The sequence below is a fragment of the Mesorhizobium sp. BH1-1-5 genome (genome assembly GCF_020165615.1).
Classification (GTDB): domain Bacteria; phylum Pseudomonadota; class Alphaproteobacteria; order Rhizobiales; family Rhizobiaceae; genus Mesorhizobium.
In genome coordinates this window covers 1-57,404 of record NZ_JAIUIM010000028.1, presented here as the reverse complement: position 1 = coordinate 57,404, position 57,404 = coordinate 1, and the positions used below count along the sequence as shown (strand labels likewise).

General features: G+C 64.8%; 47 protein-coding genes and 1 pseudogene (1 of these 48 running past the window's edge). 18 read left to right on the top strand and 30 right to left on the bottom strand.

The window, feature by feature from the left end; all coding sequences use genetic code 11:
* Together LB572_RS28345 and LB572_RS28340 are read right to left on the bottom strand one after the other, a co-directional pair.
* Positions 1-936, bottom strand: partial view of an LLM class flavin-dependent oxidoreductase gene (locus LB572_RS28345; protein ID WP_224670081.1) — the 5' portion only. Its footprint begins 3 nt before the window's first position; 936 of the gene's 939 nt are visible here — the first part of the coding sequence; it begins with the start codon at positions 934-936; its stop codon lies off the left edge, out of view.
* A gap of 154 nt (positions 937-1,090) precedes the next feature.
* On the bottom strand, positions 1,091-1,246 hold the full coding sequence (locus tag LB572_RS28340) for a hypothetical protein (RefSeq protein WP_095816548.1): 156 nt from the start codon (positions 1,244-1,246) through the stop codon (positions 1,091-1,093).
* 299 nt (positions 1,247-1,545) lie between these two features.
* Here LB572_RS28340 and LB572_RS28335 point away from each other — a divergent pair, with 299 nt between their 5' ends.
* Positions 1,546-2,313: an SDR family NAD(P)-dependent oxidoreductase gene (locus tag LB572_RS28335; protein WP_140805653.1), complete on the top strand. Its 768-nt coding sequence runs from the start codon at positions 1,546-1,548 to the stop codon at positions 2,311-2,313.
* Positions 2,314-2,483: 170 nt separating this feature from the next.
* Here LB572_RS28335 and LB572_RS28330 read toward each other — a convergent pair whose 3' ends face one another.
* From LB572_RS28330 to LB572_RS28295, 7 genes and pseudogenes are all read right to left on the bottom strand, one after another.
* Positions 2,484-3,428 (bottom strand): ABC transporter permease, encoded by a 945-nt coding sequence (locus tag LB572_RS28330; protein WP_140805651.1) that lies wholly within the window; start codon positions 3,426-3,428, stop codon positions 2,484-2,486.
* Positions 3,425-4,480 (bottom strand): ABC transporter permease, encoded by a 1,056-nt coding sequence (locus LB572_RS28325; RefSeq protein WP_140805649.1) that lies wholly within the window; start codon positions 4,478-4,480, stop codon positions 3,425-3,427. The genes LB572_RS28330 and LB572_RS28325 overlap by 4 nt, the downstream gene beginning before the upstream one ends.
* A 248-nt stretch (positions 4,481-4,728) precedes the next feature.
* Positions 4,729-5,979 (bottom strand): annotated as a pseudogene (locus tag LB572_RS28315) (ABC transporter ATP-binding protein); the annotation flags it as partial.
* Positions 5,980-6,338: 359 nt separating this feature from the next.
* The gene (locus LB572_RS28310; RefSeq protein WP_224670080.1) at positions 6,339-7,364 is read right to left on the bottom strand and encodes a BMP family protein; all 1,026 of its coding nucleotides are present in this window, start codon (positions 7,362-7,364) and stop codon (positions 6,339-6,341) included.
* 178 nt (positions 7,365-7,542) lie between these two features.
* Positions 7,543-9,612: a 3-hydroxyacyl-CoA dehydrogenase NAD-binding domain-containing protein gene (locus tag LB572_RS28305; protein WP_224670079.1), complete on the bottom strand. Its 2,070-nt coding sequence runs from the start codon at positions 9,610-9,612 to the stop codon at positions 7,543-7,545.
* A 102-nt stretch (positions 9,613-9,714) separates the two neighbouring features.
* Positions 9,715-10,302, bottom strand: coding sequence for a hypothetical protein (locus LB572_RS28300; RefSeq protein ID WP_224670078.1), 588 nt, complete (start codon positions 10,300-10,302; stop codon positions 9,715-9,717).
* Positions 10,303-10,346: 44 nt separating this feature from the next.
* Complete coding sequence (locus tag LB572_RS28295) at positions 10,347-10,955, bottom strand: TetR/AcrR family transcriptional regulator (protein ID WP_224670077.1); 609 nt, start codon at positions 10,953-10,955, stop codon at positions 10,347-10,349.
* Between the two features lie 78 nt (positions 10,956-11,033).
* On the opposite strand from LB572_RS28295, the gene LB572_RS28290 reads away from it, so the two are divergent.
* Positions 11,034-12,317 (top strand): MFS transporter, encoded by a 1,284-nt coding sequence (locus LB572_RS28290; RefSeq protein ID WP_224670076.1) that lies wholly within the window; start codon positions 11,034-11,036, stop codon positions 12,315-12,317.
* A gap of 138 nt (positions 12,318-12,455) precedes the next feature.
* Entirely contained in the window at positions 12,456-14,030 is a 1,575-nt protein-coding gene (locus LB572_RS28285) for an alkaline phosphatase D family protein (protein ID WP_224670075.1), read from the top strand.
* Between the two features lie 207 nt (positions 14,031-14,237).
* Here LB572_RS28285 and LB572_RS28280 read toward each other — a convergent pair whose 3' ends face one another.
* Positions 14,238-14,507 carry a hypothetical protein gene (locus LB572_RS28280; RefSeq protein ID WP_224670074.1) on the bottom strand — a complete coding sequence of 90 codons (270 nt, stop codon included), beginning with the start codon at positions 14,505-14,507 and terminating at the stop codon, positions 14,238-14,240.
* 214 nt (positions 14,508-14,721) lie between these two features.
* Between LB572_RS28280 and typA the strand changes: the two genes are divergently transcribed.
* Positions 14,722-16,551 (top strand): translational GTPase TypA, encoded by a 1,830-nt coding sequence (gene typA, locus LB572_RS28275; RefSeq protein WP_140807251.1) that lies wholly within the window; start codon positions 14,722-14,724, stop codon positions 16,549-16,551.
* 51 nt (positions 16,552-16,602) lie between these two features.
* Here typA and LB572_RS28270 read toward each other — a convergent pair whose 3' ends face one another.
* On the bottom strand, positions 16,603-17,229 hold the full coding sequence (locus LB572_RS28270) for a DUF1062 domain-containing protein (RefSeq protein ID WP_224670073.1): 627 nt from the start codon (positions 17,227-17,229) through the stop codon (positions 16,603-16,605).
* Between the two features lie 440 nt (positions 17,230-17,669).
* Here LB572_RS28270 and LB572_RS28265 point away from each other — a divergent pair, with 440 nt between their 5' ends.
* Complete coding sequence (locus tag LB572_RS28265) at positions 17,670-18,284, top strand: LysE family translocator (protein WP_224670072.1); 615 nt, start codon at positions 17,670-17,672, stop codon at positions 18,282-18,284.
* 64 nt (positions 18,285-18,348) lie between these two features.
* Here the strand turns inward: LB572_RS28265 and LB572_RS28260 are convergent, their stop codons facing one another.
* Together LB572_RS28260 and LB572_RS28255 are read right to left on the bottom strand one after the other, a co-directional pair.
* Entirely contained in the window at positions 18,349-18,672 is a 324-nt protein-coding gene (locus tag LB572_RS28260) for a YciI family protein (protein WP_128257934.1), read from the bottom strand.
* Between the two features lie 122 nt (positions 18,673-18,794).
* On the bottom strand, positions 18,795-19,358 hold the full coding sequence (locus tag LB572_RS28255; protein WP_224670071.1) for a peroxidase-related enzyme: 564 nt from the start codon (positions 19,356-19,358) through the stop codon (positions 18,795-18,797).
* 128 nt (positions 19,359-19,486) lie between these two features.
* Here LB572_RS28255 and LB572_RS28250 point away from each other — a divergent pair, with 128 nt between their 5' ends.
* Together LB572_RS28250 and LB572_RS28245 are read left to right on the top strand one after the other, a co-directional pair.
* Positions 19,487-24,262: an NAD-glutamate dehydrogenase gene (locus LB572_RS28250; RefSeq protein ID WP_224670070.1), complete on the top strand. Its 4,776-nt coding sequence runs from the start codon at positions 19,487-19,489 to the stop codon at positions 24,260-24,262.
* Between the two features lie 261 nt (positions 24,263-24,523).
* Positions 24,524-25,897, top strand: a complete 1,374-nt coding sequence (locus LB572_RS28245) for an MFS transporter (protein ID WP_224670069.1) — start codon at positions 24,524-24,526, stop codon at positions 25,895-25,897.
* 384 nt (positions 25,898-26,281) lie between these two features.
* Here the strand turns inward: LB572_RS28245 and purH are convergent, their stop codons facing one another.
* The gene (gene purH, locus LB572_RS28240) at positions 26,282-27,898 is read right to left on the bottom strand and encodes a bifunctional phosphoribosylaminoimidazolecarboxamide formyltransferase/IMP cyclohydrolase (RefSeq protein ID WP_224670068.1); all 1,617 of its coding nucleotides are present in this window, start codon (positions 27,896-27,898) and stop codon (positions 26,282-26,284) included.
* A 179-nt stretch (positions 27,899-28,077) separates the two neighbouring features.
* Here purH and LB572_RS28235 point away from each other — a divergent pair, with 179 nt between their 5' ends.
* Positions 28,078-28,386, top strand: coding sequence for a putative quinol monooxygenase (locus LB572_RS28235; RefSeq protein ID WP_224670067.1), 309 nt, complete (start codon positions 28,078-28,080; stop codon positions 28,384-28,386).
* A gap of 6 nt (positions 28,387-28,392) precedes the next feature.
* On the opposite strand, the gene LB572_RS28230 is transcribed toward LB572_RS28235, so the two are convergent.
* Positions 28,393-30,138, bottom strand: coding sequence for a heparinase II/III family protein (locus tag LB572_RS28230; protein WP_412033600.1), 1,746 nt, complete (start codon positions 30,136-30,138; stop codon positions 28,393-28,395).
* A gap of 140 nt (positions 30,139-30,278) precedes the next feature.
* A complete protein-coding gene (locus LB572_RS28225) occupies positions 30,279-31,103 on the bottom strand; it encodes a helix-turn-helix domain-containing protein (protein WP_224670102.1) in 825 nt (274 codons plus the stop codon).
* A gap of 93 nt (positions 31,104-31,196) precedes the next feature.
* Here LB572_RS28225 and LB572_RS28220 point away from each other — a divergent pair, with 93 nt between their 5' ends.
* Entirely contained in the window at positions 31,197-32,132 is a 936-nt protein-coding gene (locus tag LB572_RS28220; RefSeq protein WP_224670065.1) for a phytanoyl-CoA dioxygenase family protein, read from the top strand.
* Between the two features lie 157 nt (positions 32,133-32,289).
* Here LB572_RS28220 and LB572_RS28215 read toward each other — a convergent pair whose 3' ends face one another.
* Both LB572_RS28215 and htpX read right to left on the bottom strand, forming a co-directional pair.
* Positions 32,290-33,666 (bottom strand): RsmB/NOP family class I SAM-dependent RNA methyltransferase, encoded by a 1,377-nt coding sequence (locus LB572_RS28215; protein WP_224670064.1) that lies wholly within the window; start codon positions 33,664-33,666, stop codon positions 32,290-32,292.
* Positions 33,663-34,697: a zinc metalloprotease HtpX gene (gene htpX / locus LB572_RS28210; RefSeq protein ID WP_224670063.1), complete on the bottom strand. Its 1,035-nt coding sequence runs from the start codon at positions 34,695-34,697 to the stop codon at positions 33,663-33,665. Before htpX ends, LB572_RS28215 begins: the two co-directional genes overlap by 4 nt.
* 106 nt (positions 34,698-34,803) lie before the next feature.
* Here htpX and LB572_RS28205 point away from each other — a divergent pair, with 106 nt between their 5' ends.
* The gene (locus LB572_RS28205) at positions 34,804-35,025 is read left to right on the top strand and encodes a DUF1674 domain-containing protein (RefSeq protein WP_140807238.1); all 222 of its coding nucleotides are present in this window, start codon (positions 34,804-34,806) and stop codon (positions 35,023-35,025) included.
* Positions 35,026-35,397: 372 nt separating this feature from the next.
* Here the strand turns inward: LB572_RS28205 and LB572_RS28200 are convergent, their stop codons facing one another.
* The gene (locus LB572_RS28200) at positions 35,398-36,063 is read right to left on the bottom strand and encodes an HAD-IA family hydrolase (protein WP_140807237.1); all 666 of its coding nucleotides are present in this window, start codon (positions 36,061-36,063) and stop codon (positions 35,398-35,400) included.
* A gap of 268 nt (positions 36,064-36,331) precedes the next feature.
* On the opposite strand from LB572_RS28200, the gene LB572_RS28195 reads away from it, so the two are divergent.
* The 3 genes from LB572_RS28195 (at position 36,332) to LB572_RS28185 (ending at position 40,407) form a co-directional block, all read left to right on the top strand.
* Positions 36,332-37,201 carry a transglutaminase-like domain-containing protein gene (locus LB572_RS28195; protein WP_224670062.1) on the top strand — a complete coding sequence of 290 codons (870 nt, stop codon included), beginning with the start codon at positions 36,332-36,334 and terminating at the stop codon, positions 37,199-37,201.
* A 335-nt stretch (positions 37,202-37,536) separates the two neighbouring features.
* Complete coding sequence (locus tag LB572_RS28190; RefSeq protein WP_224670061.1) at positions 37,537-38,898, top strand: pilus assembly protein; 1,362 nt, start codon at positions 37,537-37,539, stop codon at positions 38,896-38,898.
* A 393-nt stretch (positions 38,899-39,291) separates the two neighbouring features.
* Entirely contained in the window at positions 39,292-40,407 is a 1,116-nt protein-coding gene (locus tag LB572_RS28185; RefSeq protein ID WP_224670060.1) for an acyltransferase family protein, read from the top strand.
* A gap of 153 nt (positions 40,408-40,560) precedes the next feature.
* Here LB572_RS28185 and LB572_RS28180 read toward each other — a convergent pair whose 3' ends face one another.
* The gene (locus LB572_RS28180; protein ID WP_224670059.1) at positions 40,561-41,337 is read right to left on the bottom strand and encodes an MOSC domain-containing protein; all 777 of its coding nucleotides are present in this window, start codon (positions 41,335-41,337) and stop codon (positions 40,561-40,563) included.
* Positions 41,337-43,292, bottom strand: coding sequence for an acetate--CoA ligase (gene acs / locus LB572_RS28175; RefSeq protein ID WP_224670058.1), 1,956 nt, complete (start codon positions 43,290-43,292; stop codon positions 41,337-41,339). Before acs ends, LB572_RS28180 begins: the two co-directional genes overlap by 1 nt.
* Positions 43,293-43,600: 308 nt before the next feature.
* Here acs and LB572_RS28170 point away from each other — a divergent pair, with 308 nt between their 5' ends.
* Positions 43,601-43,873: an usg protein gene (locus tag LB572_RS28170; RefSeq protein ID WP_140807231.1), complete on the top strand. Its 273-nt coding sequence runs from the start codon at positions 43,601-43,603 to the stop codon at positions 43,871-43,873.
* Positions 43,874-44,174: 301 nt separating this feature from the next.
* Here LB572_RS28170 and LB572_RS28165 read toward each other — a convergent pair whose 3' ends face one another.
* Both LB572_RS28165 and LB572_RS28160 read right to left on the bottom strand, forming a co-directional pair.
* Positions 44,175-45,209 carry an aldo/keto reductase gene (locus tag LB572_RS28165; RefSeq protein ID WP_224670057.1) on the bottom strand — a complete coding sequence of 345 codons (1,035 nt, stop codon included), beginning with the start codon at positions 45,207-45,209 and terminating at the stop codon, positions 44,175-44,177.
* Positions 45,210-45,245: 36 nt separating this feature from the next.
* Positions 45,246-46,433, bottom strand: coding sequence for an MFS transporter (locus LB572_RS28160; protein WP_224670056.1), 1,188 nt, complete (start codon positions 46,431-46,433; stop codon positions 45,246-45,248).
* Positions 46,434-46,633: 200 nt separating this feature from the next.
* Between LB572_RS28160 and LB572_RS28155 the strand changes: the two genes are divergently transcribed.
* Positions 46,634-47,539, top strand: a complete 906-nt coding sequence (locus LB572_RS28155; protein ID WP_224670055.1) for a LysR family transcriptional regulator — start codon at positions 46,634-46,636, stop codon at positions 47,537-47,539.
* Between the two features lie 64 nt (positions 47,540-47,603).
* On the opposite strand, the gene LB572_RS28150 is transcribed toward LB572_RS28155, so the two are convergent.
* The 4 genes from LB572_RS28150 to LB572_RS28135 all read right to left on the bottom strand — a co-directional run bounded on the left by LB572_RS28150 (position 47,604) and on the right by LB572_RS28135 (position 50,183).
* Positions 47,604-48,653, bottom strand: a complete 1,050-nt coding sequence (locus LB572_RS28150; protein ID WP_224670054.1) for an aldo/keto reductase — start codon at positions 48,651-48,653, stop codon at positions 47,604-47,606.
* 129 nt (positions 48,654-48,782) lie between these two features.
* The gene (locus LB572_RS28145; RefSeq protein ID WP_224670053.1) at positions 48,783-49,184 is read right to left on the bottom strand and encodes a type II toxin-antitoxin system VapC family toxin; all 402 of its coding nucleotides are present in this window, start codon (positions 49,182-49,184) and stop codon (positions 48,783-48,785) included.
* Positions 49,184-49,438 (bottom strand): type II toxin-antitoxin system Phd/YefM family antitoxin, encoded by a 255-nt coding sequence (locus LB572_RS28140; RefSeq protein WP_224670052.1) that lies wholly within the window; start codon positions 49,436-49,438, stop codon positions 49,184-49,186. The genes LB572_RS28145 and LB572_RS28140 overlap by 1 nt, the downstream gene beginning before the upstream one ends.
* Before the next feature lie 82 nt (positions 49,439-49,520).
* The gene (locus tag LB572_RS28135; RefSeq protein WP_224670051.1) at positions 49,521-50,183 is read right to left on the bottom strand and encodes a YggS family pyridoxal phosphate-dependent enzyme; all 663 of its coding nucleotides are present in this window, start codon (positions 50,181-50,183) and stop codon (positions 49,521-49,523) included.
* Between the two features lie 147 nt (positions 50,184-50,330).
* Between LB572_RS28135 and leuS the strand changes: the two genes are divergently transcribed.
* Together leuS and lptE are read left to right on the top strand one after the other, a co-directional pair.
* A complete protein-coding gene (leuS, locus tag LB572_RS28130; RefSeq protein ID WP_224670050.1) occupies positions 50,331-52,958 on the top strand; it encodes a leucine--tRNA ligase in 2,628 nt (875 codons plus the stop codon).
* Positions 52,945-53,526, top strand: coding sequence for an LPS assembly lipoprotein LptE (lptE, locus tag LB572_RS28125; RefSeq protein WP_140801857.1), 582 nt, complete (start codon positions 52,945-52,947; stop codon positions 53,524-53,526). The genes leuS and lptE overlap by 14 nt, the downstream gene beginning before the upstream one ends.
* 86 nt (positions 53,527-53,612) lie before the next feature.
* Here lptE and fsa read toward each other — a convergent pair whose 3' ends face one another.
* The gene (gene fsa / locus LB572_RS28120) at positions 53,613-54,269 is read right to left on the bottom strand and encodes a fructose-6-phosphate aldolase (protein WP_140801856.1); all 657 of its coding nucleotides are present in this window, start codon (positions 54,267-54,269) and stop codon (positions 53,613-53,615) included.
* 91 nt (positions 54,270-54,360) lie between these two features.
* Here fsa and LB572_RS28115 point away from each other — a divergent pair, with 91 nt between their 5' ends.
* Positions 54,361-56,544, top strand: coding sequence for a primosomal protein N' (locus LB572_RS28115; protein ID WP_224670049.1), 2,184 nt, complete (start codon positions 54,361-54,363; stop codon positions 56,542-56,544).
* A 10-nt stretch (positions 56,545-56,554) separates the two neighbouring features.
* Here the strand turns inward: LB572_RS28115 and LB572_RS28110 are convergent, their stop codons facing one another.
* Entirely contained in the window at positions 56,555-57,010 is a 456-nt protein-coding gene (locus tag LB572_RS28110) for a type II toxin-antitoxin system VapC family toxin (protein ID WP_224670048.1), read from the bottom strand.
* Entirely contained in the window at positions 57,007-57,252 is a 246-nt protein-coding gene (locus LB572_RS28105; RefSeq protein WP_224670047.1) for a type II toxin-antitoxin system Phd/YefM family antitoxin, read from the bottom strand. Before LB572_RS28105 ends, LB572_RS28110 begins: the two co-directional genes overlap by 4 nt.
* Positions 57,253-57,404 lie beyond the last annotated feature (152 nt).

Below are 57,404 nucleotides of genomic sequence, written 5' to 3'. Positions count from 1 at the left end.
GCCTGCATAGATCTCGGCGACGGGATGGGATGCAAGCATTCCCGGCTGCGGAACCTCGGCCTCGCGTCGCGCCAGCGAATTCGCGACCAGCGTGATCGTCTCGCGCCCGATGCGCGCGATGTTGCCTGGACGGTCGACGCCGCTGATCATGAACTCTTCGATGCCAAGCGCCGCATAGGGCAGCAGCGCCAGGGCAATCCGCGCCGGCGGCCCGGCAAGCTCGACCGCCTTGTGATCCGGGGTGCCGGTCCAGCCGTCCGGGTGAATACGGATCGGCAGCGCGAAGCGCAACCTGCCGGCGCGGCCATGCTCGGCCGCGGCGCCGCGCACGCGCTGCATCAATCGCGCGACCTCGTCCGCGGAGCCGGCTGCCAGCTCGAAGACATCGGCATGCTTGCCGGCGACCTTCAGGGCTGTCCCGGACTGCCCGCCGAGGCGGATGGCGAGGTCGGCGCCATGCGGACCCTTGCGCGGCACGAAGCCGCCCTTGACGCTGTAGAAGGCGCCTTCATGGTCGAAGGGCCTGTCGTTCGACCACAGCCGCTTCAGAAGCACCAGATATTCGTCGATGCGCTGCCACACGACGCTGTGGCCGATCGGCCGCGCCTCGGCGTCGCTGTCTTCCAGCGGCTCGCTCAGCATGCGCAGCGACAGGCGGCCGCCGCTTTTGCGATCGAGCGCCGCGAGCTGCCTTGCCGCCACCGTCGGCTCGATCACGCCGGCCCAATGCGTCAGCACGACTTCGAGCGAACCGGTGCGGTCGAGCGTCTGGGCGGCGATGTCCATGTTGGTGAGCAGCCCGGCCGGATCGTCCACCACCAGCCTGCGGAAACCGGCGTCCTCGATCAGCGACAATTTGGTCGCGGTTTCGGCGAAATCGTAGAAGAAGCTGCCATTGGCAAGCTTGCCTGGAACATGCGTGAACTCGATCGGCATTGCCATCTCCTCCATCACGTTGGCTTGCCCCGCTCCAAAGCCTTCGAACCAAGTCCGAGACGCAGGCGCATGACGACGCCCCGGCGCTCGGCCAGTTTTCCACTCCGGTTACTCAACTCAGATTGTTTGACGGCGGGTCTCGGCCCGCCTTGGATCAGGGGATCAGCCCCAGCACCACCGCGCCGGTGAACACGAACGCAAGCGCGAAGACGAGATAGGCGAAGGTACCGCCATAGGCGGGCCTCCAGCTCTGGTCGGCTGTCAGCCTTTGCCCTTTGCGGGCGGTCTGAGCGTTCTGGATATAGGACATATCGGCCTCCGTCTCGACCATTAATCTATAAAGTTAGTAGACTTTGTCGATTGCTATTTTCGGGCAATTTCTGGAATGAATTTTTTGAAAGAGGACGGATCGTGGTTTTTCATACTCGCAGCGCAGGCGATGCAGCCGATACCGGAACATAGGCGATCTGGCCGAACGGGTTGAAAATCGGCCGTTTTCGCGGCGTTCACAGGCACATTATCCAATCGCTCGAACGGTCTTGGCCGCCTCGCGCATGATGGATAGCATCCGCTTGGGCCGACATGGGCGGCGCTGAAGGAGCAAAAAGAATGGCTGGAAGGCTGGCGGGCAAGGTCGCTATCGTTTCGGGCGGCGCGACAGGCATGGGCGGGGCGGCTTCGGAGTTGTTTGCCGCCGAAGGCGCCAAGGTGGCGATCATCGACCGCAATGGCGAGGCGGCGGGCAAGACTGCCGCGGCGATCCGGGCGCGGGGCCATGTCGCCGAACATTTCGTGGCCGACGTTTCGGACGAGGCGCAGGTCGAAGCGGCGGTGAAAGCAGCGACGGCGAAGCTCGGTCCGGTCACGGTGCTGTTCAACCATGCCGGCACGATCGTCATCAAGCCGTTCCTGGAGACGACGCTGCAGGAATGGGACTGGCTGCATGCCGTCAATGTGCGCTCGATGTTCTTGATGACGCGCGCGGTGCTGCCCGGGATGATCGCCGCGGGCGGCGGCTCGATCGTCTGCACCTCGTCGATCTCGGCGGTGGCGGCGACGCCGAACGAGGTGCTCTACGACACGACCAAAGGCGCCTGCCACATGTTCGCCCGCGCCATCGCGGTGGAATTCCGCGACCGCAACATCCGCTGCAACGCCGTCTGTCCCGGCTTCATCCGCACGCCGCACGGCCTGCGCGAAGTGGCCGATCTCGGCAAGCTCGGCGTCGACGTTTCCGACGCGGCCATGGCCGCGCAGCAGGGCCGCATCGGCGAGCCGGAAGAGGTGGCGAAGGCGGCGCTGTTCCTCGCCAGCGACGAATCGAGCTTCGTCAACGGCGCGCATTTGTTCGTGGACAACGCGTTCACGGCGATCTGAGGCCTTTTCCTCGCCCCACGAAAGTGGGGAGAGGTGGCTCGGCGAAGCCGAGACGGAGAGGGGAGAGGGCTCGACCTTCGCGTACCGGCGAAAATCACCGGCGTCGCAGCCCCCTCTCCGGCCGCTTCGCGGCCATCTCTCCCCACTTTCGTGGGGCGAGGAAATCCTTGCTACCGTTCTTCCCTCCGGAACGGCTTCAGCAGCGCCGATGGCGCGACCGCGTTGCGCGACATGAAGGCCATGGCGACGATAGTGAAGATGAAGGGCAGCATCAGGAAGGCTTCGTAAGGGATGTGGCCGAGGCCGCTGGCCTGCATCCTGAGCTGCAGCGCGTCGACGAAGGCGAAGAGCAGCGCGGCGCCGGCCGAGCGCCACGGATCCCAGCGGCCGAACACGACCAGCGCGATCGCCACCCAGCCGCGGCCCGAGACGACGCCGAAGGTGAAGGCGTTGAACTGCGCCATGGTGAGGAAGGCGCCGGCAAGGCCCATCAGCGCGCCGCCGAGGATCACCGCCTGGAAGCGCGTGGCGATGACGCTGACGCCGGCCGAGTCCGCCGCGCGCGGGTTTTCGCCGACCATGCGCACCGAAAGCCCCCATGGCGTGCGGTAGAGCACGAAAGCGGCAAGCGGGACGGCGACGATCGCCAGATAAACCAGCGTGAACTGGTTGAACACGGCAGGGCCGAGCACCGGTATGTCCGAGAGCAGCGGGATGGGCACCGGCTTGAAGCCGTCGATGCTCGGCGGCACCGATTGCTGGCCGAAGATCAGCCGGTAGAGGAAATAGGCAAGACCCGATGAGAACAAAGTCACGCCGATGCCGCAGACATGCTGGCTGAGGCCCAGCGCCACCGTGAACAGCGCATGCAGCGCGCCCATTAGGGCGCCGGTGAGCACCGCCACCAGAACGCCGAGCCACAGGCTGCCGCTCAGGCTGGCGGCGGTGAAGCCGGCCATGGCGCAGAGCAGCATGATGCCCTCGATGCCGAGATTGAGCACGCCGGCGCGCTCGGAAAACATTTCGCCAAGCGTCGCGAAGGCGAGCGGCGTGGCGATGCGGATGATGGCGGCGAGGAAGCCGACCTGGAAAATCTGCTCGAATACCGCGCTCATGCGGGCGCTCCCACGCGGCGGATGCGGTAGGCGGTGAAGAGCAGCGCCACCAGCATGGCAAGCAAAGCCGTGCCCTGGATGACGTCGCTGAGGAAAGCCGGCACGCCGGTCGCGCGCGACATCGCCTCGGCGCCGGTCATGACGGCGGCCAGGAAGATCGCCGCCGGCACCACGCCGAGCGGGTTGAGCCTGGCGAGCATGGCGACGACGATGCCGGAATAGCCATAGCCCGGCGAGATGTCGCTCATCACCTGGAAGTGCACGCCGCCAACCTCGCCGACGCCGGCCAAGCCCGCCAGCGCGCCGGAGAGCAGAGCCGTCGAGAGCAGCACACGCTGCACGTTGATGCCGCCGTAGCGCGCCGCTTCCGGATTCTCGCCGGTGACGCGGATGCGGAAGCCGAGCGTGGTGCGCGCGATCAAGAACCAGCAAAGCGGTGCCGCGATCAGCGCGACGATGACGCCGAGATGGAGGCGGGTGCCTTCCATCAGCACCGGGAAATTGGCCGAATCCTCGATCGGCGGCGAGATCGGATAGCCGGAGAAGCTGTCCTTCCACGGCCCCTCGATCAGCGCCATCAGCGCGTAATAGATGACCGAGTTGAGCAGCAGCGAGCTGACCACATCGTCGACCTTGAATTTTACCCGCAATGTCGCCGGCACCAGCGCGACGAGCGCGCCAGCGGCGGCACCCGCCAGCGCCATCAGAAGCATGGCGAGGTAGCCCGGCATCGGGATCGCGCCGACGAAACAGCTCGCCACCGCGCCGGCCAGCAGCTGGCCCTCGGCGCCGATGTTCCAGAATTTGGCGCGGAAAGCGATCGCCACGGCAAGACCGGTGAAGATCATGGGGGCGGCGCGCACCAGCGTCTCGGTGATAGCGTAGCTGTCGCCGAGCGATGCCGAGAGCATCACCCCGTAGGCATCAACGACGCCGGCGCCGGCTATGGCGATCAGGCCGCTGCACAGGACGAGCGTGGCGGCGATAGCCAACAGCGGCAGCGCGAGATTGAACCAGGCCGGTGTCGATGTGCGGGCTTCGAGGCGAAACATCAGGCCGCCTCCTCGGTGTGACCGGCGCCGGTCATCATCAGGCCGAGCCTCGCGACGGTGGCGTCCGCGCTGGGAAGCGTGCCGGCGATGCGGCCCTCATACATCACGGCGATGCGATCCGAGAGCATCAGCAATTCCTCGAGGTCCTCGCCGATGACGATGATGCCGCAGCCCTTGGCGCGCATGGCGAGGAATTTTTCATGGATGAAGCGGGCGGCGCCGATGTCGAGGCCGCGTGTCGGCTGCGAGACGATCAGCACCTTCGGATCGAAAGCGAGCTCGCGGGCCAAGAGCGCCTTCTGCAGATTGCCGCCGGACAGCGCGCCGGCGCGCACCATCGGCCCGGGGCAGCGAATGTCATAGGCCTTGATCTGTTCCTCTGCGAAAGCGCGGATCGCAGCCGGATTGAGCAGCCCCTTGCGGCTGAAGGCCTCGGTGCCGATGCGCGGCAGCACCATGGAATCGGCCAAAGGCAGGTTGGTCACCAGGCCGGTGGTCATCCGGTCTTCGGGTATGCGGCCGAGGCCGAGCGCCTGCAGGTCACGCGGCGAAAACCGCGCGACCGCTTTGCCGGCTATCGTCATCGCTCCGGCCCTGGGCGGCAGCATGCCGGAAATAACGTCGGCCAGCGCCCGCTGGCCGTTGCCGGAGACGCCGGCAATGCCCAGGATCTCGCCTGAACGGACGGAAAGCGAGACGTCGCGCAGCGGCGTGCCAGCATGGCCGGAGGTGGAAATGCCATCGAGCGTCAGCACGGAAGCACCGGGCGTCGAAGCTTCCCTGATCGGTGGCACGATTTCGTGGCCGCACATCAGCTTCGCCATTTCGGCCGAAGTCGTTTGTGCCGGATGGTCGACGCGGCCGACGACCTTGCCGTGGCGCAGGACGACGCAGCGATGGGTGAGGGCCCTGACTTCGTTCAGCTTGTGCGAGATGAAGATGATGCCGAGCCCTTGCGTGGCCATCGAGCGCAAGGCGGCGAACAGGCCGTCGACCTCGCTCGGCGCCAGCACCGCCGTCGGCTCGTCGAGGATCAGAAGCTTCGCGCCGCGAAACAGCGCCTTGATGATTTCCAGCCGCTGCTGCTCGCCGACCGACAAAGCCGAGACTGGGAGGTTCGGATCGAGGCTCAGCCCATACTGCCGGCCGATCTCGTTCAGGCGGGCAAGCCCGCGCGCACGATCGATGCGGCCGGATTTGCCGGGAATTCCGATCAGGAGGTTCTCCAGCACCGTGAGGCGCGGCGCGAGGTGGAAATGCTGATGCACCATGCCGATGCCGGCGGCCAGGGCGTCGGCCGAATTGTGGATGGCGACGGGCCTGCCTTCGACCAGGATCTCGCCGGCATCGGGCGCATAGGCGCCGAACAGCACGTTCATCAGCGTCGTCTTGCCGGCGCCATTCTCGCCCAACAGGCCGAGGATCTCGCCAGGCGCGACGCTGAGGTCGACGGCCTCGTTCGCCTTGACGGCGCCGAAGCTCTTGGTGATGCCGCGCATTTCGATGAGTGGGGCAGACAAGGGTGCTCCTGACTTGCGATACGGCCAACCGCCTAAAGCGCGTCGCGATCCTTCGGATTCGCTCCATGCGCTTTACGTCTTTGATTTTACGCATGTCTTTATCCCGAAACCGGTTCCCACTTTCGGGAGACATGCTTTAGGGCAGCGCGAGGCCCCCCTCTCTGGCCCTGCCGGCCATCTCCCCCTCGAGGGGGGAGATCAGATGTCACGCCGGCTTTCGCCAATCTTCTACGTCGCAGGAAAAGCGCCAAGACCGAAGCCGCCAATCTCCCCGATTGAGGGGGAGATGCCCGGCTGGGCAGAGAGGGGGGCTTGGCGCTAGCCTCGAGCCGAAGCGCTCAATCCGAAACCGGCGTGTTCTCGTCGACGTCGACGCGGAAATTGCCTTCGAGGATCTCGGCCTTCTTCTTCTCGACCAGGTCCTTCACATCCGCCGGCAGCGTCTTGTCGAACTTGTGGAAGGGCGCGAGATAGGAGCCGCCCTTGGCCATGCGCGAGAAATCGCCATAGTCCTGCGCGGTGAAGACGCCGGCCTTGACCAGCTTGATCGCCTGCTCGACCGTCGGGTACATGTCCCACACCGGGCCGGTGATGACCGTATCGGGACCGAGGCTCGACTGGTCGGACATGTTGGAGATGGCGAAGATCTTCTTCTCCACCGCCGCCTCAATGACGCCGAAGCGCTCGGCGTAGATGACGTCGACACCGGCGTCGATCTGCGCCACGGCCGCTTCCTTGGCCTTGGGCGGATCGAAGAAGGAGCCGATGAAGGCGACCTTCTTCTTGACGTTCGGGTTGACCTCCTTGGCACCGGCAAAGAAAGCATTGACCAGCCGGTTCACTTCCGGAATGCCCATCGCCGCGACCGCGCCGACCGTGCCGGACTTCGACATCTTTCCCGCGATCATGCCGGAGAGATAGGCCGGTTCATGGATCCAGTTGTCGAAGACGCCGAAATTGGGTTCGGCCGGGCCGGCGCCGGAGCCGAACAGCCAGGCCGTCTTCGGGAACTGTTTGGCGGTCTTTCGCGATTCGCGCTCGGCGGCGAAGGCGTCGCCCAGCACCAGCTGGTAGCCACCCTGCGCATATTCGCGCATCACGCGGCTGAAGTCGGCGGTCTGCACCTTTTCCGACCATTTGTAGTCGATGCCCAGCTCCTTCACCGCCTTCTGCAAGGCGACATGGATCTGGTTGTCCCACGGCTCCTCGATCGGCGTAGCGAAGATCGCCGCCACCTTCAGCTTCTTGTCCTTGGCGAAGGCCGCGCCGGGCAGCACGGTCGCCGCCAGGCCGAGCACGCCGAGTTCCAGCACGTTGCGTCGCGACAGGCCCATGCGTTGCGTTTTGCTACGTTCGTTTTCCATTGAAGTGCCCCTCTGTTCGACAGCCGTGTCGAGCCGGCCGTTCAAAAATGTCAGACGAGCGAGACTATGGAACGGTGGCTGAGATTTGTCCACATGGTCAAATTTGGACTGTGGGCTGTGTGAACGTGGGAACGCTGGCGGGACAGAGGGGGGTGCGAAGGAACGCAGCGTAACCGCACTATCCGCCCGCAACCTCCCAGGCCCCCGTCTCGGCAAACCTTCTCAACGCCGGCGCCGGCTCGAAGATCGCACGCCCCGTTTGCCCATGCCAAAACTCCAGTCGCTCGACGATCCTGCCCGCGCCCTCAAGCCCCGCCCAGAACATCGGCCCGCCCTTGCCGATCGGGAAGCCGTAGCCATTGACCCAGACGACATCGATGTCGGACGCCCGCGCGGCGATACCTTCTTCGAGTATCCTCGCGCCCTCGTTGACCAGGGGATAGAGCGTGCGCTCGATGATCTCGTCGGCGCCGATCTCGCGCCGGGCGATCTCCAGCTCTTCCGCCTTGGTGCGAATAAGCGCTTCGACTTCCAAATCCGCGACCGGCTCGCGAGAGCCAGCCTCATAGCGGTACCAGCCGCGCCCGGTCTTCTGACCGAAATGGCCCTGCTCGCACAGCGCATCGGCAATCACCGCCGTCTGGCCGCGCGCCTTGCGGTTGCGCCAGCCGATGTCGAGGCCGGCGAGGTCGCCCATCTGGAACGGCCCCATCGGCCAGCCGAAATCGGTGAAGGCCTTGTCGACCTGGCTTGGCGTTGCGCCCTCAAGCAACAGCGCCTCGTTCTCGGCGCCGCGCGCGGCCAGCATGCGGTTGCCGACGAAGCCGTGGCAGACGCCGACGACGACCGCCACCTTGCCGATGCGCCGGGCGAGATCGGCGACCGTCGCCAGCACCTCGGGCGCGGTCTTTTCGGCGCGAACGATCTCCAGCAGCTTCATGACGTTTGCCGGCGAAAAGAAATGCATGCCGAGCACGTCTTGCGGCCGCGACGTCGAGGCGGCGATTTCATTGACATCGAGATAGGAGGTGTTGGTGGCGAGGATGGCGCCGGACCTGGCGATGGCGTCGAGCCTGCTGAACACCTCCTTCTTCACCGCCATGTCCTCGAACACGGCCTCGATGATGAGGTCGCAACCGGCAAGGTCGGCATAGTCAGTGCTGCCCTTGAACAGGCCGAGCCGCTTCTGCCTGGCGTCTTCGCTCAGCGAGCCACGGCTGACCGAAACGGCATAGTTCTTCTCGATCGTCGCCAACCCGCGCCGCAGCGCTTCCTCGCTGGTTTCGAGCAAAGTCACCGGCAAGCCGCCATTGGCGAAGGCCATGGCGATGCCGCCGCCCATGGTGCCGGCGCCGATGATGCCGACGCGGGCGATTTGGCGCTTCCGCAGGTCCTTGCCGGGAATCTTCGCCGCCTCGCGTTCGGCGAAGAACAGATGCCGCTGCGCGCGCGACTGATCGCCGGAAACGAGTTTCAGGAAAAGCTGCCGCTCGGCCGCAAGTGCTAAGTCGAACGGCAGGGTGATCGCGTTGCGCACGGCCTCGGCGCAGGCAAGCGGCGCTTCCAGTCCCCGGGCTTTCCGGGCCAGCTCAGCCGCCTGAGCGCCGAAAGCGGCGAGGTCGGTCCCGGCAAGGCGGTCGTTGCGGTCGCGCACCGGCACGAACGGTCCGCCCCGCGCGACCATTTCGTCGGCGAAACGAATGGCCTGGGCAATCAGGTCGCCCTCGAAGACCGTGTCCACGAAGCCGGCGGCCTTCGCCTCGCCGGCCGAAACCGGCACTCCGGAAACGATCATGCCGAGCGCTTTCGCGGCACCTACCAGGCGCGGCAGGCGCACCGTGCCGCCGCCGCCCGGCAGCAGGCCGAGCTTCACTTCCGGCAGGCCGAGTTTCGCGCCGCTGTCCGCGACGCGAAAATGGCAGCCGAGCGCCAGCTCCAGTCCGCCTCCCAGCGCCGTGCCGTGAATGGCGGCGACCGTCGGCTTGGCGATGGTTTCCAGAAAGGCGATGATGGCGCGCAGTTCCGGCTGCTGGAGCGGCTTGCCGAATTCGGTGATGTCGGCGCCGGCGACGAAAGTGCGCCCGGCGCAAGCGATGACGATCGCTTTGGCGGCGGGATCGTCGCGCAGCGCGGCGAGCGCCTCATACAGCGGTTTGCGGACGTGAAAACTCAGCGCATTGACCGGCGGGTTGTCGATGGTGACCACAGCCACGCCGTTCTCGTTCGCGACGCTGACAATATTGGACAAGCGGAACCTCCCGAGACCGACTGCGATCGCGCAAGGGTTTACTAGGCGCCGCGGCGAATGGGAACCCGATCTGGTGTTGGCCCAATGATTGGCGGGGAGCGGCTAGTTATCCACCCGGCCGAAGGGAGGCACGTCGCCGATCACTTCGCGCTTGTCCTTGCCGCAGACGAAGGTCTTGGCCTTCTCGTCGGCGAGCTTGCGCGCCTGGTCGTTGGCCTGCGGGTTGCCGGTGGCCAAAACCAGTCCGACGGTGCAGCCCTGATGCTCCTCCGGCTGCGCCACCTTGGCGACGATCAGCACGTCGGTCGATTTGTCGTCGTCAGGGTGGCTCACCGAGCGGCGATGGATGGCGGCGAAGGGGATGGCGACATCGCCATTGGTCTCGATCCGCCACTCGACCTTGGGGCCGGAGCCGTTGAAGCCGGTGAAGCTCTCCCAGACAGCGGTCATGTCGTCGGATGGAAAGCCATAATAGACGGACTCGCGCGCGTCGTCATAGCCGATCAGCACAGGGTAGCCGCGATAACCGGAGCAGACCAGGTTCGCCCAGTCGCCGTCATTCTGACCAGCCTGGGCATAGGTCACACAGTCCTTTTTCCAGTCGAGATCGGTGTAGGCGCTGGAAGTGTCGCCGGCGTGAGCCGTTTGGCAGAGACCGGCGAGAGCGAGCGGGATCAGAAGAGCGCGCATGGCTGACAACTCCGTTCGAGTTGCCGGGAGCGTAGCTTCAATTGCTATTTCTTCAAGCTTGCTTCGATCAGGAGGTCGGCGTTGCGGGCCACCGCCGCGGCAGGCCCGCCAAGGCCGAAAAGCTGGCCGCTGATATAGGCGCCTTCGATGAGGAGCAGCAGGCCGTCGCCCAGCGTGTCGGAATCGGCGGCGCCCATCGCGGCGGCCATGGCGCGCAGGCGCCGGCGCAGTTCCTGCTTGTTGTTCTCGCTGACGATGCGAGCCGGATGGCCGCGCTCCGGATACTCGACCGCGGCGTTGGTCATGCCGCAGCCGCGGTAATCCGACTTCTGCGTGCGTTTGCCGACGCGGGTCAGGAAAGCGATGATCTGCGCGCGCGGATTGCCGGGATGCGCGTCGACCGCCTCGTCGAAGCGTTCCCAGAATTCGAGGTCGTATTTGCGCAGATAGGAGGCGGCGAGCTCATCCTTGGAGGGGAAGCTTCGGTAAAGGCTCGGCTTGGTGACGCCGGCGCGCTTGACGATCTCGTCGACGCCGATCGCCCGGATGCCTTCGCGATAAAAAAGGTCGCGCGCCACGTCGAGGATCTTGTCCGCCGCCCTGGGAGCAGGGGCCGCGTTCAACGATGCTTCAATTTTATTGTCCGATGGCATCCAAACAACCTGCTTGACAATGTTACTGACCGGTACGTATGTAGGGTTCCTCCTCATTGCAACGTACCGGTCAGTAACATGATAGCTCAGTCCCGCCCGTTTGGCCAGCACTACGCTTTCGTCGTCGTTGCCGTCATCTTCTTCTGCCTTTTGATCGCTGCCGGGCTTCGCTCGGCACCCTCGGTGATGATGGTGCCGCTGGAAGAAAGCTTCGGCTGGCGCCGCGACGTGACATCCTGGGCCGCCAGCGTCGGCATCCTGCTCTACGGCCTGACCGGCCCCTTCGCCGCTGCGCTGATGGAGCGCATCGGGCTGCGCCGCACACTGCTCGGCGCGCTGGTGGTGATGTCGGGATCGACCGCGCTCAGCCTGTTGATGACCGAGCCCTGGCATCTTTTCCTCACCTGGGGCGTGTTTTCCGGCATCGGCTCCGGCGCGGTGGCGAGCGTGTTGGGAGCCACCATCGTCAACCGCTGGTTCAAGACCAATCGCGGCCTGATGATGGGTCTGATGTCGGCCTCCAGCGCCACCGGCATGCTGGTGTTCCTGCCGCTGATCGCCTCGCTGGCGCAGAACGGCGGCTGGAAGCCGGTGGCGATCGCCGTGGCGATCGCGACGGCGGCCCTGATACCCTTCGTCCTGCTGCTGGTGCCCGAGCGCCCCGCCTCGATCGGCCAGGTGCGCTACGGCGCCGATGCGAACGACGTGCCGCCGGTGTCGCCGGCATCGCAAGGCAATTTCCTGGCGCACACGCTGAACACGCTGCGCCGCGCGGCCGGAACCCGAGTGTTCTGGTATCTGTTCGCCACCTTCTTCGTCTGCGGCTTCACCACCAACGGGCTCGTCGGCACGCATCTCATCGCCTTCTGCGGCGACATGGGCATCGGCGAGGTGCAGGCCGCCGGACTGTTGTCGATGATGGGCATTTTCGACCTGATCGGCACCACGCTGTCCGGCTGGCTCACCGACCGCTTCGATCCGCGCAAGCTGCTCGGCGTCTATTACGCCGTGCGCGGGCTGTCGCTGATCTACCTGCCCTATTCCGGCTTCTCGGCCACCAGCCTGGTCATCTTCGCCGTGCTCTACGGCCTCGACTGGATTGCCACCGTGCCGCCGACGCTCAGGCTCGCCAACGAGGCCTTCGGTGACCGCAGCGGGCCGATCGTGTTCGGCTGGATCGTCGCCGGGCACCAGGTGGGTGCCGCGGCCGCGGCCGCCTTTGGCGGCACGATGCGCGAGCTGCAGGGCAACTACGAGCTCGCCTTCCTGATCGCCGGCATGACCGGCATCGCGGCGGCCTGTATCTCGCTGCTGATCAACACCGACAGGCCGGCTTTCGAGCCGGAGCCGCAGGCGGCCTAAGGCGTGACTTCACCTTCTCCCACAAGGGGAGAAGGGAAGAGCTGTGGTTTGTTATCAAAACTTCATGGTTCCGAAATGCGCCTGAAACATTGAGGCGAGAGCTTGGCGGTCCCGTTCAACGCCATACCGGAGACAGCCATGAACAAGCTCTCGTTGACCCGCCGCGCTTTCGTCACCTCGGCAAGCGCCTTCGGCCTTGTCGGCGCTTCCGGACTGGCTTTGCCTTATTATTCCCGCGCCAACCAGCGCCCCGCCTTCACGCATGGCGTCCAGTCCGGCGACGTCGATGCTACCTCCGGGATGGTGTGGACGCGCACCGACCGTCCGGCGCGTGTGATGTATGAAGTGTCGACCACCGAAAGCTTCGCCAACGCCACCCGGCTGGCTGCGCTCGATACCTCGCCGGCCAGCGACTACACGGTGAAGCGGCTGCTCACCGATCTCGCCTCGGACCAGGACATCTTCTACCGTATGACTGCCGCCGATCTTTCCGACATCAACGCGCTCTCCGAGCCGATCGTCGGCCGCTTCCGCACCGCGCCGTCGTCGAAGCGCGACGTGCGCTTCGCCTGGTCTGGCGACACGGCCGGCCAGGGCTGGGGCATCGACGAGACCGGCATGAAGACCTACTCGACCATCGCCAAGCACACGCCGGACTTCTTCCTGCATTCCGGCGACACCATCTATGCCGACGGCGCCTTGAAGGACGAGGTCGACCTGCCGGGCGGCGGCAAGTGGAAGAACGTCGTCATGCTTGACGGTAAGCGCAAGGTCGCCGAGACGCTCGACGAGTACCGCGACCAGTGGAAGTACAACATGATGGACAAGCATGTGCTTGGCCTCTCCGCCATCTGCCCGACTTTCTACCAGTGGGACGACCACGAGGTGCTCAACAACTGGTCGGATTCGAAAGACCTCACCGCCGACGACCGCTACAAGGAAAAGTCGATCCATGTGCTGGCGGCCCGCGCCGCGCGCGCCTTCCATGAGATGACCACCATCCGCTACGAGCCGTCGGAGCCGGGTCGCGTCTACCGCAAGATCTCACATGGGCCGCTGCTCGACGTGTTCTTCCTCGACATGCGCTCCTATCGCGGCCCCAACGGCCCCAATCTGGATGAAACGCTGACGCCGAAGTCGCGGATGATCGGCGAGGAGCAGTCCAAGTGGCTGAAGCGCGAGTTGGCCAACTCCAGGGCGACCTGGAAGATCATCGCCGCCGACATGCCGCTCAGCCTGGTCGTCTGGGACGACGCGGCGAAGAAGGTCGGCTTCGAGGCCGTCAGCAACAACGACAATGGCGCGCCGAAGGGCCGCGAGCTCGAGTTCGCCGACGTGCTGCGCTTCATCAAGAACGCCGGCATCACCAACACGGTGTGGCTCACCGCCGACGTGCACTACACCGCGGCGCATTACTACAACCCCGACAAGGCGCAGTTCCAGGATTTCAATCCGTTCTGGGAATTCGTCTCCGGCCCGATCCACGCCGGCACGTTCGGCCCCAACGACCTCGACATGACCTTCGGGCCGGAGCTGAAATTCATCAAGGCACCGACCGCCGAGCAGGGCCAGAACCTGCCGCCGTCGGCGGGCCTGCAGTTCTTCGGGCTGGTCGATATTTCCGGCGCGACCGAACAGCTCACCGTGCGGCTGATGGATCGCGACGACAACGAGCTTTACAAGGTGACGCTCGATCCGGTGCGGTCGGCGTAAGGTCGGCGCGAGGCCCCCCTCTGTCCTGCCGGACATCTCCTCCGCAAGGGGGGAGATTGGCAGCTTTGCCGCTGCCGCCCATTCTTCAGCGTTAGAGATTGGCGAAAGCCGATGCGAAATCTGATCTCCCCTCTTGCGGAGGAGATTTCCGGCAGGCCAGAGGGGGTGTGCCGGAACGCCACGCTTGTCGTATTGCTGCCGCGAAGATCAATCCGGGTAGCAGGTCGCGGGGATTTTCGGCCAGACGGCGGTGTCGCAGTTGGCGGCCTTCTGCCGCTGCTTGAAGGAGGCGCTGACCGGACCGGTGACGATCGGGTCGACGCCGTCGGGCGCGTCGGCGAACATCTGCTGCGCGGTCCTGGCGTCGGGTGGCGTCATCGGGTCGGCTTCCCTGAGTGCTGCCGCCGACTGCGCGGCGCCTGCCGCGATGAGCACGCCAAGTGCTGCCCACGCAAGAACCGGACGCAATCTGGACATCTGATCGGTCATAAACATCGAACTGCCCGGCCCCTCAAAGGTTCCGCATTGGTTAACAGAATCATTTCACACCAAGACGTTTAAGAATCAGTGACCATTTATTTGGGGCCGGGCCTCCCCTTTCGCAATTGCGAAAAACCTTGTATGAGCCGCGCAACCGAAAAAGGCGGCGCTTGTTAAGCCTGCTGCCTGCAACGTTCCCGAGACCAGAAAAATGAACCTCCGCAATATCGCGATCATCGCGCACGTCGACCATGGCAAAACCACGCTGGTCGACCAGCTTCTGAAACAGTCCGGCGCCTTCCGCGACAACCAGCGCGTCGCCGAGCGCGCCATGGATTCCAACGACCTCGAAAAAGAACGTGGCATCACCATCCTGGCCAAGGCGACCTCTGTCGACTGGCACGGCACCCGCATCAACATCGTCGACACCCCCGGACACGCCGATTTCGGCGGCGAGGTCGAGCGCATCCTGTCGATGGTGGATTCGGCGATCGTGCTCGTCGACGCCGCCGAAGGCCCGATGCCGCAGACCAAGTTCGTCGTCGGCAAGGCGCTCAAGGTCGGCCTGCGACCGATCGTCGTCATCAACAAGATCGACCGTCCGGACGCCCGTCATATCGAAGTGGTCAACGAGGTGTTCGACCTGTTCGCCGCGCTCGACGCCACCGACGAGCAGCTCGATTTCCCGATCCTCTACGGTTCGGGCCGCGACGGCTGGGTGTCGGAAAACCCCGAAGGCCCTAAGGACCAGCAGCTTGCGCCGCTGTTCGACCTCGTCGTCAAGCATGTGCCGGCGCCGACGGTGCATCCCGGCCCGTTCCGCATGATCGGCACCATCCTCGAGGCCAATCCGTTCCTCGGCCGCATCATCACCGGCCGCATCGAGTCCGGCACGCTGAAGGCCAACCAGGCGGTCAAGGTGTTGCACCATGACGGCACGCAGATCGAGACCGGCCGCGTCTCCAAGATCCTCGCCTTCCGCGGCCTCGAGCGCCAGCCGATCGACGAAGCCCAGGCGGGCGACATCGTCGCCATCGCCGGCCTGTCGAAAGGCACCGTCGCCGACACGTTCTGCGACCTGGCGGTGAGTGAGCCGCTGCATGCGCAGCCGATCGACCCGCCGACCGTGACCATGTCCTTCCTCGTCAATGACAGCCCGCTTGCCGGCACCGAGGGTGACAAGGTGACCAGCCGCGTCATCCGCGACCGCCTGCTGCGCGAGGCAGAAGGCAATGTTGCGCTCAAGATCGAGGAATCGCCCGACAAGGATTCCTTCTTCGTCTCCGGCCGCGGCGAATTGCAGCTAGCGGTGCTGATCGAGACGATGCGCCGCGAGGGTTTCGAGCTCGCCGTGTCGCGTCCGCGCGTTGTCATGCAGAAGGGTGACAACGGCGAATTGCTCGAGCCGGTGGAGGAAGTCGTCATCGACGTCGACGAGGAGCATGCCGGCGTCGTCGTGCAGAAAATGTCGGAGCGCAAGGCCGAGATGGTCGAGCTGCGCCCCTCCGGCGGCAACCGCCAGCGCCTCGTCTTCCACGCGCCGACGCGCGGCCTGATCGGCTACCAGTCGGAACTTTTGACCGACACGCGCGGCACCGCGGTGATGAACCGGCTGTTCTTCGCCTATGAACCCTACAAGGGCGAGCTGCCCGGCCGCACCAATGGCGTCTTGATCTCCAACGAGCAGGGCGAGTCCGTCGCCTACGCCATGTGGAACCTTGAAGACCGCGGCCCGATGATCATCGATCCGGGCGTCAAGGTCTATCAGGGCATGATCATCGGCATCCATAGCCGCGACAACGACCTCGAAGTGAACGTGCTCAAGGGCAAGAAGCTCACCAACATCCGCGCCGCCGGCAAGGACGAGGCGGTGAAGCTGACGCCGCCGATCCGCATGACGCTGGAGCGCGCGCTGGCCTGGATCCAGGACGACGAGCTGGTCGAGGTGACGCCGAAGACCATCCGTCTGCGCAAGCTCTATCTCGATCCGAACGAGCGCAAGCGTTTCGAAAAGGCCGCCAAGGTGATGGGCGCGGCGTAAGTTTTTCGGCGAAGGGTTCAAAAGAGGGGGCAGATGCCTCCTCTTTTCGTTTCAGCGGTATGCAGCCAGCAGGACAGCGTCGCAATCCGCCTCCCCGGCCAGATCGAGGCGTATCGCCAGGCCATCGCGCACAGGCCTGCGCAAGGCCTTGGCGCCGTCGGGTTGGATGGTCAGTCGCCTTCGGTCCTCCAGGGCCTGAAGCCTTGATCGCGAAAGACCGAGCTCGCCGGCAAGCAGGCGGTCCAGCCGCAAAGGCGTCGTGCCCTCGAGTTGGAACTCGAGCGCGAGCGCGGCCGTGCGTCCCGGCTCACTGTCCATCAACTCTTTTCGAACCGTGACATCGGGGAATTCCTCGATCCGTCCGATCCGGCTTCGTAACGCCACCGTATCGAAGGCGTGCCGGCGCACGAATGCCGGGTCGTTGCTTTCGAGCGCCGCAAGCAGCGCCGGCTCGATGTCGCGCCGGTTGCAACGCTCCAGGATCGTGCGGTTCCAGGATTTGTCGCAGTCGACGCAGCGATAGATCAGCCAAACGTCGATGCGCTTGCCGTTGGCGTTGACGCGGAATTTCTCGCCGCATCGATAGGGTTTCACGCCGCCGCAGCGGTTGCAGTTGATGATAGGTCGAGGCGCGATTGCTGGCGCGATCGTCCAGCGGACAGACAAGGTAGAAGACATGCCGGTAGGCCCTTCCCGTCGGGAAGTCCGTCAGGCCGGCAATGTCCGAGGTGCCTTCATGGGCACGGTGTGGCGAGAGACTGTGTTATCCGGAAGTCAGGCGTCGGCGCGGATTACGCGCTGCGGCTCAGCAATGCCAAACCGGTCTCGAACCGCCGCCTGAAGAACGCGTGAACAAATGCAGGGGCAAGCTAAAGATGCGCCTGCGGTGCATTCAGAGGAGTTGGCGAGACCGGCGGTTACTGAGGCAAAGTGATGCTCGAAACGGATGAAGGGTCAGGTCTTCTAGCTAAGGCTCAAGGGGACGACAAGAGCAGTAACCGTAGGCGGCGCCGACTCTGGCAGCTATTGTCTGCTTGGTCAGTCCTTGCACCTTGCGGAGCGTGCCAAATCTGCTCCGATCGAGTATCGTCGGCTCCCATGCTATAGGAAGCACCATCATGCATCTCGCCTCGCTGCTGATCTTCGCCGCCGCTTTGTTCGTCGCCGCCGGCTCGCCCGGACCGTCGATCGCGGCACTCGTGGCGCGGGTGATCTCGAAAGGGTTCCGCGACGTCTTCCCGTTCCTGTTGGCGATGTGGATCGGTGAAGCGATCTGGCTGTCGCTGGCGGTGTTCGGGCTCGCCGTCGTGGCGCAGACCTTCCACTACGCCTTCGTCGTCGTGAAATGGGTTGGCGTCGCCTACCTTGCCTATCTGGCGTTCAAGATGTGGACGGCGCCGGTCGAGGCCAAGGAAGGCGAGATGCCGCGCGAGGATTCAGCCCTGAAACTGTTCTTTGCCGGCATGGCGGTGACGCTCGGCAACCCGAAGATCATGATGTTCTATCTGGCGCTGGTGCCCACCATCATCGATCTTGCCTCGGTCAGCGTTGTCGGTTGGGTCGAGCTGACGGTCACCATGGCGATCGTGCTCGTGGTCATCGACCTCGCCTGGGTGCTGGCCGCGTCGCAGGCGCGCCGGCTCCTGAAGAGCAAGCGCGCCATGAGGATCGCCAACCGGGTCAGTGCCACGACGATGGCGGGCGCAGCCGCGGCGATCGCCGCGCGTTCCTGATGCATCGAAACAAAGGCTTGAAGCGCGTCGACTGAAACCGTTTTCGGCGACGCGCTTTTAAGCGCTACATCATCTCGATGATCGGCGCGATCTCGACGCTGAAGGCAGGGTCCATCAGGATCGGGCAGTCCTTGGCCTTGGCGACGGCGTCATCGATGTCCCTGGCTTCGACGACGGTGTAACCCGCGGTCGGATTGCTGCCGCCATTGTTCTCGATCCTGCCGCTCGGCAGCACCGTCTTTGACATGCCGACCGGATTGCCGCCATCGACGACGGCCGAGCCGAGCTTGTCATACCAGCCGGTCCAGGCATCCATAGCCGCTTTGCGCTCGGCTTCGTCGGTCGGCATCTTGCCGGAGCCGTGATAGACATAGAGAAATTTCGCCATGTTCTCCTCCTTTGTCGGCGGCGTCGAACCGGCATGCGGCCACGCCGCAATCTTGATCATCCAACCAAATGGCGGGATGAGCAACGAAAAATTCGATATTGCTAATATAAGGCCAGCGGCCGCTATCGCGCCATGGCGTGGTATTCGGGGTTTGGCCGCATGTCGACCGCGGCGGCCACCCGGTTCGACATGTTGAAGAAGGCGGCGGTCGAGGCGATGTCCCAGATGTCGCGGTCTGAAAAACCAGCCTGGCGCAGGGCGGCGCGGTCGGCCTCGACGATTTTGGCCGGCTCTTCGGTCAGCTTGACCGCGAATTCGAGCATGGCGCGCTGTCGGTCCGACAGATCGGCGGCGCGGAAATTCATCACCATCATCTCGCCGAGCGCCGGCTCGCCCGACAGCTGGCGCACGGCTGCGCCATGCGCGGTCAGGCAATAGAAGCAGTGGTTGATCGAGGAGACGACCACGGCGATCGTCTCGCGCTCCAGCTTCGACAGGCCGGACTCACCCAGCATCAGATCGTTGTACATGTCGGTGAAGGCGCGCAGCTTCTTCTCGTCGAAGGCGTAGGCGAGGAGCACGTTGGGCACGAGGCCGAGCTTCTCCCGGCATTTGTCGAAATAGGCTTTCGTCGCCTCGCTGAGCTCCGCCTGGACGAGGTCGAGCGCGGTAATCCTGTCGGTCATGGGTCGTTCTCCTTGCAAGGCAACGGCGTCGGCTCGAATTTCTTAATGTGTCGTCAAACCTTTGTCGCGAAACGGCGCTCATCTGCTACGATAGTCGCAAAAGCATACGACGGGAGGCAATAAGCGTCATGGCCAGCGTGAAATCCAAGCCGAAGAAGAAAGCTGCCGCCGCGAAAGCGGACGAGAAACCCGCAAGGCTTGCCGACTATCTGCTCGCACGGGCGCCTGCCGAGGATATCGCGGCCTATGACGTGGCCGACCTCGAACGCGCCGGCGAGCTCGCCGCCAAAGCGGTCGCCAGCCACAGGAAGGGCGAAAGCGTCGTCGCCGTCGAGGCGGGTTCGGGCGTTGCCTGCGAGGGCCGGCCGGTCACGGTCATCACCGTCGTCAACGACAACATGCCGTTCCTGTTCGATTCGATCCTGGGCGAGATCACCGAGATCAGCGGCGAGCCGACGCTGGTCACCCACCCGATCGTCACGGTTCGCCACGGCAAAGCCGGCGTCGTCGAGGTTCTCGGCGATGGCGGCAAGGAGGATGACGAGCGCGACCGGCTGAGCGTCGTCCATGTCCACATCCCGCGGCTGACCGCCGACCAGGCGGCAAGCCTCACCGAGCGGCTGCGCAAGATGCTTTCCCAGGTCCGCGCCGCCGTCGTCGACTGGAAGCGGATGCTCGCCCGCCTCGACCAGGCGATTTCCGAATTCCGCTATTCGGCGGTGCCGCTCGACAAGAAGAGCGTCGCCGAGGCGATCGCCTTCCTCGAATGGCTGCGCGACGACAATTTCACCTTCCTCGGCATGCGCGAGTTCAAATATATCGGCGGCGAGGAAAGCGGCTCGCTGGAGCGCGCCGAAAAACCCGGCATGGGTATCCTGTCGGACCCGGACGTGCTGGTGCTGAGACGCGGCACCGAGGCGGTGACGACGACGCCGGAGATCCGTGCCTTCCTGCATGGGCCGGAGCCGCTGATCGTCACCAAGGCCAACGCCAAGTCGTCGGTGCATCGCCGCATCTATCTCGATTACATCGGCATCAAGACCTACACGTCGAAAGGCGCGCTGGCGGGCGAGCTGCGTATCGTCGGCCTGTTCACCTCGACCGCCTACACGCGCTCGGTGATGAAGATCCCCTATCTGCGCTCGAAGGCCGAGGCCGTGATCTCGAAATCCGGCTTCGATCCGCACGATCATTCCGGCAAGGCCCTGATCAACGTCCTGGAGAGCTATCCGCGCGACGAGCTGTTCCAGGTGCCGGTGCCGATCCTGCGCAAACATGCCCTCGCCATCCTCGGGCTGATCGAGCGGCCACGCGTGCGGGCGCTGGTGCGCGTCGATCAGTTCGACCGCTTCGTCTCGATCATCGTGTTCGTGCCGCGCGACCGCTATGACAGCGTCGTGCGCGAGAAGATCGGCACCTATCTGAAAACCGTGTTCGAGGGCCGGCTGTCGGCCTATTACCCGGCCTTCCCGGAAGGCGGACTGGCGCGCATTCACTTCATCATCGGCCGTTCCGGCGGCAAGACGCCGAAAATCGAGCAGTCGACACTCGAGGCGGCGATCCGCGACATCGTGCGCACCTGGGAGGACGCGCTCTCCGAAGCCGCGGAGGCGGCCGGCAGCGATCCGGCGCTGAAGGCGATCGCGGCGCGGTTCCCCGAAAGCTATCGCGACTCCTTCTCGGCCGCCGTGGCGCTGGCCGATGCCGGGCGCATCGCGAAGATCGGCGCCGACAATCCGATCGCCATCGACTATTACCGCCATGCCGACCAGAAGCCGGAGCAGGCGGCGCTGAAGATCTATCACTTCGGCAGTCCGGTGGCGCTGTCGCGGCGCGTGCCGGTGTTGGAGAATATCGGCTTCCGCGTCATCAGCGAGCGCACTTTCGAGGTCGGCGACGGTCCCGGCGACCGGGTGTTCATCCACGATATGGAGCTGGAGAACAGCTACGGCGCGCGAATAGACCTCGCCGACGGCGGCGCGCTGTTCGAGGACGCGTTTCTCTCGGTATGGCGCGGCGACGTCGACAATGACGGCTATAACGGCCTGGCCCAGACCGCCGGCCTGTGGTCGGGCGAGATCACCATCCTGCGCGCCTATGGCCGCTATTTGCAGCAGGCCGGCATCCCGCAGAGCCAGGATTTCATCGCCGCGGCGCTCAACCGCTACCCGGAGATCGCGCGCGGCCTGCACGCGCTGTTCGTCGCCCGGCTCGGGCCGGCGGCGGAAGGCGACGGAACGGTCGCGGCCAAGCACCTCAAGGCCAAGATCAAGGACGCACTGGAGGAGGTGCCCAACATCGATGACGACACCATCATCCGCCGCTACCTCAACCTCATCGAAGCCTCGCTGCGCACCAATCATTTCGTAGCCGATACGAAAGCGAAGGGGCAGTCGCTGGCGATCAAGCTCGACTCGCAGGCGGTCGAGGGACTGCCGGCGCCGCGGCCATGGCGCGAAATCTTCGTCTACGGCTCCGAGGTCGAGGGCGTGCATCTGCGCTTCGGCCCGGTGGCGCGCGGCGGCCTGCGCTGGTCGGACCGCGCCCAGGACTACCGCACCGAGGTGCTCGGCCTGGTCAAGGCCCAGCAGGTCAAGAACGCCGTCATCGTGCCGGTCGGCGCCAAGGGCGGCTTCTATCCGAAGAAGCTGCCGATGAGCGCCGGGCGCGACGCCATTTTCGAAGCCGGCACCTCGGCCTACAAGAACTTCGTCTCCAGCCTGCTCTCGATCACCGACAATATCGGCGTCGACGGCATCATTCCGCCGGCCGGCGTGGTGCGGCGCGATCCTGACGACCCGTATTTCGTCGTCGCCGCCGACAAGGGCACGGCGACCTTTTCCGACACCGCCAACGCCATTTCCGAGAAGCACCATTTCTGGCTGGACGACGCCTTCGCCAGCGGTGGCTCGGCCGGCTACGACCACAAGAAGATGGGCATCACCGCCAAGGGCGCCTGGGAGGCGGTGAAGCGGCATTTCCGCGAGATCAACCGCGACATCCAGACTTCGCCCTTCACCGTGGTCGGCGTCGGCGACATGTCGGGCGACGTGTTCGGCAACGGCATGCTGTTGTCGCCGCAGACCAGATTGATCGCAGCTTTCGACCATCGCGATATCTTCATCGATCCCGATCCGGACATGGCGGCCTCGATGGCCGAGCGGGTGCGCATGTTCGCGCTTCCGCGCTCGTCCTGGCAGGACTACGACAAGTCGAAACTGTCGGAAGGCGGTATCATCGCCTCGCGCAACCAGAAGTCGATCACGCTGCCGCAGGCGGCGGCGACCGCGATCGGCCTCACCAAGACGACGGCGACGCCGGTCGAGATCCTGAACGCCATCCTCAAGGCGCCGGTCGACCTGCTGTGGTTCGGCGGCATCGGCACCTATGTGCGGGCTTCGGGCGAAAGCAACGCCGATGTCGGCGACCGCGCCAACGACGCGATCCGCGTCACCGCGCTCGACGTGCGCGCCAAGGTCATCGGCGAGGGCGCCAATCTCGGCGTCACGCAGCGGGCGCGCATCGAATTCGGCATGAATGGCGGCCGCTGCAATTCGGACGCCATCGACAATTCGGGCGGCGTCAACTGCTCCGACGTCGAGGTCAACATCAAGATCGCGCTGGCCTCGGCCATGCGCAAAGGCTCGCTGACGAGGCCGGCGCGCAACAAGCTGCTCGCCGAGATGACCGACGAGGTCAGCGTCCTGGTGCTCTCCAACAACTACCAGCAGACGCTGGCGCTGTCGCTGGCGCGCAAGCGCGGACTGGCCGACATCGCGCACCAGGCGCGTTTCATGACGGCGCTGGAGGCGCGTGGCCTGCTCGACAGGGCGGTCGAAACGCTGCCCTCACCGGCGGCACTTGCCGAACGCGAGGCGCGCGGCGAACCGCTGACCAGGGCCGAGCTCGGCGTGCTGCTCGCCTATGCCAAGATCGTGCTGTTCTCCGACATCGTCGCCAGCGACGTGCCGGACGAGCAGCATTTCGACCGCGACCTGATGGGCTATTTCCCGGAACGCATGGCAAAGAAGTTCGCCGGCGAGATCCGCGACCACCGGCTGCGCCGCGAGATCATCGCGCGCGTCGTCGCTAACGACCTGGTCAATCGCGGCGGTCCGTCCTTCGTCAACCGGCTGCAGGAATCCACCGGCCGCACCGCGGCCGATGTCGTGCGCACCTTCGCCATGGTCCGCGACGGCTTCGCGCTGCCCGCGCTCTACAAGGAGATCGACGCGCTCGACAACCAGATCGACGGCCAGATCCAGCTCGATCTCTACCAGGCGATTAGCCGGCTTATCTTTGTGACCAGCGGCTGGTACTTGAAGAACGAAGCGGGTTCCGCGCCTCTGGGACAGCGCATCGCCGAGTTGCAGGAAGCCCGCAAGGCGCTCGAGCCGAAGCTGACGTCGCTGCTGCCGGCCTTCTCGCGTGAGCGCATCGAGGAGCGGCGGCATGGCCTGTTCAAGGGCGGCGCGCCGGAAAAGCTCGCCGAGCAGCTCGCTTTGGCCGAGGTGGCCGAGCTGATCCCGGACGTCGCGCTCACCGCGCGCACGGCCAATGCCGACATCGTCAGCGCCGCCAAGGCCTTCTTCGCGGTCAGCGATGCCTTCCGCATCCCGCGCGTCGAGGAAGCGGCGCGCTCGATCATGCCGCCCGACTATTACGACCAGCTGGCGCTGTCGCGCGCCACCGACACGATCGGCGTGGCGCGTCGCGGCATCGCGGTGGCGGCGCTCACCGCGCACGGCACGGCGGCGGATCCGGTCGCGGCCTGGCTGGAGGCCGGCGGCGAGCGCGTCGCGCGCATCCGCGAGCGGCTGCAGGCGCTGACCGATGGCGGCGACATCACCGTGTCGCGGCTCTCGGTGGCGTCGGGCTTGATGAGCGACCTGACGGGGATGTGAACAAGGCTGGTTCCTCGCCCCACGCAGTGGGGAGAGGTGCCAAGCGCAGCGAGGCGGAGAGGGGTTTTCGTAGGACGGAGCCCTTCTTCAAAGGATCAACCTGTCATAGGCCGGCGCATTCCCTCTCCGTCTCGGCTTCGCCGAGCCACCTCTCCCCACTGCGTGGGGCGAGGAACCCGAACGGCGCTGCTTGTTCATTTGCATCGCTGCCTGAAAACATGCAGACATGGCGCCCGACGCGGGCGGGTCGAGGGAATCAGCATGGCGGCAGTAGAGACGGTGCAGCGGGCATCGGGGCGCGGCATCTGGGGCTGGATGTTCTTCGACTGGGCGGCGCAGCCTTTCTTCACCGTCGTCACCACCTTCATCTTCGGGCCCTATTTCGTCTCGCGCATGGCGAGTGACCCGACCGCCGGACAGGCCGCCTGGGGCTACGGCATCGCCGCTGCCGGCCTGGTCATCGCGGTGCTCTCGCCGGTGCTCGGCTCGATCGCCGACCAGACCGGGCCGCGCAAGCCATGGATCGCCTTCTTCGCGACGATCAAGATCGTCAGCCTTACGCTTTTGTGGTTCGCGGCGCCCGGCTCGAACCTGTTCCTGGTCGTGCTGTTGTTCTCGCTGGCTTCGGTGGCGGCGGAATTCTCCACCGTGTTCAACGATTCCATGATGCCGCGGCTGGTGCCGAAGGCGGAGATCGGCCGGATCTCCAACATGGCCTGGGGGCTCGGTTATCTCGGCGGCATGATCGCGCTGATCTTCGTCGTCCTGTTCCTGGCCGGCAATCTCGAAACCGGCAAGACGCTCATCGGGATCGACCCGCTGTTCGGGCTGGACCCGAAGTTCGGCGAGGACGCGCGCTTCACCGGGCCGATGTCGGCCGGCTGGTATTTCCTGTTCATCCTGCCGATGTTCTTCTTCACGCCGGACGCCAGCAAGGGAATCCCGATCGGGCCGGCGGTGCGCGAGGGCCTGTCCGAGTTGAAGTCGACGCTTGCCGAGGTGCGCCAGCGCAGCGGCATCCTGCGCTTCCTGCTGGCCCGCATGATCTACCAGGACGGCGTCAACGCGCTCTTGGCGCTCGGCGGCACGTTCGCGGCCGGCATGTTCCACTGGTCGATCACCGAGATCGGCCTGTTCGGCATCATCCTCAACATCGTCGCCATTTTCGGCTGCTGGATCGCGGCGCGGCTCGATACCGCGCTCGGTTCGAAGCATGTGGTGATGATCGCGCTGGTGATGCTGTCGGTCGCCACCATCGGCGTCGTCTCGACCGGACCCGGCTTCACGCTGCTCGGCCTGATCCCGCTGTCGACGGCCGATTCAGGTGGCCTGTTCGGCACCGCGGCCGAGAAAGCCTACATCCTCTACGGCTTGCTGATCGGGCTGGCTTTCGGTCCGGTGCAGGCATCGTCGCGCTCCTACATGGCGCGCAGCGTCACCGCCGCCGAGTCCGGCCGCTATTTCGGCATCTATGCGTTGGCGGGACGGGCGACCAGCTTCCTGGCGCCGTTCATGGTGGCGACCATAACCACCCTCAGCGATTCGCCGCGGCTCGGCATGGCGGCAATCATCCTGTTCCTCGGCATCGGCATGGCGATCCTGGTCGGGACGCCCTATCCGGCGGACAAGCGTTAGGGCTCTTCCTTTCTCCCCTTGTGGGCCTGTTGCATAATTCAACCCAAGGCATTTGGACGTCAAAAGAGCCAGGCGTCACGAGAATGTGGTTTCGGACAGGACTGTCTAGCAAGAAACTCGGTTCATTTCTCCGGCCATCAAAGCCACTTCTTAGAAATCCGTTCCGCACCTTTCCAAGCGGCTTTGCGCCTTCGGAATTATGCAACAGGCCCCTTGTGGGAGAAGGTGGCCGCGAAGCGGCCGGATGAGGGGTGCTCCAGCTTGGCAAACAGTTCGTCCAAGGACTGCATCGCCAGCGTCTCCCTCCGCTGGAACACCCCTCATCCGTCTCGGCGCTATCGCGCCGATCCACCTTCTCCCACAACGGGAGAAGGGGAAGAGGCGCTAATGCCTGAAGTGCCGTACGCCCGTGAACACCATCGCGATGCCGTGCTCGTCGGCGGCGGCGATGACGTCCTCGTCGCGCATCGAGCCGCCGGGCTGGATGACGGCCGTGGCGCCGGCCTCGATCGCCGACAATAGCCCATCGGCGAAGGGGAAGAAGGCGTCCGAGGCGACGACGGAGCCCTTGGTCTGCGGCTCGGCGAGGTCCGCTGCTTCCGCCGCGTCGAGCGCCTTGCGGGCGGCGATGCGCGAGGAATCGACGCGGCTCATCTGGCCGGCGCCGATGCCGACGGTGGCACCGCCTTTCGCGTAGACGATGGCGTTGGATTTCACATGCTTGGCGACGCGGAAGGCGAATTTCAGGTCGGCCATCTCGGCCGGCGTCGGCGCGCGCTTGGTCACCACCTTCAATTCGAGGTCGTCGACCACCGCGTTGTCGCGACCCTGCACGAGCAGGCCTCCGGCTACCGACTTAACCGTTGTGCCGGCGGCGCGCGGATCAGGTAGCCCGCCGGTGACCAGCAGGCGCAGGTTCTTCTTCGCGGCGACGATCGCGGCTGCGTCGTCGGTGGCGTCGGGCGCGATGATCACCTCGGTGAAGGTCTTGACGATCTCCTCGGCCGCCTCGGCGTCGAGGATGCGGTTCATGGCGACGATGCCGCCGAAGGCCGAGACCGGGTCGCAGGCCAGCGCCTTGGCGTAGGCTGCCTTTAGCGAGGAACCTTCGGCCACGCCACAGGGGTTGGCGTGCTTGATGATGGCGATCGCCGCCGAGCGAGCGGGGTCGAACTCGCCGACCAGCTCGAAGGCGGCGTCGGTGTCATTGATGTTGTTGTAGGAGAGCTGCTTGCCCTGCAACTGCTTCGCCGTCGCCACGCCCGCCCGCTTGTCGCCCGACAGATAGAAGCCGGCGCCCTGGTGTGGGTTCTCGCCATAGCGCATCACCTGGTCGAGGCGGCCGCCGAAAGCGCGCCAGGTCGGGTGCTCGATCTCCAGCGCTTCGGCGAACCAGCCCGAAATCGCCGCGTCGTAGGTAGCGGTGCGGGCAAAGGCCTTGGCCGCCAGCTTCTTGCGGAAATCCAGCGACAGCGAGCCGAGATTCATCTCCAGCGCGTTGATGACGGAAGCATAGTCGGCCGGATCGGTGACGATGGCGACGTAAGCGTGGTTCTTGGCCGAGGCGCGGATCATCGCCGGTCCGCCGATGTCGATGTTCTCGACGATCGAGGCGTAGCCGGCGCCGGAACGGCGGACTTCCTCGAACGGATAGAGGTTTGAAACGAGGAGGTCGATCGGCTCGATGTGATGGTCGCGCATGGCCTTGGCATGCTCGGCATCGTCGCGGATGCCGAGCAGCGCGCCATGCACCGACGGATGCAAGGTCTTCACCCTTCCATCCATGATCTCGGGAAAGCCGGTGAGCTCGGAAACGTCGCGGACCGCCAGGCCGGCCTCGGCGAGGGCCTTTGCCGTGCCGCCGGTCGAAACCAGCTCGACGCCGGCAGCGGCGAGCGCCCTGGCAAAGTCGATAAGCCCGGTCTTGTCGAAGACCGAGAGCAGCGCGCGGCGCACCGGAACAAGATCGGGCGCCGGAATGTTCTTGGTTGGCACAGCCATGGGCGGGTGGCCTTTCAAGGCGGTTGGAGGTCTTGCGCGGGCCGTAGCACATGAGGCCCGGAAATCAAGCGCGACGAATCCTCTCCGGCTACTGGCCGCGTTCCCGAAAAAGTGAAATCCTGCCGAAGCGCTATCGTCGTCCGCAGCTATAAACTCACCTATCGATGGAGGATCAAGTCATGGCGTTCGTTCGTATCGGTCAGTTCAAGTCCCTGCCGGACCAGGCGGATAAGTTGCGCTTGATCTATGAGGCCGAAGCCATCCCCGCCATTCGTGCCGCCACCGGCAATGTCAGCGCCGTGCTCATGCAGCAGCATCAGGACCGCGAGGCCTTCATGGCAATCACCGTCTGGGACACCGCCGAGGATGCAGAGCGCTACGATCGAAGCGGCCAGGCCGCGGCGATGGTCGACAAGATTCGCTTTTCCTTCGCCGGGCCGCCATCGCTCACGACCTATGAAGCGTTTGGTGTTCCGAGGCGGAACTGAGCGCGTTCAGTTGTTTTCGGGAAAGCCGGCGATATTGGTGCGGGTCAGCTGCCAGTGGACCTCGGCAACCTCCGAGGCCTTGAAGGCAAGCACGATCTGCCGGCTGCGGCGCGGGCCGCTCAGGCCGGCGAAATAGATCGATTCCTCGACCTCCGGCACCACTTCGGCGCAGGTGAAGACCCAGGTGTCGCCCTGCGCGGCGGCGAGCGTCAGGCGGTCGTGGTCGTCCTGCAGCAGGCTGATGTCGGGATGGACGTGGAAGCGCACCGTGACGAAGTCGCGGCCATTGTTGCGGATCGCGGCATTGCCCGGGCGCAGGAAACGGTCGCGGCCGGCAAGCACGTTGCCGTTCGTGCCGAGCTTCAGCTCGCGCTCATGCAGGAAACCGAATTGCTGGACATAGCCGTCATGGCGCGCGACGAAGCCCTGCATGCCCTTCTGGTCGAGGCGCTTGCAGGGCACATGTTGCGGGCCGCCGATCAGCGGCGATCCCAAAAGGTCGCTGACACGCAGCGAGTGGCTGAAGCGCGCCGACGATGTGTCGTTGAGCGTGGCGGTCGAATGCGCGGCGGTGGCGCGCGCCAGTGGCCGAAATTCCGGGGCGCCGTAAGTGTCGATGCCGGCATTGACGATGAAGTGCTGGCGCCCGGAGGAAAGCTCGAAGGCGAGGCAGCCGGCATGGGCTGCGTTGGAGACGTCGATCGGCGGCGGAAGACCGGCGTCGGCGATCACCGTCACGCCGCCCATCGACAGGCGCTCGTAGCCGGAATGCGGCGCGTGCAGCAGCGGCGCGCCCACCGTGTCGTCATGGCGCATGATGGTGGCGATGCGGTCGTGGATGGTGGCGCCCATGCCGTTGAAGCGGGCGAGGCTGCCGTCCTGGTGGCGGAAGAAGCGCAGCGCCGGCAACATGCGGTCGATGGCGCCGATCAGGGCCGCCGGCGGCGCCTCGGCCTGGTTGGCATAAGTCTGACGCAGCGGCAGAAGGTCGGCCAGCAGCTCCAGCACCGCCATCGGCTTGCGCGAGATATGGCCGCCATCGGGCAGGATCTGATGCTCCAGCTCCTCGGCAAGGTTGCGTGTCGCGGCGCGCAGCGCCGACGCCGGCGCCGGCAAGGACAGCGCGGCGAAGGCGAGCGCGATGCGGGCGCGCAGCCTGGCTTCGCCTTCCGGCATCTCGCGCGCCATCGAGCGCAGGTAACGGATCTGCACGGCGAGCGATTTGAGGAAGGCGCGGTAGAAAGGGAATTCGGCGCCTTGCAGCACCACCGAGGAATGCTGCAGCCAGGCGATCACCCGCTTGGCCGTCGTTCCCGGCTCCCAGGCGATGCCTGAGATCTGGTTGCCGTGCATGGCGATCCAGTCGGTCACCAGGGCCCTGGCGTTGGCGGCGGCGAGCTCCGTGCCGGTGGCGCGCATATGGCGCAGCCAGCGGAAGCCATGCAGCGATTTCTGCCAGCCGCGATTGGGCACGTCGAGCTGGAAGGGCGAGGTGCCGCCGGTCTCGACCAGATGGCCGGACAGCGGGTAGCGGCCGTAATAGATCTCCAGCGCGATCTGCGGATCGGCGAGCCGCAGATCCGGCGGCGCGATCAGGACACGTTCGGGCGTGCGGCCGGAATAGCGCCAGCGATAGACCGGGCCGGCGCGGAGGCGCCGGCGCGTTTTGCGCCAGAACTCCCTCGCGACAAGCGTCCAAAGACGCGTCGTGCTGCCGGCAACAAGTGCCAATAGCCCTCCTGATGTCCCCATAACCCAAGCACAAGCTTATGCGATTCAAGAACTTATGCGAAGGCGGATTTCGCCGAAGTGAACCGCTTCACGCCGCTTTCCCCGGGCCGTCCCTAAAAAAGTCAGGGGTTTCCGAGGCATACCGCCGGTGATGGCGCGGCCTATACCCTCCTGTGGCGGCGGCGAAACTCGCTCGGCGAACAATCCTCCCGGCTCCGGAAAAGCCGGGAAAAGTAGAAGGCATCGGTAAAGCCCACGGCCTGCGCGACCGCCTCGACGGGCGAATCGGTCGCCGCCAGCAGCTGCTTGGCGAGGTCGAGCCGAATACGCAATTGGAATGCCTTCGGCGATAGCCCGGTATGCAGCGCGAACCTGCGCCGCAACGTCGCCGGCGACATGCCGAACCCCGAGGCAAGCGCGTTGAAGTCGATCGGCTCGCAAGCCTGGTCGCGCAGATCGTCGATGGCGCCGCGCAAGTCCGGATGGGCGTCGCCGCCGCTTTGGCCCGCGTCCTGCCGGGCAGCCTGCACGACCAGCCGATACAGGGTGGCGGCGGCCTCCGCCTGGCCTAGCGGCGTGTCGGGGGAGAGCTCGGCATGGAGCCGGTCGAACAGAAGGCGCATGCCGCCGAGGTCGGACAAGGGGACGACCGGGGCCTGCTCGACGATGAGCCGCATGCGGGTGAAGTCGCGCGTGAGCGAGCCGCCGAAAAGCGCCCAGCGTTCGTTCCAGCCTGGGTCGTCGGGTCCATAGGAATGGGCCGTGTCCGGGAACAGCCAGAAAAGGCAGGGCGCGACGATCGCCTGCCTGCCGGCGGCCCCGGTTTCCAGCCAGCCCCGGCCTTCCTCAACCAGGACAACGGCGAAATCCGGCAGCTTTCGCCTGACGATGGCCCGGCTGACGCGATGCCGGCCTATGCCCCTGACCGACAGCCCGCCCATGGCGGCCGGCGGCGATCGATACAGCGCATAGGACGAAGCCGGCATGAGCGAAAAGTCCAGGCTGAAATTTCTGTCCATGGGAGGTGCCGGGAAGCTAAGCCATTGTCCGGAGAAATTGAAGAACGCCGGATGATTGAAATGTCGATATCTTCCCTCGGGGGCGTTTCCGCGAATGATGTGTCCACGGTTGCCCTGACGGCCAACGGCAAAGCGCTGTCCACGGCGCCGGACAGGCTGGGTCATCTCTCGCCGACCGATCCCTCGGTCGGCATCGAGGCCATTCGCCATCTCTATGCGACGCAGGGCTATGTCTGGCTGAAGGGGCTTTTGCCGCGCCGCGCCGTGATCGATTTCCGCGGCTTCGCGCTCTCGCAGCTCGCCCACAGCGGGTTGCTGAAGCCGGGGACCGCCCCTTCGCTGGGCATGGCCTCCACCGGCGCGTTCGATCGCCAGCTCGCCGATCGCCGGCTGATGTCCCTGGTCCGTTCGGCCGCCTATGAAGGCTTTTGCGCGCAGCCCCGCCTGTCGCGCCTGATGGATGCCTTCGTGGAAGGCCTGTCCTATCTGCACAGACGAAAGATCATGCGCTTCACCATGCCTGGAACGACGACCGCCACGCCGGCGCATTACGACCTCGTCTATCTGCGCGGCGGCACAAGCCGCGTGGTGACGGCCTGGATCCCGATCGGCGACACGTCCATCGACATGGGCGGGCTGATCTACCTGGAAGGATCGCACGCCGTCGGCACCGCGATGGAGGCCAGCTTCAGCAGCGACAATGCCGGGCTCGACCCGGAGGAGCGCATCAGCGCCTACAACCGCAACATGAGCAAAGGCGGCTGGGTGTCGAAGGACCTGCCCGCGATGGCCGAGCGGTTCGATACACGCTGGCTCATGGCGGATTACGAGGCGGGCGACGTCGTGCTGCACTCGCCCTACATGATCCACGCCTCCACGACCAACCGGAGTGTCGGTGGCTTGATCCGGCTGTCGACGGACATCCGCTACCAGAATGTCGACGACGAGATCGACGCCCGCTGGGGGAGCCACTGGAGCCTCGACGACATGCTTTAGGATGTATCGATATTCAGGTGAGGCTGGCTGCGAGCCGCGATTTCCTGCGCTTCCGGTGCTCACGTACTTGAGTACGCTCCGCTCCGGTTCTCGGAAACCGCCACTCTCGGCTCAGCCTGACCTGAATCTCGACACATCCTGAGCGGCCCGTCACACGCTAGATTTCGCGCCGCATCCGTGCGGCGAAGAAGCCGTCCAGGCCCGATACCCCGGGTGATCCGAGCGGAAGGTCCGCCGGCGTGGTGCGCAGCGTGCCTTCGGGGGTCAGGAACGGATCGACGGCGGCAAATTCGCCTGGCTGGATCGGGTCGGCGGCGACGCCAGGGTTGCCAGCGAGGAGATTGCGATAGAGCTCCTCGCCCTCGATAGGGTCGAGCGAGCAGTTGGAAAAGACCATGCGGCCGCCGGGCCTGACGAGACCGACGGCATGGGCAAGCAGCCGGCGCTGGAGGTCGGCGAGCTTTTCGACGTCGGCCATGGTCTTGGTCCAGGGCACGTCGGGGTGGCGCCGCACGGTGCCGGTCGAGGAGCAGGGCGCGTCGAGCAGCACGGCGTCGAACAATTGCGCCGGCCGGTAATCCAGGAGGTCGGTCTGGACGAGTTCGGCGGTCAGGCCGAGGCGGTCGAGATTCTGCTTCAGCCGCGCCAGCCGGTTCTTCGAGGTGTCGACCGCGGTGACCTCGGCGCCGGCGAGGATAAGCTGCGCCGTCTTGCCGCCGGGCGCGGCGCACAGGTCGGCGACGCGCTGTCCGCTTATGTCGCCGAACAGGCGCGCCGGCAGGCTTGCGGCTGCGTCCTGCACCCACCAGGCGCCGTCGGCGAAACCGGGCAGGTCGGTGACATTGGCGGGGAGCTTTTCGACACGCACCGTGCCGGTCGGCAACACGATGCCGCCAAACCGCTCGGCCCAGAGCGCGGGATCGGCCTTGACGGTGAAATCGACCGGCGCCTCGTGGCGATGCGCGGCAAGGATGGCGCGCGCCCTGTCGGCTCCGTAGGCGGCGGTCAGCCGCTCGGAGAACCATTGCGGCGCCTCGCCGGTCGCGGCAAGCGCGGGGGCAAGCTCGGCTTCCTTGGCGCGCGCCAGCGAACGCAGCACGCCGTTGACGAGGCCGGAAAAACGCGTCGTGCGCGGATCGGACTTGGCGTGGGTGACGGCAAGATCGACGGCGGCGCTGTCGGGAACGTCGAGGAACAGGATCTGCGCGGCGGCGACATTGAGGATATGCGAAAGCGCCGTGGCGTTGGCCGGCAGCGGCTTTTCCAGCCGCTTCGACAGCAGCCCGGCAATGGTCATGCGATGGCGCAGCGCTGTGACCAGGATGGCGCGCACCAGCGCGCGGTCGCGGCCGTCCAGCGCCTTATATTGCGGGTGGCCGTGCTCGTTGTCGGTCAGGCCGTCAAGCGGTGTGCGGGCGTCGATGACGGCGGCAAGCAGGCGCGCCGCCGCCTTGCGCGCGGCAAGGCCGGCGACATTCTCGTCATCGGTCTTGCGTTGCGGATTGCTCGAATGTCCGGGCCTCGGCGGCGTCACGACCAGGGGCCTTTCGACCGGACATTGCGCGGCCCGGTCGGGTTGCGGCCCCAGGGATTGGGCTTTGGTGGCGCCGGCCTTGCCTGCGGGGCCTGGTCTGCCGGCTTACCCCATGGCCCCGCTGACGGCTCCTCGGGCTGGAGGGGTGGTGGAGAAGCCTCGCGCCGATTGGCGGGCGCTGTGCCACCCATCCCGCGCGCCATCTCCTGCAGCGCCGCGATGCGGTTCTCGGTGCTCGGATGGGTCGAAAACAGGCTGTCCATGCGCTCGCCATGCAAGGGATTGATGATGAAAAGATGCGCCATCGCCGGATTGCGCTCGGCATCCTCATTCGGGATTTGCTCGGCCCCGCGCGCGATCTTGTTGAGCGCCGAAGCCAGCCACAACGGATTGCCGCAGATCTCGGCGCCGCGCCGGTCGGCTTCGTACTCGCGGGTGCGGCTCACCGCCATCTGCACGATCATCGCGGCAAAGGGCGCGACGATCATCGCCAGCAGAACGCCGACGAAGCCGAAGGGATTGTTGTTGTTGCGGCTGCCGCCGAGGAAGAAAGCGAAATTGCCAAGCATCGAGATCGCGCCGGCAAGCGTTGCGACGATCGTCATAGTCAACGTGTCGCGATGCTGCACATGGGCGAGCTCATGCGCCATCACCGCCGCGACCTCCTCGTGGGAGAGGCTCTGGAGCAGGCCCGTGGACGCCGCCACGGCGGCATTCTCGGGATTGCGGCCGGTGGCGAAGGCGTTGGGCTGCGGGTTGTGGATCAGATAGGTCTTCGGCATGGGCAGCCCGGCCTGCTTGGCCAGCGCCTGGACGATCGCGTAATATTCGGGCGCGTTCTTCTCGTCGACCTCGACGGCGCGGTTCATCGACAGCACCATCTTGTCGGCGTTCCAATAGCTGAACAGATTGGTGCCGGCGGCGATCAGAAGCGCGATGACCATGCCGCCCGAGCCGCCGATCAGATAGCCGACGCCCATGAACAGCGCCGTCATCGCGGCAAGAAGCATGGCGGTGCGAAGCGTGTTCATCGTTTCATCCGTCTATGGTCGGGGCGAATAGGAGTCGATCCTCTCGGTTTCATGGCTATATGATGGGAAACGGTCGCTCCCGTTTCAATCGGCAAGGACTTATCGCATGATCGAAGAGCCAGGCAAAACCGAAGCTGCTGCAGCGACCGACGCGCCGCAAAAGACGCTGACGCCCGAAGCGCAGCGGGCGTTGGCAGAGGCTGAAGCGCGTCGTCAAAAGTATCGAGCGGCGGAAGCGCAATTGCCGAAGGAAATCGGCGGCCGCGGCGGCAAGGAACCTGGCCGCTACGGCGACTGGGAGGTGAAGGGCCTCACCAGCGATTTCTGACAAGAACTGGTTTGCGAGCGAAATCTGCCGAATAGTGGTCGCGCAGATTGCATGCGTTGACGATTGGTCGAAGGCCCATCGCTTCGTCATCCTATGGCGGAGCAAGGGGCGAAGCGACGCGCGCAGACCATAGGGTCCATTCCGTGACGTTGAGGCGTTGCCACGGTGCAGAATTCTGCTCCGCTGCATTCCTCGGCCAAGGTCACGGAATGGATCCTCGGGTCTGCGCTCCGCTGCGTGTCGCTCCGCCCGTGGATGACGAAGCTCGCAAGCTTCTGCCAATCTCGATGGTTCGGCTGATTTAGCGAGACGAACGGTGAAAATCTCACCCGCCGACAAGCCTGCAATCCGTCAAAATCCTTGTACGAGGGACTAGGCTGCAGCCCGTGTCGGCGACAACGCGATGAAACCTGTATCGTCGACCGCAATGCCGATCTCGTCATAGGAACCGATTGCCGGGTGCGGCGTGACGAGCGGGTGAACGTGCGTGGCGCTGATCACCATCACCGACGCGCCGGAAGCCTCGCCCGCCGCGATGCCCGCCGGCGCATCCTCGAAGACCAGGCAGTCGCGCGCCTCGACGCCGAGACGCCTTGCCGCCAGAAGGAAGCAGTCCGGCGCCGGCTTGCCATGGGTCACGTCTTCCGCGGTCACCATCATGGCGGGAACCGGAATGCCGGCCGCCTTGATGCGCAGCAGCGCCAGCTCGCGCGGCGCCGAGGTGACGATCGCCCAGCGCTCCGCCGGCAGCGATTCCAGGAATGCGACGGCGCCGGGGATCGGGACGATGCCTTCGAGATCGTCTGCTTCGGCCTTGAGCAGCAGATCCGCCTCCGCTAGGGGATCGACACCCGGAAGCTTCAGCGCGGCGATCGTCTCACGCGCGCGCCTGCCATGGATCGTCGGCAGGAAAGCCGCCACATCAAGGCCATGCCGGTTTGCCCATGCCGTCCACACTCGTTCCGCCGCGGCGATCGAGTTGAGCACCGTGCCGTCCATATCGAACAGGAAGGCGGCGAATTTTGAGCCTGCAAACATCGGATGTCCTGGAGAATCGTTTTCGGGGAGGGGCGAAACGCAAAGTGCAGTTTAGACCGGGCAGGACCGCCTGAGAAGGGAACAGGTCAGCGTCGATAGAACGCTGACCTGCCCTCACTCCTTGGTTTTATGCAATTGCGGACGGAAAACCGCCGCGCATTTTTCCTGAATTGCTCCAGACGCCGCCATTTCGACTCGGCGCTGGAACTAGCCCCGGCTCGCGGCGTTGAACAGGCAGTCTTTCCAAAATCACCAAAGGGGGCATGCGATGCTGATCCGGCTCGGCTATGAAATCGCCATCGAATGCGCGGCGGCGACGCCGATCATCTCGCTTCTCGACATCCATCCCGAGCGGCATGCCGATATCAAGCGGCAGACGCGGGTTCTGACCTCGCCTTCGGTGCCGACCCGGACCTATCGCGACCACCACGGCAATATCTGCCGCCGCTTCACGGCGCCCGCCGGCAGCTTCCGCATCCTCTACGATGCAGCGATCGAGGACAACGGAGAGACCGACGAGGTCAATACGCTGGCGCGCGAAACGCCGGTGGCGGAATTGCCCGACGACGTGCTGGTCTATCTGCTCGGCAGCCGTTACTGCGAGACCGACCATCTCAGCAACATCGCCTGGCAGCTTTTCGGCCATCTGCCGCCCGGCTGGGCGCGCGTCCAGGCAATCGTCGACTATGTCAACAGCCGGCTTTCCTTCGGCTACGGCTATGCGCGCGCCACGCGCACGGCGGCCCAGGCGCATGAGGAGCGGGTCGGCGTCTGCCGCGACTTCGCGCATCTGGCGATCGCGCTCTGCCGATGCATCAACATTCCGGCCCGCTACGTGAACGGCTATCTCGGCGATATCGGCGTGCCGGCCGATCCGGCGCCGATGGACTTTTCGGCCTGGATGGAAGTCTTCCTCGACGGCAGGTGGTACACATTCGATCCGCGCCACAACCGGCCACGCATCGGCCGGGTCGTCATCGCGCGCGGCCGCGACGCCACCGACGTGCCGCTGCTGCATAGTTTCGGCGCGCACCAGCTCAGCCTGTTCAAGGTCTGGACCTACGAGCAGGACGGCAACCGCTTCAACCCTCCGCACCACGGCGTCGATCGGACGGCCAGCGCGCAGATGCTCCTTTGATGTTCGGGGCGATGCCGGCCTGACCTCAATCTCGACAGACCCTGCGCCGCGCCTGTTTCATGGCTGCCGCTGACCCGCTTCGGCACAGGTCGAACTGTGCCGAAGCGAGAACGACCGCGACGGGTTTGGAGATCATGGTAAGCGCTTCATGAAGGTCGCTTGGCCGGTGTATTTTTGTTTACTTCCCGTTCACTCTAGGATTTGCCGAAATCCAGCAAAAACAATGGATTAACCTGCCGTTAAGCGTCTTTCGGCGGTCGCCGGCCGGGTCTGGCCGAAATCCTGCAACGCCTTTGTCGAGCGGCACGGTGCCGCAAACAGTGGAGGCGGAAGGGATGCGGCAGTTCAGAGGTGTCGTTCGTGGGGTGGACGGCTTTACCCGCAATCGCGAAGGAAATTTCGCGGTCCTGTTCGGAGTTGCCGCATCGGTGCTCGCGCTGGGGGTGGGATTCGCGGTCAATATCTCGCAGCTCTACAATGCGAAATCGAGCTTGCAGGGCGTCGTCGACGCCGCTGTGACCTCGACGGCCCGCGATCTCACCCTCGGCGTCATCACCGAAGCGGACGCCAACAAGACGGTGCAGGCATTCCTCGACGCCAACAGCGCGGCCGGCATCCTGCAAGCCAACCGGATCGTGCTGGACAAGCTCACGGTCGACAGGACGGCCAGCACGGTACGGGCGGATGTGCACGCCGATGTCAGCCTTTACTTCCCGGTCTTCAGCATCGGCGACATGCAACGGGTCAAGTCCTCGACTACCGCGCTCTATTCGGACAAGACGGTCGAGGTGGCAATGATGCTCGACGTCACCGGTTCGATGGCGGGCCAGAAGATCAAGGACCTGAGGACGGCGGCGGGCAACGCGGTCGATTCTTTCCTCGCCGGCCAGAACGCCGCCAATCCGCGCGTGCGGGTGGCGATCGTGCCTTATGCTAATTCGGTCAATGTCGGATCGCTCGCCGCAAGCACGGTCTTTGTCGAGACCAACGCCAGCGAGCGCAAGCAGGCGCCGGGCAATGACGATCCAAAATATGTCTCGGCCTCGCCGCGCCCGGATACCTGCGCGACCGAGCGGAAGGGCGCCTATCAATATTCGGACGCCGGTCCGGATGTGAGCATGGTCAACCGCGATCTCTATTTGTCCGGCTTCGCCAGGGACACCCGCACACGAGCCTGTCCCGTCGCGACAATACAGCCGCTGACCACGGATGCCTCGGCCCTCAACAATGTCATCAAGAACCTCGATGCCTCCGGCGGCACCGCGGGCCATATCGGCGTGCAGTGGGCCTGGTACATGCTGTCGGAAAACTGGGGCGGCGTCATGAAGGCCTCGCAACGGCCGGCCAGAATGGATCCGAAGCAGGTCGCGAAATACGTGATCCTGATGACCGATGGCGAATTCAATCTGTCCTATTTCGACGCCAGCGACCCGAGCCAGGTCTACAACGACGCCGGCAAGGTGCAGACACGTACCGCTGCGACGACGCTCTGCGCGGCCATGCGCGACCAGGGCATCGAGATCTTCACCATCGGCTTCGCGCTTACGGAGAAGAACGCCAAGTCGACGCTGCAATCCTGCGCCAGCCCGGACACAAGCAATAGCAAGCATTTCTACCAGGCCGCCAATGGCGCCGAGCTCGACCAGGCGTTTCAGGATATCGTGCGCAACATCGACAACCTTACGGTGACCAAATAGCGGCCAAGCCGCTGAGCTGCAGCATCGATCTCAAAAGGAAAAGGCCGCCGCTTCTTGCGAAGCCGGCGGCCTTCCGTGTTTCCGTCCATGACGCGGCTTCTGGCGGCAGCCCCTCCGGGCTACCTGCCGCGCGTCTCGCGCCTTAACGGGAAGACTGCTTCCCGGAAGTGCAATCCGCTGAGCTCACGTTATAGGAAACGAAATCACTCGACATCGGATCACCTCCTTTCAGTTCGTTGAACACACCACAATGATGGGGTGCGCCGCAGCAAAAGACAAGGGGCCGGCATTACGGCGATCCTGCAGGCTTCTCCCGTTCAACCAGGCGCTCGGCATTCCGGTTGTCGATGGGGCACGATTCTCGTGAGACGCTGATGTTTTGGGGAATTGAAGATGAGGAATGTTGGCTGTACAGACGGAATAATGGGGGGTGGGCCGAAGCAACGTTTACTGGCACTTGACGGACTTCGAGCCTACGCCGCGCTCGCGGTCATCGTATACCATGCGATATTGCTGTTCGATCACGGGCTCATTCAGCGCGTGCTGCCAAAGACATTCTGGGACGTGGATGCCAGCGATGTTTGGGCGAAGGCCTGGCTCTCGACCTTCAACGGCGCAGCGGCCGTGGAGTTGTTCTTTTTACTGAGCGGCTGCGTTCTGATTCGGTCGTTGGATGCCGCCAGGGGCAGGTGGCCGTCGGTTGCGGCTTCCTTTGCGATCAAGCGCGCTCTGCGTATCTATCCCGGCTTGATTCCATGCGTTGCCGTGACCGCTGCGGTCACTCCGTCCGCCCTTTCGTGGGGCGACATCGCCGGCAACATGGCACTGTGGAACTTCGATGTGGTTGGCCCGAGCTGGACCTTGCAGGTCGAGATGCTTGCCATTCCACTCCTGCTCATCGTGAGCATACTGCATCGGAACTGGGGCGCCTGGGGCATGCTCGCGGTGTTGGTCGTGGCCGTCATCGCGAGAAAGAACCAGGAGATGTTCGTAGCTCCACTGCTTGGCCAATTCGGCTATCTGTTCATTCTGGGCACCCTGGTGCCGAGCCAGGTCGGGCGTTTCACCGCATCGTTGGCGAAGCCAGTCGGTTGGATGCCCGTTGTCTTGGCTTTCGTCTTTCTTCGGCAATGTCTGGGTGGCATGGATCTGGTGACGGCGGCCCTCGGCTTTGTCCTTTTGGCGCTGCTCTACCATGACGACAAGGCGGCTACGGCGCCTGTGCTCGTGTCTCGGGTCCCGCAATTTCTTGGGAAGGTGAGCTTCGGCATCTACCTTTGGAATGTGCCGTTCTTCTACATGTCGTACCTGCTGCCGAAGGCGCTGTGGTCCCTCGATACCGTGACAGCGGGGCTCATCATTTCTGCGGGGATCGTTCCTCTGAGCATTTTCCTCGCCACGCTCAGCTATCGGTTTATCGAAGTGCCTGGCATAATGCTGGGAACCCGCTTAACGAGCCTCGGACCTTTCGGCTCGCGGCGTCTCTCTGCGCCAGAAGCGGCAAACTGATCTGCCTCGAAATGGCTGGGCGCAGAGTGGCTCCATGGGCATCCATCTGGCGGTAGGGGGCCATTCTTCGGAACGGCGTGCCGAGCCCATGGATTGACGATCGCGGCGGCCCGCATGCCGATGCGTGGGGCGTCGGCACACTCAGGCTATTTTTCAACCACCAGGTAGAAATCGCATCGGCGCGCCGATCGCGATGCGCGCTGGTCGGTCGACGGTGCAATAGACGCCGAGATTGTGGGCGTTGTGGCGCACCAGGTTGCGCAGGATGCCGGGATCGGTGTCGAAGCCGGGTTCGTCGCCGAAACCGCCTTGGGCGATGATGGTGAAGCCGCAGCGGCGGCAGGGTTCGGAGACGGTGAGCTCGAGATCGCCGACCGCGAGCTTCCTGCCGATCCATTCCGTTTCCGGGAAGGCGCCTTCGACTGGCGCCGTGTCGACGACGATGTTGGGCCGGAAGCGGCGCGGATCGGGCGTGCCTTCTGGATGCAGCGCCTTCAGCCGGGACAGCGAGGCGGTGGTGAGCAGGTGGATCGGCGCCTTGGCATAGCGGGCCTCGGTCAGCGGTCCGGCATAGTCGGGCGCCGTGTTCTCAGCGCCGAACGGTCGGATTTCGGCGTCGAAGCCGAGAAAGGCCGATACGGCGCGGTTGCTTTCAGGGTCGGGCGCCGGCAGCCAGCCGCCGCCGGGCACCGCCACTTCGAGCCGCCTGTGCTGGCTCAGCCGGGTGCGGATCAGCGGCACCTTGTGCCATCTGGCCTCCCGGTCGGGTCTGGCGATCTCGCCGTCGGAAGCATCGACCAGTCCGAACAGCCGGTCGCCGTCGACGGTCTTCAGCCCGACGGAGATGGCGTCCAGCCGCTCGCCGGCGAGCGAACTCGCCGGATAGCGCCAGAGCTGGCTGACGGCGCCGAGGATCGCCCCGCCGCTCATCAGCCCTTCTTGTTCTGCCGGTTGGCGACAAGGTCGTCGACCACGGCCGGATCGGCCAGCGTCGAGGTGTCGCCGAGCGCGCCGAAATCGTCCTCGGCGATCTTGCGCAGGATGCGCCGCATGATCTTACCGGAACGGGTCTTCGGCAGGCCCGGCGCGAACTGGATCTTGTCGGGCGTGGCGATCGCGCCGATCTCCTTGCGGACATGCGCGACCAGCTCCTTGCGCAGATCCTCGCTCGATTGGGTGCCGGCCATCAGCGTGACATAGCAATAGATGCCCTGGCCCTTGATGTCGTGCGGGTAGCCGACGACGGCGGCCTCCGAGACCTTGTCATGGCTGACCAGCGCCGATTCGACCTCAGCCGTTCCCATGCGGTGGCCGGAGACGTTGATGACGTCGTCGACGCGGCCGGTGATCCAGTAATAGCCGTCGGCGTCGCGGCGGCAGCCGTCGCCGGTGAAGTACTTGCCCTTGTAGGTCGAGAAATAGGTCTGCACGAAGCGGTCGTGGTCGCCATAGACGGTGCGCATCTGGCCCGGCCAGGAATCGGCGATGCAGAGATTGCCGTCGGTGGCGCCTTCCAGCACCTTGCCTTCGCCGTCGACCAGCTGCGGCTGGACGCCGAAGAAGGGCCGCGTGGCGGAGCCTGCCTTGAGGTCGGTGGCGCCCGGCAGCGGCGTGATCATGATGCCGCCGGTCTCGGTCTGCCACCAGGTGTCGACGATCGGCACCTTGGCGTTGCCGACGACGTTGTAATACCACTCCCAGGCCTCCGGGTTGATCGGTTCGCCGACCGAACCCAGCACGCGCAGCGACTTGCGCGAGGTCTTCTTCACATGGCTGTCGCCGGCGCCCATCAGCGCGCGCAGCGCCGTCGGCGCGGTGTAGAAGATGTTGACCTGGTGCTTGTCGATCACTTCCCAGAAGCGCGACTGCGAAGGATAGTTCGGCACGCCTTCGAACATCAGCGTCGTGGCGCCGTTGGCCAAGGGCCCGTAGACGATGTAGCTGTGGCCGGTGACCCAGCCGACATCGGCCGTGCACCAGTAGATGTCGCCGTCATGGTAGTCGAAGACATATTGGTGCGTCATCGAGACGAAAACGAGATAGCCGGCGGTGGTGTGCAGCACGCCCTTCGGCTTGCCGGTCGAGCCGGAAGTGTAGAGGATGAACAGCGGGTCTTCCGCCTTCATCTTCTCCGGCTTGCAGTCGGCCTTAACGGTCGCCGCCTCGTCGTGGTACCAGACGTCGCGCCCCGGCACCCAGCCGGTCTTGCCGCCGGTGCGGCGCACGACCACGACCTTCTCGACCTTGGTGCCGGCCCTGGCGGCGATCTCGATCGCCTTGTCGGTGTTGTCCTTGAGCGGGATCGGCTTGCCGCCGCGCAGGCCCTCGTCGGCCGTCACGACGATGGTCGACTTGCAGTCGTCGATGCGGCCGGCCAGCGCGTCGGGCGAGAAGCCGCCGAACACCACCGAATGGATCGCGCCGATCCGCGTGCAGGCCAGCATCGCATAGGCGGCTTCCGGGATCATCGGCATGTAGAGGGTGACGCGGTCGCCCTTCTTGACGCCATGCTTCTTCAAGACATTGGCGAAGCGGCAGACATGCGCGTAGAGCTCGTTATAGGTGACCTTGCGGTCGTCATAGGGGTTGTCGCCTTCCCAGATGATGGCGGTCTGGTCGCCGCGCTTCTTCAAATGCCGGTCGATGCAGTTGTAGGAGACGTTGGTCCGGCCGTCCTCGAACCACTTGATCGAGACCTTGCCGTCGAAGGAGGTGTTCTTGACCTTGGTGAAGGGCTTGAACCAGTCGATGCGCTTGCCGTGCTTGCCCCAGAACTTGTCCGGGTTCTTCACGCTGTCGGCATACCATTTGAGATAGGTGTCGTTGTCGATCAACGCGTTCTTCTTCCACGCCGGCTGGACGCGGTGGACATGCACATCGGACATTTTTCAGCTTTCCTCCGGGACCGTTCCGCCGGCTTGAAGCGCCGGCGGCATCGCGGCGAAGCGGCCGCGAATTCGCGGGCATTATTAACAGTTCCGCCGTGACGGCAATATTAGACGTTGGATTCGCGCGGCGGGATGACGCAGGGGCAGGCGTGAACCGCTGACAGCACTCGCCGCATGTCGCTGCTAACCAACTGTTTTAGCGAAGGAAAAGCCGGACAGGATCAGAAAAAATCAATAGACAGTTAAGCAACTGGGCGCAGAATCGAAGATCGGGAGGAAAGGAGATCGATCCTAAGGGGGCTGCCATGCAAGACCATTGTGAAATGGACCTGATGCTCAGGGGCTATGGGCTGACCACGGCCAAGATCCTCTACCACTTCCCGGACCATCCGCATCTCTTACAGAGCTACATCTGGCAGGATTACGACATCGCGCCGAAGTTCCCGGTGCTGATCCGCTTCATCGAGTTCTGGAAGACCAAGCTCGACGGTCCGCTGCATTCGGTGACTTACACGCATCACAAGCTGATCGCGCCGAACGAGTGGCGCAAGGTGGATGGGGAGTTCGTATTGCACTGAGCGACGCAAAGTTTCTGTGGACGTCGAATGTTTGGCGGAAGCGCCCGTCGCTTCGTCATCCACGGGCGAAGCAAGGAGCGAAGCGACGCGGCGCAGACCCGAGGATCCATTCCGTGACTTCGAAGCGTTGCGACGATCCAGAATTCTGCTCCGTTGTGCTCTACGATCGAGGTAACGGAATGGATCCTCAGGTCTTCGCGACGCCGCTACGCGACTGCTCCGCCCGTGGATGACGAAGCCCGGAGGGCTGCAGCCAATCGCAAACGTTCGCGCTGCCCAGATAGGAACGGTCGCTACATGCTCACACCGCCGGCGGGTTCAGCCGGGCGAAACCTTCCTGGCGCCGATAGGGAAAGTAAGGATAGGGCGCGGTCACTGCGCTTGCTTCATCGAGCGCCTTGATCAGCTCGGGCGTCAGCGCCCAGCCTACGGCCCCCAAATTCTGACGCAACTGCTCCTCATTGCGTGCGCCGATGATCACCGACGACACGGTCGGCCGCTGCAAGAGCCAGTTGATGGCGACCTGCGGAACGGTCTTGCCGGTCTCGGCTGCGACCGCTTCCAGCGCATCGACCACCTTGAACAGAAGCTCGTTCTCGACCGGAGGCCCGAAATCGGCGGTGTCGTGCAGCCGGCTCCTTTCCGGCAAGGGCTGTCCGCGGCGGATCTTGCCGGTGAGCCGGCCCCAGCCGAGCGGACTCCACACCAGCGCGCCGACGCCCTGGTCGAGGCCGAGCGGCATCAGCTCCCATTCATAGTCGCGGCCGACGAGCGAGTAATAGACCTGATGCGCGACGTAGCGCGGATAGCCGTGCCTGTCGGCAAGGCCGAGCGACTTCATCACCTGCCAGCCCGAGAAATTGGAGACGCCGACATAGCGCAGCTTGCCGGAACGCACGAGATCGTCCAGCGCCGACAGCACTTCCTCGATCGGCGTCGAGGCGTCAAAGGCGTGAAGCTGCAGCAGGTCGATATAGTCGGTGCCGAGGCGCTTCAGCGCCGCGTCGACGGAGCGTATCAGGCGCGAGCGCGACGAGCCCCAGTCGGCCGGGCCGTCGCCCATCGGCAGGGACGTCTTGGTCGAGATCAGCACCGCGTCGCGGCGGCCCCTGATGGCCTCGCCTAGCACCTCCTCCGAAGCGCCGTTCGAATAGACATCGGCCGTGTCGAAGAGATTGACGCCCGCCTCCAGGCAGATGTCGACCAGCCGGCGCGCCTCCTTCGCGTCGCTGTTGCCCCAGTGGCCGAAGAGCGGGCCGGAGCCGCCGAAGGTTCCGGCGCCGAAGGAAAGGGCGGGCACTTTCAGGCCGGAGGCGCCGAGAGGTCGATAGTCCATCTTTTTCTCCTGATCGGATGTCGAAGGGATCAGCGCTCAGCACTGCGCCGTGACCGGCTTGCCGATCGCCCGGCCGCGTTCGAGACGCAGCGCCACGAGCACCACGCCGAGCGCGGCGAGCGGCACCAAGCCGGCGACGAGGGGGACGGCGCCGAGGCCTGGACCATGATCGATGACGAAGCCGCCGAGCCAGGCGCCGATGGCGTTGCCGAGATTGAAGGCGGCGATGTTGAAGGAGGAGGCCAGGCCCTGGCCGGCGCCCTCGGCCTTCTCCAGCACCCACATCTGCAGCGGCGCGACGGTGGCGAAGGCGGCGGCACCCAGCAGGCCGACGGCAACGATCGCGGTGATCGGCTGATGGATCGCCGCGGTCATGACGAACAGCACCGCCGACAGCGCGACCAGCGTGCCGACGACGGTCGGCACCAGATGGCGGTCGGCGAGGCGTCCGCCAAGCAGGTTGCCGGCGACCAGCCCGCCGCCGAAGACGAGCAGGATCGGCGAGACGGCTCCCTCGGAAAAGCCGGTGACGCGGGTGAGGATCGGCGCCAGATAGGTGAAGGCGGCAAAGACGCCGACCCAGCTCAGCACCGTGGTCAAAAGGCCGAGCAGCACCGGCCTGCGGCCGAGCACGGCGAGCGTGCCTTCCGAGCTCTCCTCCTCGTCCGCTGCGGCCGGCTCGTCGCGCGGCACCAGCAGCGCGATCACGGCAAAGGCGACGACGCCGACCAGCGTGACGGCAAGGAAAGTCGAGCGCCAGCCATAGGCCTGGCCGAGCCAGGTGCCGAAGGGCACGCCGAGAATGTTGGCGACGGTGAGGCCGGTGAACATCAAGGCGATGGCCGAGGCCTTCCGGTTGGGCGCGACAAGGCCAGTAGCGACGACCGAGCCGACGCCGAAGAAGGAGGCATGGGCGAATGCGGTCAGCACGCGCGCCGCCATCAGCGTCCAGTAGTCGGGCGCCAGCGCGCAGGCGAGGTTGCCGACGGTGAAGACCACCATAAGCGCAAGCAGCAAGGTCTTGCGCGGCAGGCGGCCGGTCAAGGCGCCGAGCAGCGGCGCGCCGACGACGACGCCCAGCGCATAGCCGGAGATGAGCAGGCCCGCGGCCGAGATCGAGACGCCGAGATCGGCGCTGACGTCGAGCAGCAGGCCCATGATGACGAATTCGGTGACGCCGATGCCGAAGGCGCCGGCGGTAAGGGCATAAAGAGCAAGGGGCATGGCGATCGTCCGTTGTGCTGGAGGACGCTTATCTCCCGCGCCCCGGAATCTTTGCTGGCGCATGATCTTTCCCAAAAACCGGTTCCCACTTTTTGCTTTCGCTGACCTTCGGTTCGGGATCATGCACGGAGAAGATCGTGATCCTCCAGGCTGTGAACCAGCCTTGCATCAGGCATATTTTCTGTGAAATAGATTCACGAATGGCGAGACCCGACATCAACCGTTCCGGCGAGATCGAAGTGTTCGTCCGCGTCGTCGAGGCGGGCAGTTTCTCGGCGGCGGCGCGGGCGCTGCGCATGACGCCGTCGGCGGTGAGCAAGCTGATCGCGCGGCTGGAGGCGCGGCTTGGCGCGCGGCTGATCAGCCGCTCGACACGCAAGCTGCAACTGACGCCCGAGGGAACCGCCTTTTACGACAGCGGCCTGCGCATCCTCGCCGATCTCGATGCGGCGGAGCGGGAAGCCGCGGCGGGGGCTGCGCCGCGGGGCCGCCTCAGGGTCAATTGCTATGTGCCGTTCGGCCAGCACCGGTTGATGCCGCTGTTGCCGCGCTTCGTCGAACGCCACCCGGAAATCTCCGTCGAGGCGGTGCTGACCGACAGCGTCATCGACCTGATGGAGGAGCGCGCCGACGTCGCGATCCGCGCCGGCCCGCTGCGCGAGTCGAGGCTGGTGGCGCGCAAGCTCGGCCAGAGCCGGATGGTGGTCGTTGCCGCACCTACCTATCTCGAAGCGCGCGGCACGCCGCGGACGCCGGCGGACCTCGTCAGTCACAATCTACTCGCCTTCGGCTTCGTGCGGCATATAGACGGGATGCCATTCGTAGATGCGAAGGGTGCGCCGGTCATGGTCCCGATTGCCGGTAATTCGACGGTCAGCGACGGCGAGGCGATGCGGCTGACGACACTGGCGGGCGCGGGCATCGCAAGGCTGGCGCGCTGGCATGTCGAGCCCGACATCGCCGCCGGGCGTCTCGTGCCGCTGCTGGAAGCGTTCAACCCCGGCGACGAGGAACCGACGCACGCCGTCTATGTCGGCCAGGGCAAGCATCTGCCGGCGCGGGTGCGCGCCTTCCTCGATTTCCTGGCGGAGACCGTTCGTCTCTGAATAAGGAAAAAGCCGCGCGTCCAAGGACACGCGGCTCTGACATGTCTGCTCAAAATGAAAGGAATTACGCCTTCGACACGAAAGGCGCTGGACGCCGGCCGGCGCCTTGTCGCTCCAGCATCCAGCCGGGATATTCGGCAGGCAGCGCGCTCACCTCGTCAAGCCTGGCAAGATCGTCGGCGTCGAGCTTCAGACCGGTCGCGGCGAGGTTCTGCTCAAGCTGGTCCATGCGGCTGGCGCCGATGATGACGCTCATTACGAAAGGTTTTGCCAGCACATAGCCCAGCGCCACGGTGGGGACGCTGACATCGTGCTTCTTCGCGACGTCGCGCATGACCGCAACCGCCGCCCAGGCGCGGTCCTCGTCGACCGGCGGGAAGTTGAAGGAAGCGCGGCGGCCCTCGCCATTGCCGGGCGCGCCGGGGCCATATTTGCCGGAGAGCAATCCGCCGGCCATCGGCGACCAGACCATCAGGCCGAGCTTCTCTTCATTGATAAGCGGCACGATCTCGCGCTCGAGATCGCGGCCGGCGATGGAGTAATAGGACTGGATGGTCTCGAAGCGGGCAAAGCCCTTGCGCTCCGCGATGCCCAGCGCCTTGGCAATGCGCCAGGCCTGCCAGTTGGAGACGCCGACATAGCGGACCTTGCCGCCGGCGACGAGATCGTCGAGCGCGCGCAGCGTCTCGTCGATCGGCGTCACCGTGTCGGTGCCGTGCAACTGGTAGAGGTCGATATGGTCGAGCTGCAGCCGCTCCAGGCTGGCGTCGACCGAATCCATGATATGGCCGCGCGAGGAGCCGCGTTCGTTCGGCCCGTTGCCCATGGTGCCATGCACCTTGGTGGCGATGATGACGTCGGATCTTTTGACGCCGAGGTCCTTGAGCGACTGTCCCAGCAACTGCTCGGACTGGCCGACCGAATAGACGTCGGCCGTATCGAAGAAATTGACGCCGGCGGCGATGGAGCGGCCCACGATTTCGTTGACGCCCTTCTGGTCGAGGCTGGCGATCAGGCCCCATTGGGCATTCTGGCCGGCGGCGCCGAAGGTCATGGTGCCGAGGCAGAGCTCGGAGACGAACAGGCCGGTGTTGCCAAGCTGGTTGTAGCGCATGGTGCGATTTCCCCGGGAACAGGAGTGGATGACAGGGGGGAAATAGGAACGGCCCGTTTCGTTTCAAGCTCTGGCGTAAGCGCCTTGGTCAACTTGGCGTGAAGTTGCCAACGTCGGATCCCAGAGCGGTCAGACTTCCCAGGGATTGAAGATCGCAACGCCGACGTCTTCGAAATCGGCAACGTTGCGCGTCACCAAAATGAGGTCGTGGACGAGTGCCGTAGCAGCAATAAGTCCATCCGCGTCACCGCGCGTGCGCAAGGCAGAGATACGGCCCCATTCAGCCGCTATTTTCTCGTCTATGTCGAGAATTCGATTTTCATAGCTGTGGCGCAAACCATGAAACCATGCCGCAAGATGGTTTGCCGCTTCCGAATCGCTTCGCCGCTTCATTTCGATTCCGTGCGCGATCTCGCCGAGTGTGATTACGCTCAGAAAGAAAGACTGCCTGTCCTGCTGGACTAACCAATCCGCCACAGAGCCTTGGCGCTTTCGAGCGGCCGAGACGACGTTTGTGTCCAAAAGAAACATCAAAGGTCAACGTCTCTGCCGGGCCCTTTGGAGCGGCGGTTGACTTCCTCGGCAAATTCGTCGTCCCATTCAGGGCCAGAGAGAAGATATTCCACCAACGAAGGTTTGGATCCAACCAACCTTTCGTATTCTTCCGCGGCCAGAACAACAGCAGCGGGCTTGCCACGTAATGTGATCGTCTGGGGCCCTTTTTCGCGGGCCTGTTGAACCAATTTCGAAAGATTGTTTTTTGCGTCCTGCAAATGCCAGTTCATTGGAAAACTACCTAGCTAGCTTGGCTAGATATATACCTGGCGAGATGGATTAGCTACGACGTGCCTGGATCGCGGTTTAACCTCACCGGCTGCCGAAGATCGCCGAGCCGACCCTGACGCCGGTCGCGCCGAAGGCGACGGCCGTTTCGTAGTCGCCGGACATGCCCATCGAGAGCTTTGCGACGCCGGCCTCGCGGGCGAGCTTGTCCAGCAGCGCGAAATGCGGGCCGGGGTTTTCATCGGCCGGCGGGATGCACATCAGGCCCTCGATGGCGAGGCCGTGCACGTCGCGGCAGCGTTTGACGAAGGCGACCGCCTCGCGCGGCTCGATGCCGGCCTTCTGCGGCTCGGAGCCGGTGTTGACCTGGACATAGAGTTTCAGCGTCCGACCCTGCTTGCCGATTTCCTTGGCCAGCTCGGCGGCGATCTTCTCGCGGTCGACGGTCTCGATGACATCGAAAAGCGCCACCGCTTCCTTGGCTTTGTTGGATTGCAGCGGGCCGATCAGATGCAGCTCAAGGTCGGGAAACGCCTCTCTCAGCGCCGGCCATTTGCCCTGCGCTTCCTGCACGCGGTTCTCGCCGAAGACGGGCTGGCCGGCCTCGATGACCGGGCGGATGTCCTCGGCCGCGAAGGTCTTCGACACCGCCACAAGTGTGACGGCACCGGGCTCGCGCTTCGCCTCGCGTTCGGCGCTCGCGATCTTCGCCTTGACCGCGTGAAGCTGCTCTACGGCGCTCGTCATGCCACTATCCTGCCTATAGTTTTAACGCCGACGCCGGCTCGCCGCAGTTGACGGGTCCGGCAATCCATGGTGAACACCGCGACGACACTTCCCGGCCGCCGGCCATTGTCCGGCGCCTCGTGCCTGCTTTTAAGTGAAAAACATCCGATGGCAACCGAACGTTACAATCCGCGCACCGCAGAGCCCAAATGGCAGAAGGCCTGGGCCGACAAGAAGCTGTTCGAGGCCAGGAACGACGACCCGAAGCCGAAATACTACGTGCTCGAGATGTTCCCCTATCCGTCGGGCAAGATCCATATCGGCCACACCCGCAACTACACGATGGGCGACGTGGTGGCGCGCTACAAGCGCGCCAAGGGCTTCAACGTGCTGCATCCGATGGGCTGGGACGCGTTCGGCATGCCGGCCGAAAACGCCGCCATGCAAAACAAGGTCCACCCCAAGGACTGGACCTACGAAAACATCGCGGTGATGCGCGAGCAGCTCAAGATGATGGGCCTGTCGCTCGACTGGGCGCGCGAGTTCGCGACCTGCGACGTCGACTACTACCACCGCCAGCAGATGCTGTTCCTCGACTTTGTCGAGAAGGGGCTGGTGACGCGCAAATCCTCCAAGGTCAACTGGGACCCGGAGGACATGACGGTGCTCGCCAACGAGCAGGTCATCGACGGCCGCGGCTGGCGCTCGGGCGCCCTGGTCGAGCAGCGCGAGCTGACGCAGTGGTTCTTCAAGATCACCGATTTCGCGCAGGACCTCTTGGACTCGCTCAACCGGCTCGACGAATGGCCGGAAAAGGTCAAGCTGATGCAGCACAACTGGATCGGCCGCTCGGAAGGGCTGCTGATCCGCTGGCCGCTGGCGGCACCGGTTGGCGACACGCATGAGCTGGAAGTCTACACGACCCGGCCCGACACCATCTTCGGCGCCTCCTTCATGGCGGTCGCCGCCGACCATCCGCTGGCGAGAAAGGCCGCCGAAAACAATGTCGAGCTGGCCAAGTTCATCGAGGAGGTCCGCCACATGGGCACCTCGGTGGCGGCGCTGGAGACGGCCGAAAAGAAGGGCTTCGACACCGGCATCCGCGTCGTCCATCCGTTCGACGAGAGCTGGACGCTGCCGGTCTATGTCGCCAATTTCGTGCTGATGGAATACGGCACCGGCGCCATTTTCGGCTGCCCGTCTGGCGACCAGCGCGACCTCGACTTCGCCAACAAATATGGCCTGCCGGTGATCCCGGTGGTGATGCCGGAAGACGCCGATGCCAAGACCTTCCAGGTCATCGAGGAGGCCTATGTCGATGACGGCGTGATGATCAATTCGCGCTTCCTCGACGGCATGAAACCCGAGAAGGCTTTCAACGAAGTCGCGAAGCTGCTGGAAGAAAAGACGATCGGCGGCCGGCCGATGGCGGAGCGCAAGGTGAATTTCCGCCTGCGCGACTGGGGCATCTCGCGCCAGCGCTATTGGGGCTGCCCGATCCCGATGATCCACTGCGAGGCCTGCGGCGTCGTGCCGGTGCCGAAGGCGGACCTGCCGGTGAAGCTGCCCGACGACATCGAGTTCGATCGTCCGGGCAATCCGCTCGACCGTCATCCAACCTGGCGGCATGTGAAGTGCCCGCAATGCGGCCGCGATGCGCGGCGCGAGACCGACACGATGGACACCTTCGTCGATTCGTCCTGGTATTTCGCGCGCTTCACCGCGCCCTGGGCCAACGAGCCGACCGAGCCGAGGGCGGCCGACGAATGGCTGGCGGTCGACCAGTATATCGGCGGCATCGAGCATGCGATCCTGCACCTGCTCTATTCGCGCTTCTTCACCCGTGCCATGCGCGAGACCGGGCATCTGAACCTCGCCGAGCCGTTCAAGGGCCTGTTCACGCAAGGCATGGTGGTGCACGAGACCTACCGTGTCGGCGGCCCATCCAACAACGGACGCTGGCTGTCGCCGAGCGAGGTCAGGATCGAGGACGCCGGCGGCAAGCGCCGCGCCGTCGAGATCGCCACCGGCGAAGAGGCGACGGTCGGCGCGCTGGAGAAGATGTCGAAGTCGAAGAAGAACACGGTGAGCCCGGAAGACATCACCGACGGCTACGGCGCCGACACGGCGCGCTGGTTCATGCTGTCGGACTCGCCGCCGGAGCGCGACGTCGAATGGACCGACGACGGCGCGGCCGGCGCGCACCGCTTCGTGCAGCGCGTCTGGCGCCTGGTGCAGATCGCGGCCGATGAGCTTGCCGGCGTCAAGCCGGCGGCGGCAAAGGATGGCGAGGCGGGCGCTGTTTCCAAGGCTGCGCACAAGATCCTGAAGGCGGTCGGCGAGGACATCGAGAAGCTCGGCTTCAACCGCGCCATCGCCCGCATCTATGAGCTCGCCAATGTGCTGACGACGCCGCTCAACGACGTCGCCGAAGGCAAGGCCGACGCCGCGCTGAAGGGCGCCTGCCGCGAGGCGGTGGAGATCCTGGTGCATATCGTCGCGCCGGTCATGCCGCATCTGGCGGAGGAATGCTGGCAGGCGCTGGGCGGCGCCGAGATGGTCGCCGAACGGCCGTGGCCGGTCTACGATCCAGCTTTGGTCGTCGACAACGAGATCGTGCTGCCGGTGCAGGTCAACGGCAAGAAGCGCGGGGATTTGACAATTGCCCGCGACGCGGATCAAGGTGCCGTCGAAAAAGCGGTGCTGGCCCTCGACTTCGTGCAAAAAGCACTGGAAGGTAAGGCTCCGCGCAAGGTGATCATCGTCCCGCAGAGGATCGTCAATGTCGTTGCCTGATCCGGTGAAGTCAGAAGCGGTCCGCCTGCGCGGCCGCTTGGCGGTCTGCGGCATGGCCGCCGCGCTGGCGCTGGTCTCGGCCTGCACGGTCAGGCCGCTCTATTCCAACCAGCCGCTGTCGCCCGGATCGACGCTCAGCGCATCCGCCGAGCTGGGCTCGATCTCGATCAAGCCGGTCAACACCCGTTACGCGCAGCAGGTGCGCAACAATTTGATCTTCGCTTTCGGGCAAGGTTCGGGCGAGCCAGCCTCGCCGGCCTATACGCTCGATCTCGGCATCAGCGAACTCGTCGAATCGGCGGCCATCGTGCAGGTGCAGACCCAGGAAGACGAGCCGACCGCCGGCACGGTCACGCTCACCGCCAATTACGTGCTCAGGGACACCGCGACCAACACGGTGATTGCCGTCGGCAGGCGCTCGATCCCGTCGTCCTTCGACCGGCCGCGCCAGGAGTTCGCGGCCTATCGCGCGCAGATCGACGCCGAGAACCGCGCCGCCCGGGAACTGGCCGACCTGCTGCGGCTTTCCATCGCGCAGGATCTTGCCAAGCACGGCAAAAAAGCCTGACCTCAATCTCGGCACACCTTCGCGCACCGTTTGAAACAAAAAGGCCGGTCACCCGGCCTTTTTTCTGTTCTGACAAGATGCCGACCTCAGCCGATCTTCTGGCCGGTCTTGGCCCAGTCGGCGAGGAACTGCGCCAAGCCCTTGTCGGTCAGCGGGTGACTGACCAGCGCCTTCAGCGTCGCCGGCGGCGCGGTGATGATATCGGCGCCGATCAGCGCGGCCTGCTTGACATGGTTCACCGTGCGCACCGAGGCGGTCAGGATCTCGGTCTTGAAATCGTAATTGTCGTAGATGGTGCGGATTTCCGAGATCAGCTCCATGCCGTCCGAGCCGGTGTCGTCGATGCGGCCGACGAAGGGCGAGATGAAGGAGGCGCCGGCCTTGGCGGCCAGCAGCGCCTGGTTGGCCGAGAAGCAGAGCGTCACATTGACCATGCGGTTCATCTCGGTGCGGATGGTCTTGCAGGCCTTCAGGCCGTCCAAAGTCAGCGGCACCTTGATGGCGACATTCGGCGCGATCTTGGCCAGGATCTTGGCCTCGGCCATCATGTCCTTGTATTCGGTCGCCACGACCTCGGCCGAGACCGGGCCCTCGACGATGTCGCAGATCTGCTTGGTGACTTCGGCGATCTTGCCGCCCGATTTCAGGATCAGAGACGGGTTGGTGGTGACGCCGTCGACCAGCCCCAGATCGTGCAGCTCCTTAATTTCCTTGATGTCAGCGGTGTCGACAAAAAACTTCATGGCTGTCTCCTTGGGGATCGCCTGGCGCCCGCCAGGCACATAAGAGGGTCACTCTTTGATCTAGAGCAAAGTCGGGGCAAGGTCACGCCTGATGATGGAAGATTCGCCCTTTGTCGCAGCCGCGCCGGTGCTGGTGCCGATGCCGGCCGAACGGCCCTACACCTACGCCGTGCCGCCGGGCATGCGCGTGGTGCCGGGCTCGATCGTGCGCGTGCCGCTGGGGCCGCGCCAGGTCGCGGGCATCGTCTGGGACGGTGTGGTCGAGACGGTCGATGCCCGGAAATTGCGGCCGATCGAGGAGGTGTTCGACTGCCCGCCGATCGACAAGGCGATGCGCCGCTTCGTCGACTGGATCGCGCAATACACGCTGTCGGCTCCCGGCATGGTGGCGCGCATGCTGCTCAGGGCGCCGGAGGCTTTCGATCCGGAGCCGTGGATCGAAGGGCTGCAGCGCACGCTGGCCGAGCCGGACCGGTTGACGGATGCGCGGCGCCGCGTGCTGGAGACGGCTGAAGGCGGGCTGGCCTGGACGCGCTCGGGATTGGCGCATGCGGCGGGCGTGTCCTCGACCGTGATCGACGGCTTGCGGGCACAGGGCGTGTTCGAGACGGTGATGATCCCGCCACGGCCGGTGGTGCCAGCGCCCGATCCCGGTCACGCCGTTCCTGAATTGATGCCGGATCAGAAAGCGGCGGCCGAGAAGCTGCGCGCGGCAATCGCGGCCGATGCCTTCAACGTCACGCTGCTCGACGGCGTCACGGGTTCGGGCAAGACGGAAGTCTATTTCGAAGCTGTGGCGGCCGCGCTCGACAAGGGCGGGCAGGTGCTGATCCTGTTGCCGGAGATCGCGCTCACCCATGCCTTCCTCGAACGCTTCCAGGACCGGTTCGGCGCCAAGCCGGCGGAGTGGCATTCCGACCTGCCGCCAAGGATGCGCGAGCGCGTCTGGCGGCAGGTCGCCGAAGGCGGCGTGCGCGTCGTCGCCGGCGCGCGCTCGGCGCTGTTCCTGCCGTTCAAGGAACTCGGCCTGATCGTCGTCGACGAGGAGCACGACCCCGCCTACAAGCAGGAGGATCGCGTCTTCTACAACGCGCGCGACATGGCGGTGGTGCGCGGCCATATCGGCGGCTTCCCGGTCGTGCTCGCCTCGGCGACGCCGTCGGTGGAAAGCCGGGTCAACGCCAGCCAGGGCCGCTACGACCGGGCCGTGCTGTCGTCGCGTTTCGCGGAAGCCGCACTGCCTGACCTGAAGTCGATCGACATGCGGCGCTCGCCGCCGGCGCGCGGCGGCTTCCTGTCGCCTCTGCTTTTGGAGCAGATGCAGCGCACGCTGGAGAGAAAAGAACAGTCGCTGCTTTTCCTCAACCGGCGCGGTTACGCGCCGCTGACGCTGTGCCGCGTCTGCGGCCACCGCTTCGGCTGTCCGGTCTGCTCCGCGTGGCTGGTCGAGCACCGGTTTCGCGGCCAGCTCGTCTGCCACCATTGCGGCCACAATGAGCGGCGGCCGGAAGCCTGTCCGGAATGCGGCACGCTGGATCACCTCGTGGCATGCGGCCCGGGCGTCGAGCGAATCGCCGAGGAAGTGGTCGGGCATTTTCCCGATGCCCGCACCATCGTGCTGTCGTCCGATCTTCTGGGCGGCGTGCGCCGGCTGCGGCTCGAGCTCGAGGCCGTCGCCAATGGCGAGGCCGATATCGTCATCGGCACGCAGCTCGTCGCCAAGGGCCATAATTTTCCAGGCATGACGCTGGTCGGCGTGGTCGACGCGGATCTCGGATTGGCCAATGGCGATCCGCGCGCCGCCGAGCGCACTTTCCAGCTGCTCAGCCAGGTGACGGGCCGCGCCGGCCGCACCGGCAAGAAGAGTCTCGGCCTCCTGCAGACCTACCAGCCGGATCATCCGGTGATGCGGGCCATCGTCTCCGGCGATTCGGAAGCCTTTTACGAGCGCGAGATCACGGAGCGCGAACGCGCGGCGCTGCCGCCTTTCGGCCGGCTCGCCGGCATCATCGTCAGCGCCGCGACGCGGGGCGAGGCGGAGAGCCATGCGCGGGGCTTGCGGCGTGCGGCGCCGCAGGCTTCCGATCTCTTCGTGCTCGGCCCGGCCGAGGCGCCGCTGTCGCTGCTCGGCGGCCGCCACCGCTTCCGCCTTCTGATCCAGGGCGGGCGGCGCGCCGACATCCAAGGTTTCATCCGCGCCATGCTGGCCGAGGGGCCGAAGCTGCGCGGCTCGGTGCGGGTGCAGGTCGACATCGACCCGCAGAGTTTTCTGTGAGTTTGCGGAATTACTCCCTCAGATCACTCTCGGTGAAGGGGTTCAGGTGAGGTACATCGAGAACCGCAAAATGTCGGACATTGGCTGTTAAGACGGACATGCCGTTCAAACGGGCAGTCGAGGCGATCACGACGTCCGCCAAGCCAGGATTGAAGCCTTTGGCGATTGCGGCATCTTCCAGTTTCCCGGCGTCTCTGGCGATTGCGACGTCCACTGGCAGAATGCGCTGGTCGAATTCCGTAAGCAGCCGTTCGAACCAGTCCCCGATACGCGCCGCCTTCGAACTTGCACCCGATCGTCTCAGTTTCGCGACGCCTTTTTCCAGCTCTAAGACGACGATGGATGACATGTGCCAGGAGCCGCGTTCCCGCTGTTCATTGACCCACGTCAGCAGGTGTGAGGGAAGCGGAGGACGGTCAGGCGCAAAAGCCGATAGGAACGACGTGTCGAGTAAATAGCCGCTCAAAATTCGACGTCCCGTGACGGCGATTCGTTGCGCTCAAATTCGATACCGCCAGGATACTGAAGCAGGAAGTCGACAAAGGCTTTTTGGCTGCCTTGCGGATAAAGCTTTCGCCCCTCATCAATCGGAACAACCATGGCAATCGCTTTGCCATGCCTGGTGATGGTAGTAGGCTCACCGTTTGCCGCGGCCTCGATGAGTGCCGAGAGCCCTGCCTTGGCCTCCCGAAGCTGGACGGTTTTCATGATGACCTCCATGTAGTCTCATGTGGTCACAATATAGAGATTGCATCGGAAAGGGACAAGTCCTCATGAAAACCCTGTCGTAAGCACATGAGTTGTCCGGGTTAGGTAGCACATGAGTTGTCCGGTTTTATCGCCAGCGCATGGAGGCTGGG

Coding starts and splice junctions, on each gene's coding strand:
- LB572_RS28155 (WP_224670055.1), top strand. CDS start 46,634: ATGGCGAGACCCGACATCAACCGTTCCGGCGAGATCGAAGTGTTCGTC.
- LB572_RS28140 (WP_224670052.1), bottom strand. CDS start 49,438: ATGAACTGGCATTTGCAGGACGCAAAAAACAATCTTTCGAAATTGGTT.
- LB572_RS28245 (WP_224670069.1), top strand. CDS start 24,524: ATGGCGGCAGTAGAGACGGTGCAGCGGGCATCGGGGCGCGGCATCTGG.
- LB572_RS28160 (WP_224670056.1), bottom strand. CDS start 46,433: ATGCCCCTTGCTCTTTATGCCCTTACCGCCGGCGCCTTCGGCATCGGC.
- fsa (WP_140801856.1), bottom strand. CDS start 54,269: ATGAAGTTTTTTGTCGACACCGCTGACATCAAGGAAATTAAGGAGCTG.
- LB572_RS28265 (WP_224670072.1), top strand. CDS start 17,670: ATGCATCTCGCCTCGCTGCTGATCTTCGCCGCCGCTTTGTTCGTCGCC.
- LB572_RS28220 (WP_224670065.1), top strand. CDS start 31,197: ATGTCGATATCTTCCCTCGGGGGCGTTTCCGCGAATGATGTGTCCACG.
- LB572_RS28325 (WP_140805649.1), bottom strand. CDS start 4,480: ATGTTTCGCCTCGAAGCCCGCACATCGACACCGGCCTGGTTCAATCTC.
- LB572_RS28260 (WP_128257934.1), bottom strand. CDS start 18,672: ATGGCGAAATTTCTCTATGTCTATCACGGCTCCGGCAAGATGCCGACC.
- LB572_RS28310 (WP_224670080.1), bottom strand. CDS start 7,364: ATGGAAAACGAACGTAGCAAAACGCAACGCATGGGCCTGTCGCGACGC.
- typA (WP_140807251.1), top strand. CDS start 14,722: ATGAACCTCCGCAATATCGCGATCATCGCGCACGTCGACCATGGCAAA.
- htpX (WP_224670063.1), bottom strand. CDS start 34,697: ATGAACACGCTTCGCACCGCCATGCTTCTTGCCGCGATGACGGCGCTG.
- LB572_RS28150 (WP_224670054.1), bottom strand. CDS start 48,653: ATGCGCTACAACCAGCTTGGCAACACCGGCCTGTTCGTCTCCGAGCTC.
- LB572_RS28105 (WP_224670047.1), bottom strand. CDS start 57,252: ATGAAAACCGTCCAGCTTCGGGAGGCCAAGGCAGGGCTCTCGGCACTC.
- LB572_RS28190 (WP_224670061.1), top strand. CDS start 37,537: ATGCGGCAGTTCAGAGGTGTCGTTCGTGGGGTGGACGGCTTTACCCGC.
- LB572_RS28115 (WP_224670049.1), top strand. CDS start 54,361: ATGATGGAAGATTCGCCCTTTGTCGCAGCCGCGCCGGTGCTGGTGCCG.
- LB572_RS28285 (WP_224670075.1), top strand. CDS start 12,456: ATGAACAAGCTCTCGTTGACCCGCCGCGCTTTCGTCACCTCGGCAAGC.
- LB572_RS28300 (WP_224670078.1), bottom strand. CDS start 10,302: ATGCGCGCTCTTCTGATCCCGCTCGCTCTCGCCGGTCTCTGCCAAACG.
- LB572_RS28230 (WP_412033600.1), bottom strand. CDS start 30,138: ATGGGGACATCAGGAGGGCTATTGGCACTTGTTGCCGGCAGCACGACG.
- LB572_RS28185 (WP_224670060.1), top strand. CDS start 39,292: ATGAGGAATGTTGGCTGTACAGACGGAATAATGGGGGGTGGGCCGAAG.
- LB572_RS28180 (WP_224670059.1), bottom strand. CDS start 41,337: ATGAGCGGCGGGGCGATCCTCGGCGCCGTCAGCCAGCTCTGGCGCTAT.
- LB572_RS28225 (WP_224670102.1), bottom strand. CDS start 31,103: ATGCCGGCTTCGTCCTATGCGCTGTATCGATCGCCGCCGGCCGCCATG.
- LB572_RS28145 (WP_224670053.1), bottom strand. CDS start 49,184: ATGTTTCTTTTGGACACAAACGTCGTCTCGGCCGCTCGAAAGCGCCAA.
- LB572_RS28170 (WP_140807231.1), top strand. CDS start 43,601: ATGCAAGACCATTGTGAAATGGACCTGATGCTCAGGGGCTATGGGCTG.
- LB572_RS28340 (WP_095816548.1), bottom strand. CDS start 1,246: ATGTCCTATATCCAGAACGCTCAGACCGCCCGCAAAGGGCAAAGGCTG.
- LB572_RS28330 (WP_140805651.1), bottom strand. CDS start 3,428: ATGAGCGCGGTATTCGAGCAGATTTTCCAGGTCGGCTTCCTCGCCGCC.
- LB572_RS28200 (WP_140807237.1), bottom strand. CDS start 36,063: ATGTTTGCAGGCTCAAAATTCGCCGCCTTCCTGTTCGATATGGACGGC.
- acs (WP_224670058.1), bottom strand. CDS start 43,292: ATGTCCGATGTGCATGTCCACCGCGTCCAGCCGGCGTGGAAGAAGAAC.
- leuS (WP_224670050.1), top strand. CDS start 50,331: ATGGCAACCGAACGTTACAATCCGCGCACCGCAGAGCCCAAATGGCAG.
- LB572_RS28165 (WP_224670057.1), bottom strand. CDS start 45,209: ATGGACTATCGACCTCTCGGCGCCTCCGGCCTGAAAGTGCCCGCCCTT.
- LB572_RS28295 (WP_224670077.1), bottom strand. CDS start 10,955: ATGCCATCGGACAATAAAATTGAAGCATCGTTGAACGCGGCCCCTGCT.
- LB572_RS28290 (WP_224670076.1), top strand. CDS start 11,034: ATGATAGCTCAGTCCCGCCCGTTTGGCCAGCACTACGCTTTCGTCGTC.
- LB572_RS28135 (WP_224670051.1), bottom strand. CDS start 50,183: ATGACGAGCGCCGTAGAGCAGCTTCACGCGGTCAAGGCGAAGATCGCG.
- lptE (WP_140801857.1), top strand. CDS start 52,945: ATGTCGTTGCCTGATCCGGTGAAGTCAGAAGCGGTCCGCCTGCGCGGC.
- purH (WP_224670068.1), bottom strand. CDS start 27,898: ATGGCTGTGCCAACCAAGAACATTCCGGCGCCCGATCTTGTTCCGGTG.
- LB572_RS28280 (WP_224670074.1), bottom strand. CDS start 14,507: ATGTCCAGATTGCGTCCGGTTCTTGCGTGGGCAGCACTTGGCGTGCTC.
- LB572_RS28335 (WP_140805653.1), top strand. CDS start 1,546: ATGGCTGGAAGGCTGGCGGGCAAGGTCGCTATCGTTTCGGGCGGCGCG.
- LB572_RS28250 (WP_224670070.1), top strand. CDS start 19,487: ATGGCCAGCGTGAAATCCAAGCCGAAGAAGAAAGCTGCCGCCGCGAAA.
- LB572_RS28205 (WP_140807238.1), top strand. CDS start 34,804: ATGATCGAAGAGCCAGGCAAAACCGAAGCTGCTGCAGCGACCGACGCG.
- LB572_RS28270 (WP_224670073.1), bottom strand. CDS start 17,229: ATGTCTTCTACCTTGTCTGTCCGCTGGACGATCGCGCCAGCAATCGCG.
- LB572_RS28255 (WP_224670071.1), bottom strand. CDS start 19,358: ATGACCGACAGGATTACCGCGCTCGACCTCGTCCAGGCGGAGCTCAGC.
- LB572_RS28235 (WP_224670067.1), top strand. CDS start 28,078: ATGGCGTTCGTTCGTATCGGTCAGTTCAAGTCCCTGCCGGACCAGGCG.
- LB572_RS28195 (WP_224670062.1), top strand. CDS start 36,332: ATGCTGATCCGGCTCGGCTATGAAATCGCCATCGAATGCGCGGCGGCG.